This window comes from Mesorhizobium sp. M0598, assembly GCF_040320865.1.
Taxonomy (GTDB): Bacteria; Pseudomonadota; Alphaproteobacteria; order Rhizobiales; family Rhizobiaceae; genus Mesorhizobium.
Genome location: NZ_JAMYQL010000002.1, coordinates 331,131 through 388,801 on the forward strand (window position 1 = coordinate 331,131; position 57,671 = coordinate 388,801).

The window sequence follows — 57,671 nt, forward strand, 5'->3', positions numbered from 1 at the left end:
TCGACTTCACCCATTCGAGTGCATCGCAGGTCAGCCCCTCATAGGCGTTGCCCTGGAAAACGAAACCCCACATGTCCTTGTTGCCGGCCGCGCGCTCCTTGTCCATGACAAGCTTGGCGGTATCGGCAAGTTCAGCCCAGCTGGCCGGGACCCTGGCGCCGTATTTGTCGAGGAGATCCTTGCGGTAGTAGAGCGCCGGAGCGTCGGTGAATATCGGCAAGGCGACGAGCTTGCCGTCCACGGTCTGCGATTTGATGATCGATGGGAAATGGGCGCCAACGACATCCTTAGTCGCTTCGGTCAGGTCGATGAACTGCCTTGCAAGCTGGGGGGCCCAGATGATGTCCGTTTGATAGACGTCGACGTCGCTGCTTCCGGCGGCAAGCCAGAGCCGGTATTGGCCAAACTGGTCCGTCGCCGAGGGAGGCAGCGGAACGACGCTAACCTTGTTGCCGGTCTTCTTCTCGTATTGATCGAGGATCTCGCGAAGGATTCTCTGGCCGTTGCCGGTATCGCCGGACACCATGGCGAGGTCGACAGCCCGCGCCGGCCCGGCCGCCAGAACTGCGGCCACGGCAAATGCCGCAAATGCGGAATGAAATTTCATGATGGCGGACCTCCCTTTAGAGCTTCAGGCCGGGCAGCAGAAACGACGTCGATGCCTGACACCGTCTCCGCACACCGGCAGCTCACAAGACGCGTATTCGCCCACCAGCACTGAACTACAAAGATACGCCTTGGTTCCCAACACGGAAGGTCCGGCGCCACGCGGCAGCCCCCGGCTGGCCCCAACGCCGCCGGGAATTGCCGCTGGCATTGGCGAAGGCGATGGTTCAAGAAGGGATCAACGACAGGCTTTCCTTCATGTCTTCCATCCGCCCGCTGATCCCCCTCCTGATCGCCGCCGGCATCCTGCTCGGCGGCAACGGCCTGCAGAGCACGTTGATTGCGCTGCGTGGTGCGCAGGAAGGTTTTCCCGCTTCCTCGATCGGCCTGATGGGCACGTTCTATTTCGCCGGCTTGCTGCTCGGCTGCCTTGCCGTGACCCGCATCATGAAGTCCGTCGGCCATGTGCGCGCCTTTTCGGCACTCGCGGCGATCGCCTCGGCGGGAACGCTGCTTCTGGTGCTGGTCATCGATCCGGTGATGTGGTGCGCCGTGCGCTTTGCCGGCGGGTTCTGCTTTGCCGGCCTGTTCACCATCATGGAAGCCTGGCTGAATTCCGGCGTCACCAACACCGACCGGGCGCGGGTGCTTGCCATCTACCGGATGGTCGACATCGGCTCGGTGACGGGCGCCCAGTTCCTGATCCCGATCTTTGGTGCCGGCGGCTTTGCCATCTTCGCCATCATGTCGATGATGATCACCGTTTCGCTGGTGCCGGTTTCGCTTGGCGACCGCTCCAATCCGACGCCGCCGGAAGACGTCAAGCTCGATTTGGCGCGCGTCTGGCGGATCTCGCCGCTCGGCTGCTTCGGCTGTATCGCCGTCGGCGTCACAAACAGCGCCTTCCGCACCCTGTCGCCGGTCTATGCCGAGCAGATCGGCATGTCGGTCGCCGACGTCGTCACCTTCGTCAGCGTCGGCATTTTCGGCGGCGCCATCATCCAATACCCGCTTGGCTATCTCTCCGACCGCTGGGACCGGCGCTCGGTGCTGCTGATGACGACGTGCTGTGCGATGGTGGCGGCACTGGCGCTGGCATTCGTGGCAGGCGGCAGCCCGTTTCTCAACTTCCTGCTCGTCTTCATCTTCGGCTGCTTCGCCATGCCGCTCTATTCGTTGTCAGCGGCGCATTCCAACGACCGCGCCGACAAGGGCGAGTTCGTGCTGATCAACGCTGCCTTGATGCTGTTTTATTCCTTCGGCGCCATCGGCGGGCCGTTCGCAGCCTCGACGGTGATGCAATTTTTCGGGCCGAGCGCGCTGTTCGTGTTCAGCGCCACCGTCTATGCGATCTTCGTGGCCGTCATCCTTTACCGGATGCAGGCGCGCTCCGCCGTCCCGGCCACCCATCGCAGCCGTTTTACGGCGCTGTTGCGCACTTCGACGGTTTTTGCCCGGTTGGCGAAGCGGAATGCCGATCCCGATGAACCCGCAAAGCCTGGATAGAGGTGCTTGCGCTTGACGAAAGCGCGCGCGGCTGAAATTGAAAGAGACCCTATCCCTTGCCAAAAGCGATTTGATGCACGTCATCACCACCCAGAAAGAACTCGAGACCGCTATTGCCGCTTTCGAAAAGGCGGAATTCGTCACCGTCGATACCGAATTCATTCGCGAAACGACCTTCTGGCCGATCCTGTGCCTGATCCAGATGGCAGCGCCCGGGGTGACCGCGCTGATCGATCCGCTGTCGCCCGACATCGACCTGAAACCGTTCTTCAGGCTGATGGCCAACGAGGCGATCGTCAAAGTCTTCCATGCGGCGCGCCAGGACATCGAAATCATCGTGCATCTCGGCGATCTGGTGCCGCATCCGGTGTTCGACACCCAGGTCGCGGCAATGGTCTGCGGCTTCGGCGACAGCGTCTCCTACGACCAGCTGGTGCAGCGCATCACCGGAGCGCGGCTCGATAAGTCCTCGCGCTTTACCGACTGGCGCCACCGTCCGCTGTCCGAAAAGCAGCTCGACTACGCGCTCGCCGACGTCACCCACCTGATCGAGGTCTACAAGCATCTCAGCGCCGAGTTGGTGCGGGAAAACCGCGCCCACTGGCTGAACGAGGAGATGGACGTGCTGACCTCGCGCGAGACCTATGATCCGCATCCCGAGGATGCCTGGAAGCGGCTCAAGATGCGGCTGCGCAAGCCGCAGGAACTGGCGATCGTGCAGGCGGTGGCCGCCTGGCGCGAACGCGAAGCGCGCGAGCGCGACGTGCCGCGCGGCCGGGTGCTCAAGGACGATGCGATCTACGAAGTGGCGCAGCAGGCGCCGCGCGACGCTGCGGCGCTGAGCAAGCTGCGTACCACGCCGAAGGGCTGGGAGCGCTCGTCGACGGCGACGGCACTGCTTGGCGCGGTAAACGCTGCCCTTGCCCTGCCCAGGGAAGAGATGCCGAAGCTGCCGAAGAGCTTCCAGCCGCCGGAGGGGTCGAGCGCTGCGGCGGAGTTGCTGAAGGTGCTGCTGCGGATCGTTGCCGAAAAGGAGGGCGTCGCATCCAAGGTACTCGCCTCCAGTGACGACATCGACCGCATCGCTGCCGAGGGCGAGGAAGCCGACGTGCCGGCATTGCAAGGCTGGCGGCGCGCCGTCTTCGGCGAGGCCGCGCTCAAGCTGGTGCGCGGTGAACTCGCCATCAGGTTCGACAAGCGCAAGATCGCTGTGTTCGATTTGTAGCCTTGAGCTTGCTCAGACCAAGCCGAGCAGATGCAGCGCTAGCCATATCCATCCAAGTGCAAGAACTACCGCGCCCAGGTAGAATGCCCTGCTGCGCAGGATCAGCTGATTGCTGGTCAAGTGGACCGATGCGTGAAGATAGCGGGAGACGACAAAGATCCACATCAGTGCCAAGGTCAGATAATTGACGCCATTAGTCACGTGCAGCGTCAAGCATAAGACGTAGAAAAGCACCGGCAGTTCGAACTGGTTGCTCAGATTGTTGGCGACGGTGACGCTGGAACCAGGCTCCGTCGAGCGCGTCTTGAACTGGCCGGCCTTGGCTTCGCCCGATCTGACCGCACCATGGCGGCGCCGGCCCATAACGACGTAGACGATATAGACCAGCAGCACCTGCGCCAGCATCGGCCAGAAGATCGCGGTCTGGTTCAAGATGCCCCCTGTCTTTGTCACCCAGCCTTCAAGACCGTTTCTGAGCCATCAGAGTGAAAGCCGCAGTGACGGTCACTGGTATCGCCAGCAGGGCGAATTTGGTGACGATCAGCGCCGAAGCGAAGGATAGCGAATCCGGATTAGCCGACAGAAAATCGGACAAAAGACGAGCCACGGCGATATTCTGGGCATAGTCGGTAAGCAGGTAGGGCAGCACCAGCACAACCGCGAATATCGACTGGGTTTGCGCAGGCAGTGCACGGAAATTCTTCAGCCGCCGGCCCGTGGCCAGGATCAGGCTGACCATCGTCAGCGACAGCAGCGCCGGAAACAGCAGGTCGAAGGTCAGGTAATGCCAGACGAGAATAATTTCGCTGCCGCGCCGGCCGAGGGCTGTTAGCCAGGCCATGCCCTCATCCGGGGTAAAACCGGTATAGCGCATGTCGAGCGACGGCAGACCGCCGCTCAATTGGCGAAAATAGAGGAACTCCATTGCCGTCATGATGATGAAAACCGCCACGGTGGCGACACAGAGTGCGGCCGCGTGGCGCGACAGCCGCAGGATCATTGCCGCCAGATTGCGCCAAGACGCATGGCGATCAGGCTCCGCCAGGATAATTCGGGCTTTCGCGGGTAATCGTGACGTCATGGGCGTGGCTTTCACGAAGTCCGGCATTGGATATCCGCACAAAAGTGGCGCGCTCGCGGAAATCGGCAAGGTCGCGGCCACCGACATAACCCATAGCGGCTTTCAGGCCGCCCGCAAGCTGGTGCAGCACGCCGGACACAGGTCCTTTGTACGGAACCTGCCCTTCAATGCCTTCCGGGACCAGTTTCAGCGTGTCGCGCACCTCGGCCTGGAAGTAACGATCGGCGGAGCCGCGTGCCATGGCGCCGACCGAGCCCATGCCGCGATAGGCTTTGAAGGAGCGGCCCTGGTGCAGATAGACCTCGCCCGGGCTCTCGTCCGTGCCGGCCAGCAGCGAGCCGATCATCGCCGCGCTGGCGCCGGCGGCCAGTGCCTTGGCGAGATCGCCCGAATATTTGATGCCGCCATCGGCAATGACCGAAACGCCGGATTTCTGCGCCGTCTCGACCGCCGACATGATCGCCGAGAGCTGCGGCACGCCGACGCCGGCGACGATGCGGGTGGTGCAGATGGAGCCTGGTCCGATGCCGACCTTGACCGCGTCGGCGCCGGCGTCGATCAGCGCCAAGGTGCCTTCCGCGGTGGCGACGTTGCCGGCCAGGATGCGAACCGAGTTGGACAGCTTCTTGGCCCGCGTCACCGCATCCAGAACGCGCTGCGAATGACCGTGCGCGGTGTCGATCACGAGAAGGTCGACGCCGGCGTCGATGAGGCGCTCGGCCCGTTCGAAACCGTCATCGCCGACGCTGGTGGCGGCGGCGGCGCGCAAGCGCCCCTGCGCATCCTTGGTGGCGTGCGGGTTGAGCTGCGACTTCTCGATGTCCTTGACCGTGATCAGCCCGACGCAATTGCCGTCCCGATCGACCACAACAAGCTTCTCGATGCGGTGCTGATGGAGCAGCCGCTTGGCCTCGTCCTGATCGACGTTCTCCTTGACCGTGATCAGGTTCTCGCGGGTCATCAGCTCATAGACCTTTTGCGCCGGATCGGACGCGAAGCGGACGTCGCGGTTGGTCACGATGCCGACGAGCCGGCCGACCGTGTGGCCGCCGGTGCCGCCGTTCTCGACCACCGGAATGCCCGAAATGCTGTAGGTGCGCATCAGACCCAGCGCATCGGCAAGCGTCGCCTCGGGACCGATGGTGACCGGGTTGACCACCATGCCGGACTCGAACTTCTTCACCTGCCGCACCTGCTCGGCCTGTTCGGCCGGCGAGAAATTGCGGTGGATGACACCGATGCCGCCGGCCTGGGCCATGGCGATGGCGAGCCGCGCCTCGGTAACCGTGTCCATGGCGGCCGACAGGATCGGCACGTTGAGGTCAATGTCGCCGGCGATGCGGGTGCGGATGTCGGTCTCGCCGGGCATGACCTCGGAATGACCCGGCTGCAGCAGCACGTCGTCAAAGGTCAGCGCCAATGCGCCGGTGGACGTCTCGATGATTTTTGCCATGGCCAGCCCTCGGAATGCAGGAAAGGCGCTCGCCCTGATGGACAGCGCCGACTCGTCTTCTTCCCTTTCAGGATTGGCGCTGGCTCGTAACACGTCCCGTCGCCGTTGAAAAGCCGATGGTTGTGTAGTGGCAAAGCTGCATTTGCCGCAGGTGATGCAAGACTTGCGGTCGCACAAACGTGACAGCAAATTAATGCGACATTCGGGCCCAGCCATGATAACCGCCCTACCTGTCGGTTTGGCCCCAAGGCCGGCAAGCAATAGCGATGCACATTTCAAGGCCGGATCCATCGTGAACCGCACCATTCCGCTTATCCTGGCGGTCGCTCTATTCATGGAAAACATGGATTCGACCGTCATTGCGACATCGTTGCCGGCGATCGCCATCGACATCCACACCAGCCCGATCGCGCTCAAGCTGGCGCTGACCGCCTATCTGGTATCGCTGGCGATTTTCATTCCGATCAGCGGCTGGATGGCCGACCGCTTCGGCGCCAAGAATGTCTTCCGTGCCGCGATCGCCGTGTTCATCGTCGGTTCGGTCGCGTGCGCCATTTCCAATTCGCTGCCGGCTTTCGTGGTGTCACGTTTCCTGCAAGGCATTGGCGGCGCCATGATGACGCCGGTCGGACGCCTGGTGTTGGTACGCGCGACGCCGAAAAGCGAGCTCGTCGCCGCCATGTCGTGGCTGACTGTCCCGGCTCTGGTCGGCCCCCTGGTCGGCCCGCCGGTTGGCGGCTTCATCACGACCTATTTTTCCTGGCACTGGATTTTTCTGATCAATGTGCCGATCGGGCTGATCGGCATCTGGCTGGCCACGCGTTTCCTGCCGAAGACCGACGCCGCGCAGACGCCGCCGCTCGATCTCGTCGGTTTCGTGCTGAGCGGGCTGGCGGCATCGGGCATCGTGTTCGGCCTGTCGGTGGTCAGCCTGCCGGCTCTGCCGCCAGTTGCCGGCTTTATCACCGTTGCCGTCGGGCTGGCATCGGCGGTGCTTTACCTGCTGCACGCGCGCCGTGCCAAGAATCCGCTGCTGGCGCTCGAGCTGTTTCGCAATCGGGTGTTCCGCTCGTCGGTGCTCGGCGGCGGACTGTTCCGCATCGGCATTGGTGCCGTACCTTTCCTTTTGCCGCTGATGTTCCAGATCGGTTTCGGGCTGACGCCGTTCCAGTCCGGCATGATCACCTTCGTCTCGGCAATCGGCGCCATAGGCATGAAATTCGTCACCGCGCTGATCTTCAGGGTCGCCGGCTTCCGCCGGGTGCTGATTTCAGGCTCGCTCATCGCTGCCGCGTCAATCGCCATCAACGGCCTGTTCACACCCGACACGCCCTACGGGCTGATCCTCGCCATGCTGCTCGCCGGGGGCTTCATCCGCTCAATGTTCTTCACCGGCATCAATGCGCTTGCCTACGCCGAGATTTCGGCCGCCGACACCAGCAAGGCCACGCCGATCACGGCGGTGTTCCAGCAGTTGGCGATCGCACTCGGCGTGGCGCTGGCCGGCGGCATCCTGGAAGTGTCGACCAAGATCCATGGCGGCCCGCTGACGCTGAGCGACTTCCACACCGCCTTCTTCATCGTAGCGGCGGTGTCGGCGGCAGCCTCGCTGTCGTTCATGCGGCTGGCGCCGGACGCCGGCAATGCCGTGTCGGGACATGGCAGGTTGACGCCGCCGAAGACGCTGGAGCCGGTGAGCCCGCCGGGGAGTTGAGGAACCCTTCCCTTCTCCCCTTGGGGGAGAAGGTGGATCGGCGCGCAGCGCCGAGACGGTTGAGGGGTGTTGGAAAAAATGAGGCGTCGGCGTTCCCTGGAACACCCCTCATCCGACCTCGCTTCGCGAGGCCACCTTCTCCCACAAGGGGAGAAGGAAAGGGCGCTACCCCTTGAAATCCTTCGCCAGCAAATACAGCTCCACCGATTCGTCGCGTGAGGCCGGCGGCTTGACGTGATGGACCGAGCGGAAATTCCGCTTAAGCCTGGCCAGCAATTCGTTTTCGGCGCCGCCCTGAAAAGTCTTGGCGAGGAAATGTCCGCCCGGCTTCAATACCGACAGCGCGAAATCGGCCGCCACCTCGCAAAGATGCATGGTGCGGATGTGGTCGGTCCGTTTGTGGCCGGTGGTGGGTGCGGCCATGTCGGAAAGCACGATGTCGGGCTGGCCGCCCAGCGTCTCGGCCAGCTTTTCGGGTGCCTGCGGATCGAGGAAATCCATCAGCAGCACCGGCGCGCCCGGCACGGCGTCCATCTCGAGATAGTCGATGCCGACGACGTTAGGGTGTTCCGCGGTCGACTTGGTACGCGCGGCGGCGACCTGGCACCAGCCGCCGGGTGCCGCACCAAGGTCTATCACCTTCATGCCAGGCTTGAGCAAATGGTGCTTGTCGTCGATCTCGATCAGCTTGTAGGCGGCGCGCGAGCGATAGCCGTCGGCCTTCGAGCGCTGGACATAGGGATCGTTGATGTGGCGCTGCAACCAGCGGCGCGACGATTCCTTCAAGCCGCTTTTCTTCTTGATCTTCGTCTTCAGCACGCGAATGCCGGCGGAGCTCGGTCTTTCCGGTTTCTTGGTCATTGCCGGCCCCGCCCGCTGTTGCGCCAGACGCCGTCATCGGCCATCAATTCGCTCAATATGCCTTCGCGCAGGCCGCGGTCGGCGACACGCAGCCGCTCCGACGGCCAGACGGCACGGATCGCCTCCAGTATGGCGCAGCCGGCCAGAACCAGGTCGGCGCGGTCGGCGCCGATGCAAGGGTTGGCGACGCGCTGCTGGAAATCCCAGCCGACCAGCTTTTCGACCATGCGGTCAACGCTGTCGCGATCCATCCACAGCCCGTCGACGCGGCGGCGGTCGTAGCGTTCGAGATCGAGGTGGACGCCGGCCAGCGTCGTCACTGTGCCCGAGGTGCCGAGCAAATGGAATTTCGGGCTGGACAGGAGGTGGCTCAGCCGGTCGCGCCCGTCGAAGGCGCGCAGCCGTATTGCGACATCCTCGACCATGTCGCCAAAGATCTCACGCGTCACCGTGCGGCCGCCAAAACGCTCGGCCAGCGAGACGACGCCGACCGGCAGCGAGGTCCACGAGACGATGTGGTTGGCGAGCCTTGGCGAGCGGTGGCCGGTGAGGTCGATCAGCGCGATTTCGGACGAGCCGCCGCCGATGTCGAACAGCACGACGCCTTGCGTGTCGCGCTCGACCAGCGAACCGCAGCCCGACACCGCCAGCCGCGCTTCGGTCTGGCGGTCGATGATCTCGAGCTTCAAGCCGGCCTCGCGCTCGACGCGCTCGAGGAACTCGACGCCGTTGGCGGCGGTGCGGCAGGCCTCGGTGGCTATCAGCCTTGCCTTCCTGACCTTGCGGTTGCGCAATTTGTCGCCGCAGATCTTCAGCGCTTCGACCGCGCGGTCCATTGCAGCCTCGCCAAGCCGGCCATTGGCGGTAAGGCCCTCGCCCAGCCTGACAATGCGCGAGAACGCATCGATGACGCGGAACTGGCCATGACGCGTCGGCACCGCGACCAGCAGGCGGCAATTGTTGGTGCCGAGGTCGAGCGCGGCAAACACCGGCAATTCCTGCAGCGGCGGCGATGTGCGGGCACCTTGCTCCGGCCTTGGCGAGGCTGGAGGCAATTGCGCGAGCGAAGACGGGGAAGCGATCGAAGCCGCTGGCTGGGGTAGGCGCGCGGCCGGGGCCTCGTTGGCGACGGGCACCGAAGTGCCTGTTATCACCGGACGAGCCTCGTCGCGTGCGAAAACCTTGCGCCCGCGCCGGCGCTTGCGCCGTTTCTTGGGTTTGCCGTTCTGATGCGGGCCGTTCTGGCCCTTGTGGTCGTGGGACGTGTCGCCAGCCTGTCCGTTACCCGACCGGGGCTGCATCTGACGGCCGTAGCGTCCGGTGGATGGGCTTGCCTGGCCGGACGGCGTCGGCGAACCCCTGGACACGCCCACTTCCGGCGCGCCAGCGCCGGCTTCGTGGTCTTCCACTGTCGTTCCTTCCGGCGCCGCGCGAACCGGAGACCGGACGCAGCAGGCGCTTTTACATGTTCAAGTTGCCGCCAGACTATCAGCGCACGGCCGGATCACCAAGAGCGCTCGCGGCGAATTTTGCCGGCGGCATGAAAGCCGGCGACGTCGGTGAGCCCTTGTCCCCTTGGGAGAAGGGAAGGCGCGAGCGCCACAACGCGCCTTCCCGGTTGAATAGCCGGCTTCAATGAGGCATTTCTGAAATGGAGGGGTAAATCATTCGGGAGCGCGGGCGGTTTGCCTGCTGCGAAAACGGGTACGGGCTGCAACGCATGATCGTCAGGCCATGAACTGGAGGCGCTATTTCTGGCCCGTCATCGGCATCGCCGCGGTGGTGTTCTCGCTGTGGCTGCTGCTGCACGAATTGCGCGGCATCTCGCTTGACGATGTCTGGGCCGGCATAATCGCCATCCCGGCGCGCGGCTGGGTGCTGGCGGCGCTGAGCTCGGTCGTCGCCTATGCCTCGCTCGCCGGCTACGACCACATCGCGCTGCTGCACATCGGCAAGAAAGTATCGTGGCTGTTCGTCACCTTCTGCTCGTTCACCACCTACGCGCTGTCGCACAATATCGGCGGCTCGGTGTTTTCCGGCGCGGTGATCCGCTACCGCGCCTACGGCACCAGGGGGCTGACCGGCCAGGACGTCGGCATTCTGGTGGCGATCTGCTGGATCACCTTCGTGCTGTCGACGCTGTTCGTCTCAAGCATCGTGCTGCTGCTCGAGCCCGAGGTGATCGACCGGTTTTCCGGCATACCGCATCATCGGCTGTCGCAAGCGGCAGGGCTCGCCATGCTGCTCGTGGTGGCGGCCTATGTCTTCGGCAGTTGGCTGCATCTGAGACCACTCAGGATCGGCAGCTTTCAGCTGCACTACCCGGCGCTGCCGATCGTGGCGCGGCAATTGCTGGTCGGCCCGATCGAGCTCCTGGCGGCAGCGGCGATCATCTTCTTCGCCCTGCCCGCCGCCGGCAATCCCGGCTATTTCGTCGTGCTCGGCGTGTTCCTGGTGTCGTTCTCGATCGCGCAGATCTCGCATGCGCCGGGCGGGCTGGGCGTCTTCGAGGTGGTGTTCCTTGCCGGCTTGTCGCATATGGACCAGGTCGGCGTGTTGGCGGCGCTGCTGGTGTTCCGGCTGTTCTACCTGATCATCCCGCTGCTGATCGCACTCGGCGTGGTGCTGTTCTTCGAGCACTCGCAATACAGCCGCAGCGAGAGTTGAAGCGCCGGAAGCCGACGATTGAACCCAGACACAGGGTTGACTATTTTCCGGCGGCGGCTACAAGGCACGCGCGGCGACATCGCCGCCCTGCCCGCGCGGTTTTCAACAACCGCGCCTGCTGGGGAATAGGTTAACGGTAGACCCACGGACTCTGACTCCGTTAGTCCTGGTTCGAATCCAGGTTCCCCAGCCAACAAGGCAAATCAGAGACTTATGGCGATCGGGATTTTTCGTTTCCTGCAATTTCGTGCCGCGACACGCCACACTGTTAGCCGCTATCCAATTTGAACGACGGCAGGCGGCTGGTCCGCATCCGCTGCGGCTACTGCAAGAGCTCTACAATTATTTCCCCGATGATCTGATCCAGATTTTTGGCGATGTGGACATCGACTCGCTGGCTTACCGAATGAAAATGCGAAGACGGCAAGGATCACGGCAGGCTGGAAGTGGAGCCATTTTCCGCGACCAAGCGCGAGGCTGTCGGCCTTCGTATCCGCCGGCTGGGAATCAATCGTATTCCGGTATGGAGTGACGGATCGTAGGCAGGCTCTTGTGGCAAGACGGGGCCGCCCCGCTCGTATTCAAGCTCCTTCTGGCATCTTGTAAGGCTTGATGTATCCTCGACGTTCTAAATCGGCCCGGTCCTCGATTTTGGCCCCGTAAAGCTGTTGTCGAAGGTCCGATGCCTGATCCGGCCATAGTTGTTCTGCAATTTGCATCTTGTGAAACACCGAATAATCTCGGTATGGAGAAGGAAACCTGGTTAGCAATAGAAACATTGCGCCAAAAATACCGCAAATAAAGACATAGACAACAATTATTTTACTGTAAACTCCAAGAGATGACGCAATCCATATTTCCTTCATCAGAAGCATACTTATTGCGTACACGCATGCTATTATTACAATCAACAACATCAAATAACAATATACGAAATATTTTGAAGCAGCCGAATGAAAACCTGTAAAAACCAGATGTGGTATATTCGATGGAAAGTATTTCCCGATGGCAGTCTCTGGAATCAAAGCTGACTTCATAACATTGAGTATACCCCGAGGAAAAATCCGCTTGAGAAGGTGGGCTATAGCCCCGTCGACGATTGCTATGTTGGCCTGGAGGGTGGCCGCGTATATTCCGAGCGTGCTTGATATAGCGAGAAGAGATTCCGCAACACCTGGAGAGCTTTTAATAGAAATTCCATAGACGCTAACATCGGTTCCTAGGTGAAAGTAGTTCGCAACCAAAAAGGTAAAAAGTGATATATTTAAAATGGTGAATTTCCCACTTGACGACTTAAGATGATCCCTTCTGGCAACAAGCAAATCCAGCAACGATCGATCCAGCTTGCCGACATCATCATCGTCTACAAGTTCGAGGTCGTGGTCAATGATCTGGGCAGGACTCAGCCAGCGTCGCGGGAACATCGCATTGTAGCGCTTGCGTTCCCGAAGCCAAAAACCGAGGCGAGCAAAAGGAAAGCTGCACCAGAACCGAATTCGGTTCCAGGTTCGCGTCAGGACGGCTCGCCCTTTCGCTGCGCTGCTCGATAGGTTCACGGTGTCCCCCCGGGCCTTCTGGTCAGGATGCAGCGCCGGCGTCACCCCCGCAAGGGCGGCCTCGCGATTCCCACGGTTTATATCAATTCCTGCTTCGGCAGTGAATTACGGTGACAGTGCACTTTTTGCCATGCCGCCGCCTCAGCAGCATGGTGCACCTTGCCCGCGTTCCCGGTCTGCCAGAATATATGTTCCGCAAGAACTGCTCATCGAGTATTGCCGCGTCGCCGATGTTGCGGTTTTTCGATGCACCCGTGGGCCGAGAGCATCGCCGGACAAATCGGCAAAGCCGCGAAACCCGGAAACGAGCCAGGCGGCGAAAAGAAAATAGTGCACCGGAATTACGGTGACGGTGCACTTTTTACCATGTTCGCCCCGCCGCATGGTGCACCTTGCCCGCGTTCCCGGTCTGCCGCAGCACCGTACAGGCGAGCCAAAGTGTTTTCACGTCCGAAGACTATGCGTTCCACAAGGACCGCTCATCGAATATTGCCGCATCGCCGATGTTGCGGTTATCGATGCTGGGGGATGCGGCAGACCGGGAACGCGGGCAAGGTGCACCATGCGGCGGGAGCGACATGGGTAAAAAGTGCACTGTCACCGTAATTCCGCATGACAACCACCGCAAAATGCGGGTCTGGATGATGACCTCTGGCAGCCAAACCCCGTCCGCGTTAGAATGGGACAGGGGACATTCACCAACCCAGCAAGGGAGGTCCGCCATGAAAGTCAAAGACGCAATGCATAAGGGTGTCGACTGGGTCAGCCCCGAAACCGCTGTCACCGAACTGGCGAAAATGATGCGAGCCCAGGATATCGGGTCGATTCCCATTGGAGAGAACGACCGACTGATCGGAATGGTGACCGACCGCGATATTGTCTGCAACGGACTGGCAGAAGATGGTTTCGACGGCCGCATCGCAACGGCGCGCGATGTTATGACGGCCGGCATTCACTGCTGCCGCGAAGACGACGATCTGGCCAAGGCCGTACGGCACATGGAAGAACTGAAAATCCGCAGGTTGCCGGTGATCAACAAGAATATGCGGATGGTCGGCATCCTTAGCGTCGGCGACGTCAGTCAGTCGGCACCGAGGGAACTGGTGTCCGAATACGTCAAGAGCGTTTCCGCCCACCACCACTGAAGGGCGGCTCGCCCGTGCGCTAAGGCCTCAGTCTGCCGCCGCGCTGGCCACAGCGCGCCGGCAGAAATGTCCGGTCATCGAGGCCGTGGCGCACCGGAAAAGCCCGCCGGCCGAAGCCGGCTGGAGCGTCTGCAGTCGCCAGAGTGTGGGTAACTTTATGCAGCCTTCAGGTTAATCACCCGCATCACTGCGACCGCTGTTCCGTTGTTCGTAGCAGCCTCCTTCGTGCTACCCTTGCCGCAGCTCCATACGTCACCCTCCTTGGCCGTGAACTGCATGTCTCCGGCCGTGACCTGCAGCTCGCCTTCAGTGACCGTGCAGACCATATCGTCGGCCATGACATCCCCGAGCGGGCTAGTTGCCTTTGGTTGGTAGACGACGTCTTCCATGGCAATTTTCTTGTACCCCTTGATATGGGAGTCTCGTGTTCCCAGTTCGACGAGCCGAACGCCGGGAAAAATCTCTTTGCCATCAGTCGGACCGTAGGTCTTGGCCGCTACCGGAATGGGCTTTGCGACCAATAGCGGGGCCGCCAACGAGGTGGCACCAAGGGCGAGAGCATTACGTCGATTCATCTTCATACCATCCTCCCTGAGTTAGTTTGCCCGACCGGGCGAACCTGATATTTTACGCGCCCGTTCAGCCAAATAGTCAAAACACAATTGGGCAAGCCAACGCCTGGCCTGCGCGCGTTCTGGCGTGCCGCTGTCCTACACCGCCGAAGTGCTTCGCGCGTCTTGGCGGCTCGCTGCGGCTGGCTGCGCATGGCCTGCCTGCCACACCTCTTGACTGTCCGAGCGGGTTAGACACTTTTTGCTGCGTGCCTTGAGAAAAGCGGTGCCGGGCACCTTGGTCAGCCGCGTGATAACCGACGAATGGGTGAGCCCTCACGTCGAAGAGAAAGAAGAAACAGCACCAGCTCTTGCTGGCCGCGCTGCCTAAAGCGAAACCGAAAATGACCTAGATTGTTGATGCGACGCGGGAAATTGGCCGCTAAGGATGAATTACGGTGACAGTGCACTTTTACCATGTCGCCTCCGCCGCATGGTGCACCTAGCCCGCGTTCCCGGTCTGCCGCATCCCCAGCACCGTACGGGCGAGCCAAAGTGTTTTCACGTCCGAAGACTATATGTTCCTGCTGATCGAGTATTGCCGCGTCGCCGATGTCGCGGTTTTTCAATGCGCCCGTGGGCCGAGAGTATCGGCGAGCAAATCGGCAAAGCCGTGAGAACCCGGAAAACGAGGCAGGCGGCGAAAAGAAAAATGGTGCACTGTCACCGTAATTCCTAAAACCTCTCCGGCAACCCTTCTATTCCCCGACAATGGACGTCGACGGGCGTGCCGAGGTTATCGGATCGGCATGACGAAGGACGATCCTCCACGCGCCTTCCTCGCGCCGGAATATGGTGGTGACTCGAAGCGCAATCGGCACCAGTTTGTTGCCACCACCGACCTTGGATTGGAACCGCTCGACCTCGATGATGTATCCCAAGTCGGCTGTCGCATACTCCGAGATGCGCTCAAAGCCGATGGCCTTGCCGTGCCGGTAATTGGTGGCGGCCCGTTCCATGATCTCAGCGGCCTTTCTCCATCCCTTCGCCGGCGGGCCAAAGGGATTGGCAATAATGACGTCGTCCTGTCGCGAGTAGAGGTTTTTCAGGGGCTCAGGATCGCCCTTTACGAAGGCATCCAGAGCCAGATGATCCTGCTCGATAAATTTCGTCAGGTCGGAGGCTAACATCTTAACATCGCCACATGACTAAAAAGAGAACTCTATCAAGCGCTTCATCCGCCCTTCGCCTCGGCGTTCGGGCTGCTGTCCGGAGTATAGATCAGAATTACGGTGAGTGCACCTTTTGCAATGTCGCCCCCGCCGCATGGTGCACCTGGCCGGCGTTCCCGGTCTGCCGCATCGCGGGCGTCGTACGGGCGAGCCAAAGTGTTTTCACGTCCGAAGACTATGTGATCCACAAGAACTGCTCATCGAGTATTGCCGCGGCACCGATGTCGCGGTTTTCGATGCACCTGTGGGCCGAGAGCATCGCCGGGCAAATCGGCAAAGCCGTGAAACCCGGAAAACGAGTCAGGCGACGAAAAGAAAATAGTGCACTGTCACCGTAATCCTACAAGGCACGCGCGGCGACATCGCCGCCCTGCCCACGCGGTTTTCTCCAACCGCGCTTGCTGGGGAATAGGTTAACGGTAGACCCACGGACTCTGACTCCGTTAGTCCTGGTTCGAATCCAGGTTCCCCAGCCAAACGTAGCCGCAAAGCACGAACTTCTATCGAAGCTTCCTCGTGGGTGACTTCAACAGGTTGATACCCGCTGCCTATTTCATCGATCGATCGAACTGAAGTGAATAGCGGGCGGCCATTCAGGGCCAAAACCCGCGCCTTTATGCGAATTCGAGGCGCTTAGCTATATGGCGACGGGTGTTTCCCTTATCCAAAAGGCCCACCAACATCAAAGAACACGTAGTCCAAAGACCCAATGCCATCCAATACCAATATAGTCCTCGCCAGTTGTGCGTGTACCATTCGTAGCCAAAAGCCTGCAAGCTTGGAGCCAGGGCACTAAAAAACACGAGTGTCGCCAACAGTGGTATGCCTCGGACTTTTAGTTTGTAGCGTATAGTAACCCAAGCCAAAAAAACGATTGTAGGCAAAATCGCCACCGTCAAAGTATCGAACCAAAACTTTGGCGTTACGACGGAGTATGGAGTTTCTCTAGGTGAAGATACAGCTTGTATGCCAGCAATCACCTCAAGGCTGTCTAGAAAGCAAAAGGCAAAAGAAAATATTAGAGCGATAACAACCTGCTGCAAGCACGCCACCCTCACGCAATCCCCAATGGTATCGTAAGTATCATCCGACTTTCGCCTCGCCGTATAAATAAAGAAACCAAGATATAGAGGCACAAGGAAGCAGAAAATATACCGTAACACTTGAACAGTGCCTCCATAAGGCTCGTAAACCCATTCGAACAAAGATGGAGACCACGCCTGCTCTATTCTAACAGGCTCGCTTGCACGATAAGCAAACAACAAGATGAATAACGCGCACATGACCGCAAAGGCTGGGACTGCCAGTAGAATCACCTTCCAGTCGGTTGGCGTGTCGTCCTGCGGAGCCAGTCCTCCGCCAATGTTCAAGCCGATGAGAATGGATTCGATGCCACGCTTGAGGCCGATCTTCCTAGTGTTATTCGTCGCTGCATAGATTAAGGTATATGCGATCTTCTGCTGCGGCGTGGCCGCAGCCAATTCCTCTCTGAGAGGAACCTCGACGCCTAGCAGCACGCCTATCTGTTCTCGCAGCTTTGCATAGTCATTGTTAAAGGCGCGAAGCGATGCTCTTGAGGCCTCCAGCGCAATATCGTCAATGTGCTCTTCCACGCCGGTTGAGCGAATAAACAAGCCTTGGAGCCCGATGATTGGCATATTAACGTACGGTGCAAATAGGAATAGTGCTGCCAATAGGCAAAACAGTGGCGATAAATATGAAACACTAATGAAATAATTTTCAAACGCACTTGTCACGCCATCATGATAATCAACAGGAAGAAATCCGTTGATTACTTTCGGCGCAAATTCTTTTACCAACGCGACAATTGCTTCCTTTGATCTCCAACATACAATCAAAAACAGCGCCGCGATCGGAAGTGAAGCCAAATATGAAACTAGATGTAGAAAATTGCTTGAAAGATATTTACGAAGCGGGAAATACGACGAAGGTCGTTGCGGATCAAACTCTGTCACGCGCTCAGAAATAGCGCCGACTTGGATCCAAAAGATCACGAGGGCAGCGAAAGCAGCGATCGCTGCGTATATAACGTCTCCTCCCAACATCACAACGATTCCTAGCTACAAACGCCGTTTACGCAAGAAACTGCCAAAGCTGACTCCGAAAGCCCAAGCGACAACCCAAAAATTGTCGCCACAACAAAATATATCACACAGCGCATGAGAATTCTCCCCAAAAAATGAGAAAAAACTCTGTCATAGTTTGTTAACTTCCGCAAGAAATTTATTACGAAAATCCCCGTCGCCACAGCTTTGAGATACACGATTGCTGTTGGCCAACAGCTCGACTGCCCGAAACTATTCTAGCCCATGGGCTCCGAATAGGTACGGGATACACGAGACGGTCTAATCAGAATCTACAGTCCTTCAATTCAGCCAGCTCGTTAGTTGCGGCAGCAATGCGGACGGGTTCGGGGCACCAGCGGGATATGTCGACAATGTAGGCGTCAGGGTGGCCATACTTAAGCTTAGGAAGTGCATCTGAAGCGTACGCACGCGTGCCGAACAGGGCAACAGACCGCCAGTATCCTTGTCTCTTAAAGAGCAGGAAGGGATTGGCCACGCTAGACTGCGCCTTCCTAACCTCATCCATTGCCGCCTGGGTGGTTGCATCGGCACCAATGACCACTCCGTACCCGACCGCGGGCACCATGTCTGGCTCAGCAATAATCTTAGACGCCTGAGCAGCTACCGTAGTGGCGGATGCGACTTGCGCTGCACTTTCTTCGTTTGTCTTGGTAATCCTGGTGTCCAGCGCTCGCGTTTCGAGAGGGCTTGAGCTCGAGGCGCGTAATCGGTTGTTGGCCTCATCAAGCTGTGACTTGGCCGTAGCAACCAACGCCTGTAGCTCCTGAACAGAGCCTTTCAGCTTGTCGTTTTCCGACCTGAGGTCGCGTCCAGTCTGCTCCAGCTGTGCCAGCCGATCCGGTATTGCGTTCGCGTCGACGCCGGCGATCAGCATGCGTCCATCCTGGGTGAGCTTGACCGCACTTCCGGACAGTGCGAGATCAACGATCTGCACCTTGGACCCGAGGATATTGATCTCCGAACTCCGGACGCCGAACCGCTTGAGTAACGGAATGAAGTCAGGATGCAAGATCGCGATTATGACTGCCGAGCTGATTAGGATTTTCAGAAGGACGTTGAGCCACGCGTGAGCGGCGTCTGCCCAAATTCGCGCGCCTGGCTCGTTCACGCCGAGTGTCTCAGTTTCCGACATCCTTGCCTCCGGCTGTCCATGCAGTCTAATCGAAGTGGCCGTCGTGTGCGTGGCTGAACTCGACAACCGCTCATTTCAGCCTGTCGTTGGTCAGCCAGCCGATTACGGGATCAGTCTTTTGCCCCGTCGCCGTCACGAAGAGATCATCGCTCTGCGAGTCCTTGAGCGCACGAAGCGCCTGCTCCACGGACGCCCCCTGGGGGATGAAGCCGAATTGGACGGCATCGGCCGCGTTGTTCCCAATCTTCAGATAATCGTCAATTGTCAGCGCCTGTGCCTTGAGCTTTCCGGCTTCATCGATCCAATCGGCGGGAATGTTCTTACGTCGGATCACGAAGATGGGAGAGCGAGCTTTGTCGAAGACAATGACGCGCGTTGTTTGATCATTGAAGCGCGAGAATACATCCGACACTAAAGTGGTGCGCACGCCTCCCCGATCGACCTCAAGCTTGGCGATCTTCTCATAGGGGATCATGCGCGATGAGGCGAAGGGCAGGTGCGCATTTGGTGGATTGGCGGCGAGGAGTGCCGCCTCCGACGCTTGCTTGAAGCTCTCATTGGTGAAGTAGAACGCAAGGACCGTACCCACCCATGTCGCGAAGACCGGAAGAGTGGCGGTGAAAATGCTCATTAGGATCGAGTCGAGCTTCGTGCGGATCACGTTTTCGGGCCCTGTGGCGGTGCCTAGTTGCCAAAATACGACGATCAGGAGCGCGGACAGCGCCGTAATGGCAAGCGTCCCGACTGTCAGCACGATCGGTGCGATACGCTGGCGCATCCACGTGTCGGAAGCGGTGGGGTCGGGCACTGCTGGTTGCGCCGAGACGACCGGCCCTATGGCGAACCGGGAAACAACCATCACAACCCCCGAGATGGCCACGATGGCGCCGAAGTTTGTGAGCTTCTCGAAGCCGCCCCAAGGCAACCTAGGAACTTCGAGAACGCTCACGCCTGTCACAAAGGCAAGAAGGCCAATGCAAAACGGAAGATAGCGACGGAATAACTCCTCGACGGCCATCATCATTCCTTTCGACCAGCAGAATTCATCCCTCGTCCTTAAGACCGAATATCCGCATGGGCCCGACGCTCAACCAAAAATTCTCGCCTTTCATACCCCTGATCAGCCTCGGCCTTGGTGATGATCCCATCTCGATTGGCGCCCACTTTTCCGTTGGCTGCCGCCGGCGCTGAATCGCGCTGCAGTCAACTAGCATCCGAGATGAGCAGCAACTGCCAACCACGAACCACGGCTCCATAGAATTCACAGCCGCTTGTAATAAACAAACTGCTGATATTTAGCCTGTCGTATAGCTCAGGCACGCATAATATTGCTTGCCGTAGGCAGCAACGAGGTCTGCCCTTTCGAGACCGTTTATGATGCGCCGGGCCTCGCGCCATTTTTCTTTGGCGCCTGAGAAGAAATCGCCAAGCTTGGCTCCTGTGAAGGAACCTTTGTCCATCCCCTTGAACATGATGTCGGCCGCAGTCGCCGTGTTCATCGCGAGGCTTGGGTTCGTGGCCAAATTAGGGTCCGTAAGCGCCGCCATTTTGAGATAATTGGCCTTATGCGTCAGTTGAACAAAACCTCGTCCGAGCCACGATATCCCTTGGGGATCGAGCTGCCAGTACCGCTCTTTTACCCAAGGCAGCTTTCCCGCCGCAAACGCCTTGTCGAGGATCTTTATGGCTTGAGCGTCGGTGCTGGCAAAAGTTTCCCTTACGGGTTGCATTGTTCGACCAGTTTCGTGATGTGCGGTGCCGAACATATAGGCGAGCCAACGGTCGTCGGCCTTCGGCATCTCATGTTCCCATTTGTCAAGAATCAATGTGATGCCGCTCACTTGCGAGCTCGACATTTTGCCGCCGAAGAGCCCCAGTCGCGCGTGGTCAAAAAAGAAGTTTCTGTTGATTGCCATATCCCTAACCGCTCGCTGCGGCCTCCCGTTAGCTTTGATTTTCTGCTTCTGACAGTTCTCCACGCAATGGCCGCCGCCTTGCTATTGACCTGGTTCAACTCCTGCTCCAATCGTGGAACGGGAGGCATCAAGCGATCTCGACCGACCTCTCGGGCCTCCGGATGAAAGGCATCTGCATCCCGCGCCGAACCAGCAACGAATGCCCGATCCCAAGTATCTTCCGCACACTCGCCAGCGCCGCCTCATTCACCTCGATGTAGGCGACGATGTACCACTCGCCGTTTTCTTCCCTCGCCATGCCGATTGGCTCGGCCCGCCATTTGAGAGCGCCGTGGTGAGGCATGAAGTAGGTTTCCTGGACACCGCCGACGGCGCTGAGGCCCTCGTCGAGAGCGTACTCCATTACGGCGCAGCACAGCTGCGTCAGCGTGCCCCTCAGTCCGGCAGTTCGCTTGTCGGGAACGACGAATGTGCGGGTCCATTCGGCCCAATCGGGACGTCTTGGGACGCCCGATTTTTCGCACATGTGAGAAAAAACCTCCGAGACCATGTGCGGCTCGCTCGTTGGGATCAATCGAGCCGAAGTCACTACGCGATCGTCTTCAATGCCCAGCAGGTATGTCGCCGCGTCGGTATCGAATTGATCCAGCTCGCGACCATCCGGGCTCGGAGGGCGCCAACGTTTTTGATGCACGAAGAAATCGTGCCGGCGGCGCAGAAATTCGTCGAATTCGTTTTCGTAGAGATGCTTGTTATGCGCGTTGACTACGTGGGCCGTTATCATGGCGCGATCCCCCGATCGTTCTCGAAGGAATAGTCGCAGTCGCGCTAATATACGTCACCTGTCCGATGGGACAGTTGACGCGTTTAGGGATGGATCAGGCGCCGGCGCACCGCTTGGACGACCGCCTGCGTGGTCGTGGCGACGCCAAAAGCTTCGCGGGCCCGCGTTGAGTGCCATTTGACCGTGCGTTCGGTCAGGCCGAGGATTTGGGAGGTCTCCGATGAGGTCTTGCCGGCGCCGAAATGGTAGGCGCCCCACAATAATTTGGCAGCATCGGACGACGCCCGAAATGTCGGCAACGCCGTTAGTGTCCCGCTCCTTTTTAGTGAACTACTCCGCCGTGTGCCGATGACGTCAGGGCTCCCCGTCGATGACAACCCAAGCGTTGTCGATGGGTTGTCCGTTATGGTGGGGAAAGGCACTCCCTGCGAATGTTTGAAGGTCAGTGATTGCGGCCATAACTCGATCGCGGCTGTCACCAAAAGGTATGTTGGTGTTGCCGCTCGCCAAGGCGCTAGTCAGGTTGAGGCAACCGATACTTGCCAGAAATCCATGGCCAGGATGTATAAGGATTTCTCGACGATTCCCCGTTTGGCGCAATTCCAAGCCGGGCTTGGGGGTCTGGTCAGAGTCATTGCTGATCAAATAGCCTATAGTCACATAGTGTGAGCCTGCCTGAGTGGCCAAGGGATATTTTCCCGCCTCGATCCTTCGTCCGTTTCCTGCCACTTTATTGTCGCCTGGGCCTTTGGCTTCGACCGCAGTACCTTCGAGATTCTTTTGGGAAATGCCGTTGTGATAGATTTGATATTTGCCAACGGTACGTTTTCTGCCTTGTCTCTGCTGGACGCTCAGCCGGATTATGTGTAATTCCCATCCCAGTCCTGCGATTGGCATATGTTCCTCCCGTGATACCGACGAAATGGTCAACAAACTTTTTATACTGGCCCGTGAACCCGCGCCGATTTCGGGCAGAACTAAGTTCTATAGCGCAGGCAGAGCAAGAAGACCCATGCTCGCACCCGTTAATGCCTTGTTGATTGCACCCCAAAGCACACTGACTGCGGCATTCCACACTTTTTCTAATGTCAGAATGGTCAGTGCCGCTACGTCATTGGCCAAACCTCTAACGGAGTCGGCCAATTGATCGGTAAACAAGCGCTGCAGGGCAGAATCATGCTTTAGCGCGCCTGCTATACTGCTTTCCGCGATCCACGCAGCTTGGTGTGCCATCATTTTGGCTTGCTGCGTGACCAACGCCGATATTTTGGTCCACCCCTGCTTTGCCTGCTTCTGGATCGCATCGACCAAAGCATTAGCAGTAGCGTTTACATCAACAATAGCGGCCAAGAGTATCTCCTATCGCTGCAAGGCAGTCTCGAACACCAGAATTCGGCTCATTTCTATTTCGTATTGGCCCTTGAAGCCGCCTTGGCCGTTAAACCCTGTGACCAACTCACTGACGAGTTCTCCCTGCTGGTGAGTGTTACGCATTGCGCTCAACAACGCGATCACCTTGTCCAGATGGTGAGGCGTTGGGTTGACGCAATTCGATGGCTCATTCCCGCACACCCCATTCAAGTGAGCGATACCTAGAAGCCGCTGGCTGGGAGCCGGAACATCGCGCGAAGCGGTCGCTACACGCGCGGCCGAAAAGCCCCCGATAAGCTGGTCATAAGTCGCCTTATGCTTGGAAAAATCGCCTGCTGTGCCGCCGTGGGACAGGGAGGCCAAGAGCGTCTCAGTTTTCACGTTAAGGTCGGAGATACTGGTGAGTGTCGCTTGGTCGTAAGCCGGTGAGAGTTGGATCGAACAACCGGAAACGATCGAAACAACAATTATGAGTAAGACGGCGGCGGATTCGACAAAAAAACGGTATGACTGCCAAGACACGCAATACAATTTATGCATCAGATCATCACCTAGTGGACGCCGATTACTCTAAACTTTATTTCTAGGCGGCCTTGCTAAGTTTCTGTGCATTTTCGATGAAAGGCATCTGCGTCCCCCGCCGAACCAGCAACGAATTCCCAATCCCAAGTATCTTCCGAACACTCGCAAGTGCCGCCTCATTCACCTCAATATACGCCACGATGTACCACTCGCCGTTTTCTTCCCTCGCCATGCCCATCGGCTCGGCGCGCCATTTGAGGGCGCCGTGGTGCGGCATGAAGTAGGTTTCCTGGATGCCGCCGACGGCGCTGAGGCCTTCGTCGAGAGCGTATTCCATCACCGCGCAGCACAGCTGCGTCAGCGTGCCCCTCAGTCCAGCAGTGCGTTTGTCGGGAACGACGAATGTGCGCGTCCATTCGGCCCAATCGGGACGTCTGGGGACGCCCGATTTTTCGCACATGTGAGAAAAAACCTCCGAGACCATATGCGGCTCGCTCGTTGGGATCAATCGAGCCGAAGTCACTACGCGATCGTCTTCAATGCCTAGCAGGTATGTCGCCGCGTCTGTATCGAATTGATCCAGCTCGCGACCATCCGGGCTCGGAGGGCGCCAGCGTTTTTGATGCACGAAGAAATCGTGCCGCCGGCGCAGAAACTCGTCGAATTCGTTTTCGTAAAGATGCTTGTTATGCGCATTGACTACGTGGGCCGTTATCATGGCGCGATCCCCCGATCGTTCTCGCAGGGATACTCGCAGTCGCGCTAATATACGTCACCTGTCCGATGGGACAGTTGACGCGTTTAGGGATGGATTAGGCGCCGGCGCACCGCCTCGACGACCGCTTGCGTGGTCGTTGCGACGCCAAAAGCCTCGCGAGCCCGTGTCGAGTGCCATTTGACCGTACGCTCGGTCAGGCCGAGGATCTGCGAGGTTTCCGATGAGGTCTTGCCGGCCGCGGCCCACAAGAGCACCTCTTTTTCGCGGTCGGTCAGCACGCCCTCATGGTCGTCATCGTCATTGGCCAAGGCCTGGATCGACATGCCCGCGTAGACCGCCATCGTCACCAGTTGCACCTGATGGCGCGGCGACAGGGTGCAGGCCTTCGCGGAAGAGGCAAACGACAGCACGGATTGCCAATGGTGAACGCTAAGCATCGGTACGGCGAAGCCGCTACAGATGCCGAACTCCGTCGCCTCGCCGGCAACGCGTCGTGAGCCCTCCGTATCCGACCACTTTGCCGGGACTTCGGACCAGAGGAACGGCTTCAAGGTCTTTGCCGAGTAAACGCAAACGCCGTCGACGGCGGCATGCTCGGCCTCGACATAGCGCTCGAACCAGCCGGCCGGCCAGCCATTCAGTTCGACCATCGGTGCAAGCTTCTGCCCGCCAAGCGGCACACCGCTCAGGATAAGGTGCTCGAAGCCGAGATTTCGCACGGTTTCGAGCAGGTCGCCCAGAAGCGGCCCGGTAGCTGTGTGCTTCCTGCAGCGTTCGACAAAGTCGAACACGTCTGAATCGATCATGACAGAGACCCCCCGTCTCCACGCCCGAAAACAAAGCTTACCTTAAATTAGTGACTTCGAATATCCCAATAAGTGCGTCCGCGACGCAGGACGCGTGGACCAAAATCAGCTAAATCAGCCAGACGTGATCAGCGAAGCAGGACCCCAAGCATGACGCCAGCATTGCCGAAACGAAACGAGCCGTTCCGGGCCGGCGAAACCGCGCTGCTGCTGGTCGACATGCAGCGGGTCTGGCTGGAGCCGGGCGCCGATCCGGCGCATCCGGAGCGCGGTCCCGACCACTATTTCTACCGGCAGACGGCGTCGCAAACGATCCCCAACCAGGAGCGCCTTCTGGCGGCGGCGCGGGCCAACGGCGTCGAGGTGATCCATACCATCATCCAGAGCCTGACCGAAGACGGCCGGGACCGCTCGCTCGACCACAAGCTGACGCCGATCCATGTCGCGCCGAGCCGACCGGAAGGTCTGCCGGTGCCGTCGCTGGCGCCGGTCGGCGACGAGATCATGCTGCCGAAGACGTCGTCGGGCGTCTTCAACTCGACCAACATCGACTATGTCCTGAAGAACCTCGGCGTGCGTTATCTGATCGTCGCCGGCATCATGACCGACCAGTGCGTCGACATGGCGGTGCGCGATGCCGCCGATCGCGGCTACCTCGTCACCTGCGTATCGGATGCCTGCGCCGCCGCCTCGCAGGAGCGCCATGATGGCGCGCTAAAAGCCTTCGGTGGCTATTGCTGGGTCACTGATACCGCCACCGTTACGGGCCGTTTCGAAGCCTTGGGAAAAGCTGCATGACCGTCGAACCGCTGGTTGCCGTCGTCACCACCGATCTGTCGGCGATCACGCGCGGCCGCTCGGTCGTCGAAAGCAAGCTGCAGAAGATCGCCGCGACCGGCGTCGGCTGGCTGCAGGCCAATCTGTCGCTGACGCCGTTCAACTCGATCGTCGATCCCAATCCATGGGGTTCGTCCGGCGATGTGCGGCTCATTCCCGATCTCAACGCGCGGTTTCGCACGGCGCTGACCGGATCGGCGACGCCTTTCGACATGGTCGCCGCCAACATCGTCGAACTCGACGGCAGCCCGTGGGTCGGCTGTACGCGGACCATGCTCAAGGATGCGCTGGCGGAGTTGAAGGCAGCGGCCGGGCTTTCCGTCATCGCCGCCTTCGAGCATGAATTCCATATCGAGGGCGACTTTGGGCCGGCTCATTCGATGTCGTTGGCAGCACTGCGCCGCGCCGACCCGTTTGCCGCCAATCTGATGGCGGCGCTGGCGGAAGCCGGCGTCGCGCCCGAAGTGGTGATCGCCGAATTCGGCACCGACCAGTTCGAGGTGACGTGCGAGCCGGCCGATGCGCTTGCCGCGGCCGATCGCGCCGTCGCCATCCGCGAGATCACGCGCGAAGTCGCGCGATGTGCCGGCTGGCGGGCCAGCTTCGCACCCAAGATCGCGCCGGATGCCGTCGGCAACGGCGTCCACATCCATTTCAGTTTCGTCGACGAGGCCGGCAAGCCGGCGACCTGCGACCCGGCCCAGCCTGGCGGCCTTTCCAGCCGTGCCGCTTCGTTCTGTGCCGGCGTGCTGCGCCACCTACCCGCGATCACCGCCATGACGGCGGCAAGTGTGTCGTCCTACTACCGGCTGAAGCCGCATAGCTGGAGCTCGTCCTACACCTGGCTTGCAGATCGCGACCGCGAGGCGAGCCTGCGCATCTGCCCGACGGTGACGATCGGCGGGCGCGATCCGGCGCGGCAGTACAACATCGAATACCGGGCAGCCGACGCCACCGGCAATCCCTATTTGTCGCTGGCGGCGATCGTGCGCGCCGGGCTGGAAGGGCTGAAGGCCAAGCTGCCGGCGCCGCCGCTTGTCTCGGGCGACCCGACGCTGATGAGCGTTGCCGAGCGCAAGAAGCTTGGCCTCGTGCGGCTGCCGGAAACGCTGCCGGCGGCACTCGATGCGCTCGTCGCCGACAAGACCGTCACCGGATGGTTCGCGCCGGTGTTCGTCGAGACTTTTGTCGGCCTCAAGCGGCATGAAACCGAGCGCCTCGCCGGTCTCGACCCAGTGGCGGTCTGCGATCTCTACCGGACGCTGTATTGATGGCTGAGCCGCTTGCTAACGCCATCCTACCGGAAGGTTGGCTTCCAGCGGTCGAAGCGATCAACGAAACGGGGCGTTCCGATATCGTTCTGATATGCGAGCACGCTTCCAATCATATTCCGGCAGAGTATGCGCGGCTCGGTCTCGACAGCAGCCATTTACAGCGCCATATCGCCTGGGACATCGGCGCCGCCGAAGTGACCCGCGCTCTGTCGAAGCTGCTCGATGCTCCGGCTTTCCTCAGTTCCTATTCGCGGCTTTTGATCGATCTCAACCGGCCGCTTGGTTCCAGCGGCAGCATTCCGGCGCTATCGGAGGACACCGGCATCCCCGGCAATGTCGGCCTCGATCCGGAGGAACGAAGCCGGCGTGCCGAAGTCATGTTCGCACCGTTTCATGACCGCGTGGCCGCCCATCTCGACGACCGGGCGAAGCAGGGCAGACCGACGCGGATCGCGACGATCCACTCCTTCACGCCGGTCTTCCTCGGCATTGCGCGGCCCTGGCACGCCGGCGTGCTTTACGATCGGGCGGTCGATTTCGGCCAGGCAGTGCTTGCCGGCCTGCGCGCCGACAGTGCGCTCAACGCCGCGGCAAACGAGCCTTACGTGATCAGCCGCGACGGCGACTACGCCATACCAGTCCATGGCGACGATCGCGACATTCCGGCCATCCTCATCGAGATCAGGCAGGACCTGCTGGCGGGCCGCTCCGGCATCGAGGAATGGGCGAAGCGGCTGGCCACAGCATTGCCGGCACAGCTGACTAAGGAGTCGTGAAAGAGCTCGGCCGAGTGAGCGCAAAAGCGAGAGCCTACGGTCGGCCTGGCCACCGTCCTCAGGAGAAGATTTGCGACAGTTCTTCGACGCTGGTGCCTTCCTTGACCTGACGCAGCTCGACATAGCTGACCGCGGTGGCAATCGACGTCACCATTGACGATATCGTCGACACCAAAGTCGCCACTACAGCTCGCACTATGCCGCCCAACGGTTCGACAGCACTTTCAAGTGCCAACTGAATGGCCACCGAGGCCACGATCAGAACGAAGAACAGGCCGAACAGTGCCCAGCGGCTGCCTTTGGTAAGTTCACCGCTGCGCGCCATGGAGCCAGACACGCCGACCCGTTCCTGTACCAGAACCGGCACCGCTACCAGCCACCGGAGCCACAATATGATTCCGGGAATGACGAGCAGGATCAAGCCCAATCCTGCGCCCAGGACGACCAGCAGCCCGACGCCGAGCGTTGGCAGAAAACAGCCGATCGCTATCTTGATGCAGTCGGCAATGGATGGCTGCTTGCCGTTCAGATCCTCGATAGTCGCCCGGACCAGCGCAGACTGAAGCAACAGATCCAGGACAAAGGACATCAACACGACGCCGAACGTAATCAGAGAATCACGAGACATCATGCGGAGGCCGCCGAGGGCGGCATCAGGATCCCCTCGGGCGACGCCGGCCTGCGGCACCTGCATCCAAAGCTCATAAACAAGGGTCGGGAAACCCGAAAACAGCAATGCAAGTCCGAGGCAAAGCATGGGGTTGCGGCCGATGACCGCAAAGCTGGCGCCGAAAACCCTGCCGATACGAAATGTGTTGGGCTGGTCCAGCGTTATTGACGCCACGATATTACCTATCCAGTCCAGACCGATCCTGACGCGATGAAGGCAGCAAATCCCTTGCCGCTACGAGAAGATTTCCGCCAAGTCTTCGACGCTGGTGCCTTCCTTGACTTGCCGCAGCTCGACATAGCTGACTGCCGGGGCGATCGACGTCACAATGGATACGATCGCTGTCACCAGGGCGCCAAGAAATATGCCGGTGGTTAGGCCAAAGACCATGATCGCACGGCTGAGCACGGCCTGGATCAGCACCACAGCTATGAACAGGACAATCCAGAATCCGAACAGAGCCCAGCGGCTTCCTTTGGTAAGTTCCCGGCTGCGCTTCATGCTGCCGAAGACCCCCAGTCTTTCCTGAACCAAAACAGGCACAGCGACAGACCAACGAAGCCACAATATGATGCCGGGAACGAGCAGAAGCATCGCGCCGGCGGCGGCGCCGAGGCTCACCAGCACCGCGATGCCTATCACCGGCAGCAGGAGAGAGATTGCCGTCTTGAGGCAATCGCCAATCAATGGTCGCTTGCCGTTCAGATCCTCGATCGCGGCACGCACCAGCGCCGCCTGCAGGATTGCCGACAGTGTCATGGAAACCAACACGCCAACGATCGTGGCAGTGATTCGTTGGACTGAGAACTCCGGAACGCCAGCCTCGACGTTGGTCGCCCATTTCCAAATCCAAAGCTGGTAAAGAAGCGTAGGCAAGCCTGAGAACAGCATGGCCAATCCAAGGCAAAGCACTGGATTGCGGCTGATGACAGCGAAGCTGTCGTTGAAAACCCTGCCGATGCGAAATTTGTTCGGCCGTTCCAGTGTCACTGATGTCATGATGCTTCCCCCTGCCTCACCGCCGCATGGCTGGCGGCCCCGGTGGTAAATCTGCCAAGATTGGTGGTCGCCGTCCAGCCCACTTGCAATTGTTCCGCTGCATTGTCAGTGTCGGCTGGGAACCACAGGTTGCAGGGGAGCGGGTGGCGGTGGCACAGCCAGGCACAGCGGAAGCCGAACGGCTGACCAATCTGCACAAGCAGCTGATCGCCGACGAATCGATCCAGTTCGACCTGCCGGCCTATGTGCCGCCGAAGCCGCCCGAGTGGCTGAAACCGCTGCAGGATTTTTTGTCGTGGCTCGGTCCCTACATGATCTATCTGTTCTGGGGGGCGGTGATATCGGGCGTCGCAATCATCCTGCTTCTGGTCTTCCTTGAGGTGAAAGGCATCGCCTGGCGGCTGCCGTGGCAGCGCGCGCGGCCGGAAGTCGAAGACGAAGAAACCTGGCGCCCAGACGCCGGCGCCGCGCAGATCCTGTTGTCGCAAGCGGATGCGCTGGCCGCACGCGGCGACTATGACGAGGCGGTTCACCTTTTGCTTCGGCGCAGCGTCGCCGATATCGCCGGCAGGCTGCCGGACTTCCTGCGCCCGTCGCTCACCGCGCGCGACATCGCCAATGCCCCTTCCCTGCCGGGAAGGGCACGCCATGCGTTTACCGAGATCGCCCGCATTGTCGAGGCGGCGCTGTTCGCGCGCCGGCCGGTCGGCGCGGAAGGCTGGCGGCAGGCGCGCGGCGCCTATGAACGTTTCGCCTTCCGGGATGCCTGGACGTGAGTGCACCGACGGTCGAGGCACAGGAGCCGTTCAATCGAAAGACACTGTTTTGGGGGATTTTCGCCAGCCTCCTTGCGGCGGCCGGTTTTTTCCTGCTGTCCACCTATGCTCCCGATTTCCGGCAACCCGGCAATGGCGGCGCCACGCCGCTATCGAAAAGCGGCGTCGGCTACGCCGGCCTGGCGGAATGGCTGCGGCTCACCGGCGAAGCGCCCTTGATGGCGCGGACCGAAGACGATCTTGCCAGAGATATACTGCTGATCGTCACCATCTCGCCCGATAGCGATCCGGAGGCGCTCGACCACATCCTCAATCTTCGCCAGGATCAGAACACGCTTTTCGTGCTGCCCAAATGGCAGATCCTGCCGCTGCAGGGGCATGAAGGCTGGAACATGAAATTCGGGCGATTGCCCGGTTCGGTGGTGAACGAATGGCTTGGCCGCATCGCCGATGCGAAGATCGGTGCCGGCCAGAGCACGGCAAAGCAACTCGACATCGAAGGCAACATGGTTGCCGCACCCGAAGAATTGCAGTGGGTGGCCGACAAGTACCCTCTCATCGCAGCCGGCAATGACAAGGCTGTGCTTACCGAACTGAACGACAAGCCGTTCTATATCCTGACTGACCCCGACCTGATCAACAACGCCGCCCTCAAGGATCCCGAAAAGGCGGCAGCCGCGCTCGGGCTGATTGCCTTGCTCCAGCCCGACGACGGCCTGGTGATGTTCGATCTGACGCTGCACGGCGCGGGGCGGAAGTATGATCTGGCCAAGCTTCTGGTCGAGCCGCCGTTCCTGGCGCTGACACTGACGATCCTGATCGCTGCGGCGCTGGCGTTCCTGCATGGCCTTGGCCGGTTCGGCCCGCCGCGTATCGACCAGCGCGCGATCGCCTTCGGCAAGCGTGCGCTGGTCGATACGACGGCGATGCTCATGCGGCGTGCCGGCCGGCTGGACGAGCTGGGAGGCCGCTATGCGGCCTTGATGCGGGTGCGCGCCGGCGCGCTGCTCGGCGCACCGCAAGGGTTGCAAGGCAAAGCGCTCGACCACTGGCTCGACTCTCGCGATAAGGAGCAAGCCGGCGGCTTCACGACGCGCTCGCAAGCGGCCGGCGAGGCGAAGAATCTGACGCAGATGCAACAGGCAGCAGAACGGCTGCATGACTGGACGGCAAGGAGGCTCGGTGAACGTCGATGATGTGAAGGCCCTGGCGACACGGATCAGGGAAGAAGTGGCCAAGGCGATCACCGGGCAGCACGATACGGTCGACCTGATGCTGACCGCCTTGTTTGCGGGCGGGCATATCCTGCTGGAAGGTCCTCCGGGCACGGCCAAGACAATGACGGCGCGCTGCTTCGCCCAGGCGCTTGGGATCGCCTACGGGCGGATCCAGTTCACGCCGGACCTGATGCCCGGCGATATCGTCGGGTCGAACATCTACAACTTCCAGACCGGGCAGTTCACGCTGACGCGCGGCCCGATCTTCTGCGATCTCCTGCTCGCCGACGAAATCAACCGCACGCCGCCCAAGACGCAGGCCGCACTGCTCGAGGCGATGCAGGAACATGCGGTCACCTTCGACGGCACCACGCATTCGCTCGGCCGCAATTTCATGGTCGTCGCGACCCAGAATCCGATCGAGCACCAGGGCGTCTATCCGCTGCCGGAGGCGCAGCTCGACCGCTTCCTGTTCAAGCACCACGTCAGCTATCCCGGCCCCGAGGAAGAACGAGCCATCATCGTCCATCATGGCGGCGGCTCCGCCTCGCACGACATCGCGCAATATGGCATCGAGGCGCAGACGGATCGCGAAACGCTGCAGGAGGCCCTTGAAGTCGTCGGCTCCGTCACCCTTGTCGACGATGTCGTCGGCTACATAGCGGCGCTGGTTCGGGCTACGCGCGAAAATGCCGATCTGGAGGTCGGGGCCAGTCCGCGCGCCGGCGCCATGCTGGCGCGGGCGGCGCGTGCCCGGGCGGCGCTGGACGGACGCGCCTATGTGATCCCCGACGACGTCAAGGCGCTGGCGGTGCCGGCGCTGCGTCATCGCGTCATCCTTTCGCCTGCCGCACAGATCGATGGCCGGCTGGTCGAGCAGATCGTCTCCGACCTGGTCGACCAGACGGAAGCACCACGTTGATCTATCCCAGCGGCCGAGCGGTATGGGCAGCTGCGGCCGGCGCGGTGCCGGCCTTCCTGGTCGCGCTGGCACTGCCGTCGTTCTGGTATCTGGGGTTGCTGTGGAGTTGTCTGCTGCTTGCCTTCCTGGCGGTGGATGCAGCTGCCGGACGCGGGCGGGCATCGCTGAATGCCAGCATCGATGCGCCGCAGCAGGTCGGTGTCGGCGGGGAATTCGGCGTGCAAATCACCGCCCGTCACTCGGGGCCGCGCGCCGCGGAGGCTCGGGTCGGCCACGATGGGCGGCTGGCGCCGGTGGACGGCAGCGGCGGCGCCTTGCTGCCAACCGCCGGAGGCGGCTCGCTCGACCTTCGCTTCCAGGCGCTGCGGCGCGGCGTCGCCAGCTTCGACCGTCTCTGGGTGCGCTGGCGCGGGCCATTCGGGCTGGTCTGGAACCAGGTCGTCCTGCCGGTGGAAAGCAAGGTTGCGGTGCTGCCCGACGTCAGCAGCGCTCGCGGCGAGGCGATCACGCTGCTGCAACATGCGGCGCTTGCCGAAGGCCATGCGCAGCGCCGCGCCGGTCAAGGCCGCGAGTTCGACGCGCTCAAGGATTACCAGCCGGGCATGGGCCGGCGGATGATCGACTGGAAGCGCAGCGCCCGCCACGGCAAGCTGTTGGCGCGCGAGTTCCGCATCGAGGAGAACAACAACATCGTGCTGGCCATCGACAGCGGACGCCTGATGTGCGAGCCGGTTGACGGTGTGCCGAAGGTGGACCGGGCGGTGACGGCCGCCCTGCTGTCGGCATTCATCGCGCTGAAGGGCGGTGACATGGTCAGCTTGTTCGGCTTCGATGCAAGGCCGCGCGTTTCGAGCGGCGCGGTGCGCGGCCCCGCCAGCTTTGCGATGATCCAGAAACGGGCCGCCGAGATCGACTACTCCAGCGAGGAGACCAATTTCACACTGGCATTGACGACGCTGGCGGCGCGGCTCGACCGCCGCTCGCTGGTCATCATCTTCACCGATTTCGTCGATCCGATCAGTGCGGAATTGATGCTGCGCACCGTGGGCCGGCTCACCGAACGGCATCTCGTGCTGTTCATGATGATGAAGGACACCGAACTGGAGGGCCTGGCCGACCTGCCGCCACGCTCCGGCGAGGATGTTGCCCGCGCGGTCGTTGCCGGAGGGCTCTTGCGCGAAAGGCAGGTCGTCATCGGCCGGCTGCGACTGCTCGGGGCGCATGTGATCGAAGCCGACCACAACCGGCTCGGTCCGGCGCTGGTCGAGCGCTATCTGCAGTTCAAGCAGGAGGATTTGCTGTGACGGCGCCGGTACGCGGCAATGCGGTGCGCGGCGACGCCGTACGCCAGTCGCTGGCCAGCTTCCGCCGCGAGCGCGAGGCCGACTGGAAGGCATTCGAGGCGCTGCTGGCGCGTGTCGAGAAGCGTGCGCCGCGGACGCTTTCCGAAGAGGAGCTGCTGTCGCTGCCGCTGCTCTATCGATCGGCGCTGTCTTCCCTGTCGGTGGCGCGCGCGACATCGCTCGATAATGCGCTGGTCGGCTATCTCGAAGCGCTGTCACTGCGCGGTTATTTCTATCTCTACGGCGCGCGCCGCGGGCTGCGGCAGCGCCTCGTCGATTTCTTCCTGCATGACTGGCCCGAAGCCATTCGCGACCTGTGGCGCGAGACATTGGCGTCGGTCGCGCTGATGATGATCGGCATTGGTGCAGGCGCCTGGCTGGTGGCATCCGACAAGAGCTGGTTCGGCGCGATCATCCCGCCCGGCCTGGCAGGAGGCCGCGGACCCGACACCTCGGCCGAACTGCTGCGAGGCATGCTTTATGATGGCGACAATGGCTTTCTCTCAGGCTTTGCCGCCTATCTGTTCACGCACAACGTCCAGGTCGCAATCCTGGCCTTCGCCCTTGGCTTCGCCTTCGCGGTGCCGACGGTGCTGCTGATGCTGTTCAACGGCTGCATGATCGGGGCGTTGTTCCAAGTCTATTGGTCCAAGGGGCTTGGCATGGAGCTCGGCGGCTGGCTGGCCATCCACGGCACCACCGAATTGTTCGCAATCTCTTTGGCCGGCGCGGCGGGCATGCGCATCGGCACCAGCATCGCCTTTCCCGGCGAATTGACACGCATGGCGGCAGCGGCTCGCGCCGGACGCATCGCCGCGAACGCCATGGTCGGGGTCTCGGTCATGCTGCTGTTTGCCGGGCTGCTCGAGGGCATTGGCAGGCAGACCATCACCAGCGACGTCACGCGCTACGGCATTGGCGGTGGCATGCTGGTGCTGTGGATCGGTTATTTCTACCTGTTCCGGGCGGTGCGGCATGGCGATCGCTAAACGCGCCGCCTTCGCGGCTATACGGCCGCTGATCACGCCCGAAGGCGTCGATCTCCGGATAAAGTTGGCCGACGCCGGCACGCGGGCCTCCGCCTTCCTGCTCGACATCGTGTTCATCGCCGTGGCTGCAATCGTGATCACGATCGTCGCGCTGTTCGGGGTGGGAGGCCTTGGCAGCGAGGGATTTCAGCCGCTCTTCGTCGTCTGGATCATCCTGATCTTCTTTCTGCGCAACGCCTACTTCATCGTTTTCGAAGCGGGCCGGCGCGCGGCTACGCCCGGCAAGCGGATCGTCGGCATCCGGGTCGCGTCGCGCAGCGGAGACGGCCTGTCGATCGACCAGGTCATCGCCCGCAACCTGATGCGCGAGATCGAGGTGTTCCTGCCGCTGTCGATCATCGTTGGACGCAGCGGGACCGACCTTGCCGACACGCTGACGACGGTGTTCGGACTGGTGTGGACGCTGCTGTTTGCCTTGTTCCCGCTGTTCAATCGAGACCGCATGCGGATCGGCGACCTGTTGGCGGGAACCTGGGTGGTCGAGGCGCCGAAGCGCGCCTTACTTGAAGACCTGTCGGCACGGCAGGATCCGGCGGCCGGCGCCTTCCGGTTCAGCCACGCCCAACTCGATGCCTACGGGATTGCCGAACTCCACAAGCTGGAGGAGGTGCTGCGCCGCGACGACTATTTCGCCCTGCGGACGGTGGCCGAAACGATCGGACGCAAGATCGGCGCGGCACCCCAAGCCCATGACGCACGCGCGTTCCTTACGGCTTACTACGGCGAGCTACGGGCGCATCTCGAGCGCAAGCTGCTGCTGGGCAACCGCAGGGCCGACAAGCACGCACGGTAGCAGTTGCCGAACAGGTGCAGCTAGCAAGAAGCATCGGTGCTGCCCCTCATCCGCCTGCCGGCACCTTCTCCCCGTATAGTGACGGGGAGAAGGGAGATAGACGCAATGTCGACCACTATTCCGCAACGCTGCCAGTTTGCGAAACCATCTGCGATAGCGTCTTTCTCCCCGTCACTATACGGGGAGAAATGCCCGGCAGGGCAATGAGGGGCGGCGCCGACGAACCTGATGAGCCCCTCTCATGAGGCCGGTTCAAATGCCACCCTGCCCTACCCCACCCACTTCTCATAATCGGACACCAGCAGATGCAGCGGTGCCGTGTCCTCGTCGATGTCCGCGAAGCGGCCGATCGGCTCGCGGAAGACGTTGTCGGTGAGATCGTCGTTGACGGTCGAGACCTCGCCGATCAGCACGTCCTTGCCCTCGGCCCAGAAGGCATGCCAGACACCCGGCAGCAAAGTGACGCTCTGGCCTGGGTCGAGCTTCAGCAGCCCACCCGCAGGTAGTCTGTGGATGGTTCCGTCGACAGGCACCGATACTTCGGCCTTCGGATCGATGCCGCCATCGCGATCATGCATGAACAGCTCCAGCACCAGCTTGCCGCCGCCGCGGTTGATGATGTCTTCGGCCTTGATGTTGTGGCGGTGCATCGGCGACAGCTGATCCTTGCGCGAGATCATGATCTTTTCGGCATAAAGCATGCCCATGCCCTTCTTCATGTCCTCGTAGCGGCCGTTGCGAACTGTGAACAGGAACAGGCCGAGCTCGTCGAATTTCTCCTGGCCGTAGTCGGTGATGTCCCAGCCAAGCCGCGACGAGAAGATTGCCGACGAATCCTGCCGGCGCGCCTTCATTTCTTCCGGCGACCAGTAGGCGAAGGGCGGCATGATGTAGCCGAACGAGCGGATGAAGGCGTCGGCGTCGCGGATGATGTCGTTGATGGCGGAGCGTTTCATGATCGTGGTTCCTTCCCGTCGCGTTCCAAGCGCTAACCGCATAGCCGAACGCCCATCCGGTGTCGATGCAAACTGCTGTCGCTGGCCCCATGACATGCGGTCCGATCAGGGCCATAAGGTCAACCAATTTTCCGATGGTGAGACCATGCGCAGCATAGACGACCTCGATACGCCGGCGATCCTGATCGATGCCGGCCGCGCCGAAGCCAATATCGCGCGGGCGCAGGCCCATGCCGACCGGCACGGGCTGAAGCTCAGGCCGCACATCAAGACCCACAAACTGCCCTACTGGGCAAAGAAGCAGATCGCGGCCGGCGCCGTCGGCATCACCTGCCAGAAGATCGGCGAGGCCGAGGTCATGGCCGACGCCGGACTGACCGACATCTTTCTGCCCTACAATATCCTCGGGCGGGCCAAGCTGGAGCGCCTCAAGGCGCTGCACGGCCGCGTGACCCTGTCGGTGACAACGGACAGCATGGACACGCTGATGGGGCTTGCCGCCACCTTTACCGATCCCGGCCACCGCCTGCCGGTGCTGGTCGAATGCGACACCGGCATGGGCCGCTGCGGTGTGCAGTCGGCCGGCGAGGCAGTCGCGCTGGCGAGCGAGATCAACAAGGTCCGGGGGCTCGTCTTCGGCGGCTTGATGACCTACCCGGGGGCCGGCCGCGCCGCCGAGACCGAGGCGTGGCTCGCCGATGCGCAGCAAGCACTTGCCGCAGCCGGCCTTGCTTGCGAGCGCATCTCCAGCGGCGGCACACCCGATATGTGGCGTTCCGGCGAGCATAGCGTCGTTACCGAATACCGGCCCGGCACCTACATCTATCTCGACCGCTACCAGGTCGCCAAGGGCGTCGGCAGCCTCGACGATTGCGCGCTGACGGTGCTGTCGACGGTGGTCAGCCACCCGACCCCGACGCGGGCCATTCTCGACGCCGGCAGCAAGGCGCTGTCCAGCGATACGCTGGGGCTCGCCGATTTCGGCGAGCTGCTGGGCATTTCAGGCGCAAGGGTGACCAGCCTCAGCGAAGAGCACGGCAACGTCACGCTGTCAGGCGGCGCCGAGCTTCGCATCGGCGAGCGCGTGCGCGTCGTGCCCGACCATTGCTGCGTCGTCACCAACCTATTCGACGAGGTGCATCTGGTCGAAGGCGAGACGGTGATCGAGACGCTCCCGGTCAAGGCGCGCGGGCGGATGGGATGAGTCCAGCTGGAGCGCGTGCGCTTCAGGTACAAAATCCTTCAAACGCTGGAGGGACAGCGCCCCCCTCTGGCCTGCCGGCCATCTCCCCCTCGAGGGGGGAGATCGGTAGCTTCGCCTGTAGCGCCTCTCTTTCAACATTCGCGATTGGCGAAACGATACGTGACATTCAATCTCCCCCCTTGAGGGGGAGATGTCCGGCAGGACAGAGGGGGGCGCGAAGGAACTCGACGAAGATCAGCTAGCCTGTCTCGCGGCAACCCGGCGCATCGAAATGACGCGGCGTCGCCAGATCTCGGTGCGCATCGCCGTTAGGTGCAGCGCGAAGAAAAGCACGGTGAAGCCGACTGCCATCACCAGCAATGGCCACAACAGGCTTGGGTCGATGGTCGGGCCGCCGAGCCGGAACACCGACGCCGGCTGATGCAGCGTGTTCCACCAGTCGACCGAAAATTTGATGATCGGAATGTTGATGAAGCCGACCAGGGTGATGATGGCGGCGGCCCAGGCGGCGCGCCCGGCATCGTCGAGCGCGCGGGTCAGCGCGATGATGCCGAGATACATCAGGAACAGGATGAAGACCGAGGTCAGCCGCGCGTCCCACACCCACCAGGTGCCCCACATCGGCTTGCCCCAGATCGAACCGGTGATCAGTGCAAGGGCGGTGAAGACGGCGCCGATAGGTGCCGCCGATTTCAGCGCCACGTCGGCCAGCGGATGGCGCCAGACCAGCGTGCCCAGTGCCGAGACCGCCATCAGCGTGTAGCACATCATGGCAAGCCAGGCGAAAGGCACGTGGATATACATGATGCGAACGGTGATGCCTTGCTGGAAGTCCTCGGGCGCCGTGAAGCTCATGTAGAGGCCGACAGCGAGGATGATGGCGGCAACGCTCGCCAGCCACGGCACGACCTTGTCGGCCAGCCCGACGAACCGCGTCGGGTTGGCAAGGTCCATCCAGCCGGAGAGGCGTGAAGTCGTGTCGCTCATGCCGCCTTACATAGACCGCCGGCGCAGTTGCGGCAATCGCAGCGGCGGTACGTCTTCCCTTCTCCCCTTGCGGGAGAAGGTGGATCGGCGCGTAGCGTCGAGCCGGATGAGGGGTGCTGGACGGAGTGAGGCGCCAATGATCGCCGTGCGCCGAAGTCTGGATTTTGGATGAAGATTTGCGCCAAGCCGGAGCACCCCTCATCCGACCTCGCTTCGCGAGGCCACCTTCTCCCACAAGGGGAGAAGGCAAGCCGCGCTGCTCAAGCGGCTTCGTTCACCGGACGGCTGAGGCGGCGAACCTCCTCGTCGTTGAGCAGGCCGCCGGCGCGCAGCAGGCTGGCGAAGCGACCGTTGCGCAGCGACAGTTCGGTGAACCCGCCCATCTCGACCACCCGGCCCTTGTCCATGAACACGACCAGATCGGCGTCGCGAACGGTGGTCAGGCGGTGGGCGATGATGAAGGTGGTGCGGCCGCGCCGCAATTCGTCGATGGCGTCCTTGACGCGGTCTTCCGTCTCGACGTCGAGCGCGCTGGTCGCCTCGTCGAGAACCAGGATGGGCGCGTCCTTCAGCACGGCGCGGGCGATCGCGATGCGCTGGCGCTCGCCACCGGACAGCTGTCCGCCGCGTTCGCCGACGACCGTGTCGTAGCCCTCGCACTTTGACAGGATGAAATCCTGCGCGGCGGCGGCGTTGGCAGCGGCATGGACCTCGTCATAGGTCGCCTCCGCACGGCCGACGCGGATGTTATCCTCGATCGAGCGGTTGAGCAGGCCGGCATCCTGGAACACGGTGGCGATCGAATGGCGCAGCGACTTGCGGGTCACCGTGCGGGTGTCGATGCCATCGATCAGGATACGGCCGTTGGACGGGGTGAAGACACGCTGCAGAAGGTTGATGAGCGTCGTCTTGCCGGCGCCCGTGGGGCCGACGATGGCGACGGTCTGGCCGGCCTGGACCTCGAACGACGCGTCGTCGACGCCCTGCCCGGAATTGCCGAACTCGAAGCAGACATTCTCGAAACGCACATGACCCGTGACGTTGACGAGATCGCGCAGCCCATCGGGCTCGGCGGCGTCGGATGCAGAGTCCTCGAGATGATAGAATTCCTCGAGCTTGGCGCGCGCCTCGGAAATCTGGTTGGCGAAGGCCGACATCTGGTCGAGCCGGGCAATCAGCAGCGTGGCAAAGCCGGTAAAGGCGATGACGTCGCCGATGCGCAACTGGCCGTGCGTCACCAGATAGGCGCCGATCAAGAGCACCACCATCATCGAAATCGTCGATGACAGGCGATGCAGCGCGTTGGCCATTGCCCACCAGTCGAGCACGGGGTTCTGCACATCGAGCAGATTCTTGACGTAGCGCTTCAGCGCCTCGGTCTCGTGGCCGATGCGGTTGTAGCTCTGGAGGACGGCGACGTTGCTGACCGAGTCGGTCACATGCGCAAACACCTTGTGGTAGTGACGCTCCACGGCCGCCTGGCCTTCCTTGGTGCGCCGCATCACCAGCCGTCCGATGCCGACATAGAGCGCGCCAAGCGCCAGCAGCACCATCGACATGCGGATATCCATGCTGAGCGCCGTGGGCACCAGCAGAACCAACGCGACCGCTGTCGACAGGTGCTGCCGCATGAATTCGAGCCAGAGGCTGAACAGGGTCTCGACCGCCCGCAGAAGCGTGTGCAGGGAATTGGAGGTGCCGCGCTGATGATGCCAGGCAAGCGGCATGGTGATGACGCGCTCGAACGACTGGCAAAGAACCTCGCTGCGCCGCTGGTGGGCAAAGCGATCAGCGCCGCGCGCCACCAGAACGAAGGCGACGATATTGAAAGCGCCGATGCCGGCCCACATTGCGAGCGTCGAGAACACCGAGCCGCGGTCCGAAATGGCATCGATCACCCGGCCGAACATGATCGGCTCGAGAATGGCGATAATGGCAAGCGCGACATTCGCCCCGCAGATAAACGCAACGCGTTTCCTGTCGGCAGCGAGATAACCAAGGGCTCGCCAGTAGATTTGCAGAAGTGACACTTCAGCTACTCCGCCAATTATTTATGGTGCAGTGCGTCATTTTTTGACTCGTATCGGTTGACGCGTCGCAAAACAATGCTCGTCTAGCTCTTCCGTTCCCATTCCGCGAACAAAAGATGACGACGCTTCGAAATTTGCCGTGATCGTCTAACAGTTTGAGATAAAAGGTGAAATGTCAGCGTTGCGGCAAAATCACGGCAGCTGGAAAGCACTGCCACAATTTTAATCAGCAAGACCCTGGGCACGACGTCTAAAGTCGTGTGCAGGCATTCAGCAAGGTCAAACGCAAATATAACCGGTAGCGGCACTTGGAGCGCCCGTGCGTGCCCTGGGAACGCTAAGCGACGCTCCAAGCCCTTGAATCTAGGCCGGTATTCTGACGACCACCTCGGCACTATCTCCGGCTTTTGGCTCGAAGGACGAAGATTTGGTCTTCGTGCCATTCACTTCAAGTGAGATGGCCCGGGCCTTTTTGTCGCGGACGACGCGTACTTTGATCTCGGCGCCCAGCATCTTCAGAGTTGCCGAATAGCCGTCCCAATGGCTAGGAAGTCTCGGCGTGAACTGGAGGCGCTGTCCGCGGCGCTCTATGCCGAGAATGCTCTCGACCGCAGCTCGATAAAGCCAGCCCGCCGACCCGGTATACCAGGTCCAGCCGCCTCGGCCGCCCTTGTCTTGCCCGGAATAAACGTCGGCCACGACCACATAAGGTTCCACCCGGTACCGCTCTGCCGCGGCTTCGTCGAGCGCATGGTTGACCGGATTGAGCATTGAAAGGCAACGGTAGGCATCGTCGGTGCGACCCATCTCGGCGAGCGCAATGACGAACCATGTCGCCGCGTGCGTGTATTGGCCGCCGTTTTCACGGACCCCCGGCGGATAGCTCTTGATGTAGCCCGGGTCCTTTTCCGTCTTCGAGAACGGCGGGGTGAACAGTTTGACGATCTTGAGGTCGTCGTCGACGAGCGCTTTCATCGCCTGCGCCATTGCCGTGGTCGACCGCGCCGGGTCGCCCTCGCCCGAAAGCACGCTCCAGGACTGGGCGATCGAGTCGATCTTGCACTCGTCCGACTTGCGCGAGCCGAGCGGCGTGCCGTCGTCGAAGCTGCCGCGCCGATACCACTCGCCATCCCAGGCGGTGCTTTCCAGCGCCCGCTTCAGCACCTCGGCGTGCTTCGTCCAGGCCTGCACGCGCTTGGCATCGCGCTCCGCCTTGGCGACAGCGGCAAAGTCGCCCAGCGTCTTCAGCAGGAACCAGCCCAGCCACACGCTCTCGCCCTTGCCGTGCTCGCCGACGCGGTTCATGCCGTCGTTCCAGTCGCCGCCGAGGATCAGCGGCAGCCCGGCCGGGCTGCTGCGCTTGACGGCAAGATCGAGCGCCCGCGCGCAATGGTCGTAGAGCGAGGCTGTCTTCTTCGATATTTCCGGGATGAAGAAAGCATCGTGCTCGCTTTCGCCCAGCGCCTGCCCTTCGATGAAGGGCAGTTGCTCCTTCAGGATCGCGGTGTCGCCGGTCACCAGCAGGTAGCGGGCCGTGGCGTGGGCCAGCCAGACCACGTCGTCCGAGATCATGGTGCGGACGCCGGCCTCGGTGCGCGGCAGCCACCAATGCTGCACGTCGCCTTCGGGGAATTGCCGCCGCGCCGCATTGAGGATCTGATCACGCGCCAGCTTGGGGTCATGCGCCAGCAAAGCCAAGGTATCCTGCAACTGATCGCGGAAGCCGAAGGCACCGCTCGCCTGATAGAACGCAGAGCGGGCACGGATGCGGCAGGCCAGGCTCTGATAGGGCAGCCAGTGATTGACCATGGCGTCGAGGGCCTTGTCCGGCGTCTCGACCTGGATTGTGTCGAGAAAGCCGCGCCATGTGCGCTTGTTGTCGGCCAGCCGCTGATCGAAATCCCTTGAGCGATGGGTCTGCACCAGCGCCCTGGCCGCCTCGGGCGAGGCCGCGTCGCCGAGCAGCCAGAGCAGCGTGACGTCGCCGCCGGCAGCGATGTCGATGTCGCGTGCGATGGCCGCGCAGGGATCGTCGCCGGCCTCGACACGGCCGGACAGGCCGGCGCCGCTCAGCACGGCATGCGGAAACTCGCTCGTGCCTTGCCTGCCGATGAACTCGCCGCGATCGGCGGTGACCGAATGCACAGCACCGTCGGCGGCCAGAAAGGCGATCCGCTCGCCGAAATCGAGCCCATAGGGATTTTGCGCCAGCAATGCGCCGGTTGCGGCATCCCTCGACGGAACGATGCTTGCAGCGGTGCGCGAGCGATGGCCGCCAAGAACCCATTCCGCATAGGCGTAGACGCGCAGCCGCATCGGCACCGAACCCGAATTCTGGATGCGCAGCCGCGATATCTTCACCGGATCGACGGGATCGACAACATGGGTCAGGTCCATCGACAGCGGCCCGCGTTTTGAGCGGAACGTCGAAAAACCCTGCCCGTGCCAGGTTTCGTAGGTCATTGTCGGATCACGCACCACGGCAGCCATTGGCGAGAACGCCCTGCCATTGGCATGATCGTAGATATAGATGCCCTCGCCCGGCCGGTTGGTGACCGGATCGTTCGACCATGGCGTCAACTGATAGTCGCGGCTGTTGCGGCTCCAGGTGAAGGCAGCGCCTTCAGCCGAAATGTGGAACCCGAACGATGGGTTGGAGATGACGTTGATCCACGGCTGCGGCGTCGTGCGCCGGCCGGCAAGACGCACGACGTAGTGGCGTCCGCCGCCGTCGAAGCCGCCGAAACCGTTCCATTGGTCGAGCCCGCTGCCGTCGACGCGGCCCTCGATTAGTGCCTGGGCGGCAGATACTTGCGACGTCGGCACCGGCAAGGACGGCTCGCGAAGCGCTGCAAGGTCTGCCGGCTGGAGGGCGGCGTCCCGCGCCTGCAGTGCCGCGGCCTCGGCGCGCTCGATCTGGTCGAAGATGGTGCCGTTGCGCGTATGCAGCACCACCCGAGCGACGGCGAGCAAGGTCCTGTAGGTCGTTTCCTCCATCAGATCGCGGCGCACCGCGAAGATGTGCTGGCGGGGTCCGAGCTCCTTGCCGCGCAACCGGCTGTTTTCGCACAGCGTCTCCACCGCGCGCTGCAGGTCCTGCACGTAGGACGACGCCTGCTCGTTGACGACGACAAAATCGATCATCATGCCGCGGGCGCGCATGTATTCCTGGAAGCGAAGCGCCTGGGCGACGATCTCCAGATCGGCGACATCGGCGATCCTGACCAGGAAAATCGGAAAATCGCCGGATATGCTGGTCGGCCACAGGCTGGACTGCCTGCCGAGCCCGGAGACGATGGATTCGCCCGGAAGGCGCAGGAACGGATCGGGATAGATCAGATAGCGCGCCAGCTTCTGCACATTGGCGGCGTCGGACAGGCTGAGGCCAAGGTGCCGGGTCTGCACCTGCGAGCGCGTCCAGGCGAGCATCGCCTGGCGGGCGAAGCTTTCGGGATGGTCGAGCCGTGCGACGGCGGCATCCAATTCGGCGCGATGGGTACCGACGACGGTCCAGAACGTCAGCGAAATCTTCTTGTTGGCCGGCACGCGCACCTGCCGGCGAAGCGATGCGATCGGATCCAGGGTGAAGCCGGAATGGCCGCCAAGCTTGGCGCCGGGATCAAAGGCAGCCGCTTCGGTGATGGTGCGGCCGCGGCCGATGAAGGCGCGCCTGTCGGTTTCCGCCTCGGCGTCTCGCGCCGATCCAGACGGGTCGGTGACGAAATGCACCATGGTGACGTCGGGTTCGTCCTTTTCGCGCTTGCGCCTGGTGGCGAAGATCGCGCCGTTGTTCGGCGCGATCTCGGTTTCCACGAACATCTTCGAAAAAGCCGGATGGGCATTATCCGAGGGCTCGGAGCCCAGCACCAGTTCGGCAAACGAGGTTACTTCGATATGCCGGTCGGCGGGGCCATCATTGTGGAGCGTCACCCGTCGGCCCTCACCATTGCCTTCCGAGATGACGATGCACTCGACTTCCGAACGCAGCGATCCAATCGATTTGACGAAGCTCGCCTTGTCGTCGGAGAACAGCGTCTGCGCACGCTCGCCGGCGGCGCGCTTCGGCTCGGCGGTGGCCGACCACCAGTCGCCGTTGCTTGCGTCGCGCAGGAAAATATAGGAACCAAGGCGGTCCTCGGTCGGATCCGGCTGCCAGCGCGTGACGGCAAGTTCGCCCCAGCGGCTGTAGCCGGAGCCGGTGGCGGTCACCATGACCGAATAGCGGCCATTGGACATGACACTGGTCGACCGGAGTGCCCTGAGCGGATCGAGCACAATGCGGGTATCCGGGCTTTCCAGCTCGGTCTCGTCCTTCGAGCGCTCGTCGGCCTCGGTCCTGACGGTCGCAGTCGGGATGTCGCGCGGCGCCCTTTCCTGCAGCAGCAATTCGGCCGACTCGATCACCGGATCGCTGTGGAAGCGGTCGCGCAGGCGCCCTTCGAAGATCGCATCGGCAACTGCGGCAATCGACATGCCGGAGTGGTGGGCCATGTAGTTGAGCACGACGGCGTGGTCGGTGCCCTCGGGAACGCGTTGCGGCGTGAAATCCACCGCGTCGTAAAAACCGTGCCGGCCCAGTGCGCCCAGGCGCCTGAGCTTGGCCAGGTTCTGGACGGATTCATGCGGCGTGAACTGCGCTGCCAGCACGGTCGCGTAAGGCGCGATCACCGTGTTTTGGCCAAGGCCGCGCTTCAGGCCGAGCCCGGGCACGCCGAAATTGGTGTACTGATAGGTCAGCTCGCGGTCGCGGGCGTTGTAGGCCGCTTCCGAAATCCCCCAGGGAACGTTCTTCGAACGGCCATACTGGATCTGGCGCTTGATGATGAGCTTGCTGGTCTGGTTGAGAATGCTGCCTTGCGGCTCCTTCATCACCAGTGGCGGCATCAGATATTCGAACATCGAGCCGGACCAGGACATCAGTGCGCCCTGGAAGCCGATCTCGACGATCGGCCGGCCGAGCCGGAACCAGTGCTCGGTCGGCAAATCGCCCTTGGCGATGGCGAACAGGCTGGTCAGCCGCGCCTCGGAGGCCAAAAGATCGTAGCAGCTTTCGTCGAGCTGATGCTCCTCGACCCGGTAACCGATCGACAAGAGCTTGCGTTCGGGCCGCATCAGGAACGAGAAATCCATCTCGAAGGCGAAACGGCGCGTGCGCTCGCGCAACGTCAGAAGCTTGGCCCGCAATGCCGCGACGGCGTTTTCGTCGCTGTGCGCGTCGTGCACATGCGCCTCGCAGGTGGCCTCGAGCCTGGCCGCCCAATCGGCGATGGTGTCGCTCTGGGTCGACGCGGCCTCGGTGTGGATGGCTGTCGCGAGCTTGCGTATCTCGCCGGCCAGGACGGCCAGGTTGATGGTACGGATCGACGCCATCTCCGGCTGCGCCTTGATCAATTCGACCGCCCGCCGCATGCCGTCGAGACGGTCGGCGAGCCGCTGGCGCAAGGGCCGCAACTGACGCCGGTCGTCGGGCAGTTCCTCAAGGCTTTCGTCGAGGATGGTGACGGTGTCGAGGATGCCTTCGAAGTCGCCCTGCACATGCACCGACGGCGCTTCGGCCCATTCGGCGCAGGCAGCGGCCACGGCCACCAGATGGCCGGCGAGATTGCCGCTGTCGACCGCCGAAATGTACAGCGGGTAGAGCGGCTTCAGGGTCGTCGTGTCATACCAGTTGAAGAGATGGCCGCGGTCGCGCGGCATGCTCTCGATGGTCGACATGGTCGCGTCGATGCGGTTGACGGCGTCGGAGAGGCTGATCCAGCCGAAATCGCGTGCCGAAATCACCGACAGCAGGTAGACGCCGATATTGGTCGGCGAGGTGCGGGGCGCCACCACGGGGGCCGGGCTTTCCTGGAAATTATCCGGCGGCAGATTGTGATGCTCGGCCGTCACGAAGGTCTCGAAATAGTGCCATGTACGCCGCGCCACGGTGCGCAGCGCGTGGATGTCGGCGGCCGATATGCGCAGGCGGTCCTCGGTTTCGGCCGAACGGCTGATCCAGCAGGCGATGGCGGGCGAGCCGATCCAGAACAAGGCAAAGAAGAAGGCGACGAAGGCGCCGGTGGAATCGGCCAGCACCGGGACAGCGAGGCCGACGACGCCGATGATCACCGCGCCGTACATGATGCTGTAGTAGGAGCCGAGATCGTTGTCGCCGCCCTTGTGTGCCTGCGAGGCGGTGCGCCATTCGAGCAGGTTCTGGCGGCTGACGAACAGGCGGTAGAGCGTGCGGATGATCGCGTCGCCCATCATCCAGGCAAGATGCGCCATCAGCACGATCTTCAGCGCCACCAGGGCAGTGCCGAAGGCAACGTCGCGTGCCAGTGCCGAGAAATGGCCGCGCGGCGTCTGGTCGCCGCTCTTCGGCAGGATGGCGTCGACGATGTCGAAAGTGGGCGCCATGAACAGCGTGAGGATCAGCAGCGCCTGCCATTGGGCGGCCTGCGTGAAGGGCAGCAGCGTCCAGCCGGCGATCGCGGCCATCACCCAGAAGATCGGCGTCACCGAGCGGCGCAGATTGTCCACCATCTTCCAGCGCGACAGCGCCGGCACGTTTGAGCGCGGGCCAAGAATGAAGCCCAGAAGCTGCCAGTCGCCGCGTGCCCAGCGATGGTGGCGCGACGCGTCGACCGAATAGCGGGTCGGGTAGTCCTCGACCAGTTCGACGTCGGTGACCAAGGCCGAGCGCGCCAGGGCGCCTTCGAGCAGATCATGGCTGAGGATGGTGTTTTCCTCGATGCGGCCCTTCAACGCCGCCTCGAAGGCGTCGACATGGTAAAGACCCTTGCCGGTGAAGGAACCGTCGCCGAAGATGTCCTGGTAGAGGTCCGACACGGCAAAGACGTACGGATCGAGCCCGCGATTGGCGGAAAAGACACGCTGAAAGAACGATGCCTCGTCGCCACTGGTCAGCGACGCGGTGATACGCGGCTGCAGGATGGAATAACCTGCGGTAACCTCGCGCCGTGCGACATCGAAATGCGGACGGTTGAGCGGGTGGCAAAGCTTGCCGGCCAGCGCAGCGACGGCGTCGCGGGTGGTGCGGGTGTCGGCGTCCAGCGTCATCACGTGGACGACGCTCTCCGGCAATGGCACTTCCAACGGCAGGAAGGTGGTGTCGCTGTCCCCGCGCAGCAGAAGGTTCAATTCGTGCAGCTTGCCGCGCTTGCGCTCCCAGCCCATCCAGACGCCTTGCGATGCGTTGTAGAGCCGGCGCCGATGCAGCAGATAAAAGCGCGGCGCCCCTTCCGAGGGATAGCGGGCGTTCAGCCTGGCGATTTCGGCGCGGGCGAATTCGAGGATTTCGACATCCGCCGTATCGATCTCGGTCTTCGAGTCCGGCCAGTCGGAAAGCAGCGCGAAATAGACTTCGCCCGCCGTGTTGGCGAGGTGATGCACCTCGATGTTGCGGATGTTCTCCTCGACATCGTCACGCGAGCCGATCAGCGACGGCACCACCACCAGCGTGCGCGCCTCGGGCGGCACACCGTGCCTGAAATCATAGCCGATGAGACGCGTCGGCTTCAAAAACAGCGAGACGACGGTGTTGAAGAATGCGAGCGCGCCTTCGCTGGCCGGCACCGCGAACAGGGCCAGCATCAGGACGATCGACGGCACCGACAGGCCGAGATTGGCAAGCGCATTGCCGGAAACGACCAGAAGCAGGACCGTCAGCGCAAACACCGGCACGACGATGCCCAGCCATCCGGTCTTGCGGAAGGTCCGGTTGAGCGTCTTACCGATGGTCGGCCGGTAGCCGATCGACCGCTCGAGCTCCTGCCGGCGCGGGCCGACCAGAAAGAAGCCGACGTCGGTGTGAGCGATCGGACCGTTTTCGGAGCCCGGTGCATCGGCAGCATGGCCGGCGAGCTCGATCGCCCTTTCGGCAACGCGAAATTCGGAGAGATCGGAACGGCGCGCCAGCTCCTCGATCGCAGTCCGGTATTGGTCGCGCGAAAAGAAATCGAGCGCGGCGAAATCGGTGCGTTCGCGCAGCAAGGTGTCGATGCGGCTGACGCCCTCGAACCACACCGTCCAGTCGATGTCGTTGATCAGGCGCAGGCCGCGGATGATGTTGCCGGTGGTCACGTTGCCGCTGGACAGCGTGTGGTGCTCGCTGAGGATGATCTCCTCGGCGTCGGAGCCGGTCCTTTCCAGCTCGCCCTCCAACCATTCCAGCGCCCTGCCGGCATTTTGCGAGCCGTCACGCAGCCGGTAGAGCAACTGGGTGGCGAAGGTGGTGTCCTGCGCATGGGCGCTGTAGTGGGAAAGTATCGCCTGCCGGTCGGCGCTGTCGTCCGTCGCCAGCACACGGTCGGCGACCTCGTTGGCGATCTGGCGCAGTTCCCGCGTGCGATTGACGCGGACCGCGATCCGGCGAAGGTTCTCGATCAGGACGAAGCGCAGCAGCGACGGCAGCGCCCATAATTCGCCAATCTTCAGCGGCTCGACGGACTGGAAGCCTTCGACGATCGCCTTGAACATGGCCGACGAGACGGAACTGTCGGAATGCGCGACATAGGTCCACGCGACCGCCAGTGCGCGCGGCACGCTGGATCCATCCGACAGTTTCAGCGTCGGCAACTGGCGGTAGAAGCGGCGCGGCAGGTCGCGCTTGACCTGAAAAATGGTCTCCTCGACCAGGTAGTTGTTGTCGAGCAGCCACTGCGCCGCGGGCGTGATCGTTTCGCCCCTCGCCTGGGCAGCGTTGGTGGAACGGTAGACATCGAGAATTTTCCTGGCGCTGTCGCGGATGCGCGCCTGAAAATCGAAAGGCGTCAGACCGAACAAGTCCTTGGCGTCGCCATTGGCAAGGGCTGCGCCCAAAGCGCGCAGCCGATCTTCCGGCAGGAAATTGGAGCGTATCGGCACGTCGGTAACAGCCGGGAAGCTGGCGCTCGTCTTTTCGATCTGTGCGAGATTGGTCTGGATATTCATCTAAGGTTCCGTGTTGGGGACGCAGTGCGGCGTCACCGCCACGGCAATGTCCCTAAAACCGGTCCAAATGCAATTGGTTGCATCGCAACACTTGGCCGAAAGTTTGTTTCCGCACCACGACAAGATGCCGTCTTTCGACAACTTCCAGGCGGGCACTATGAGCATCGTTTCGGCTTCTGATCGGCGGAAGATTCAGGCTTTTTCGTGATGCAGCGACCAGCTTACGCGATATTTGGCCGGCGTCACGATCATGTTTGGAAACAGACGTTAATCGTTGCCGGCAATGCGGTCGATGCGGATCACGAACAGCATGGCCGGCCGGACCGGATCCAGGCGCAGTTCCGGCGCTTGCGCCCCGAGCAACAGCGCGTCGAGCGGCCCAAGTTGCATGGGCGCCGCGCCGGCCACGCTGAGTTCGCCGTCGACGCATAGGATGAGTGTTTCATCGGCTTCGGCCTGGATCTCCGTCGGAGCCGAAATCAGCAGGCGCTCGACCGTGTGGATCGCCCGGGCGCGGCGGGTCATGACGTTGAGGTCGGTGATCGGACCGGTGATCAGCGTGGCTTGCGTCGGCACGTCGGCCGGAAAGGCAAGCGGTGCGGAAGCCTTGATGATTTCGACCGGTAGCCGGCCGGCGATGTCGAGGATCATGCCCTCGCCTTCCAGCAACGCCAAGGTCCGGTCGACGCCGGCAAATCCGGAAAATGGGCCGCCGCCCTCGACCAGCGCCATCGAGACGCGCCAGTCGAAATCGTCGAGCCCGGCACCTGGCGGCGAGACGGCAATCTCCGTCGTCACCCCGCCGCCGTTCTTCCACGGCATCGAGCGGTATTCGGCTGCCCGAAGGATGCGCAAGGCGCGGCTCAGCCCAAAATGCCGGGCAGGTTGAGCTGGTTCTCCCGGGCGCACTCGATCGCGATGTCATAGCCGGCATCGGCGTGGCGCATGACGCCGGTCGCCGGATCGTTCCACAGAACCCGCTCCAGGCGCTTGGCCGCCTCGGGCGTGCCGTCGGCGACGATGACCATGCCGGCATGCTGCGAAAAGCCCATGCCGACGCCGCCGCCATGGTGCAGCGACACCCAGGTGGCGCCGGACGCCGTGTTGAGCAAGGCATTGAGCAACGGCCAGTCGGAGACGGCATCGGAGCTGTCCTTCATCGCCTCCGTCTCGCGGTTCGGCGAGGCGACCGAGCCGGAATCGAGGTGATCGCGGCCGATGACCACCGGCGCCTTCAGTTCGCCCCTGGCGACCATCTCGTTGAAGGCGAGGCCGAGCCGGTGGCGATCGCCAAGCCCAACCCAGCAGATGCGCGCCGGCAGGCCCTGGAAGGCGATGCGCTCACGCGCCATGTCGAGCCAGTTGTGCAGATGGGTGTTGCCGGGGGTCAGCTCGCGCACCTTGGCGTCGGTCTTGTAGATATCCTCTGGATCGCCGGAAAGCGCTGCCCAGCGGAACGGGCCGATGCCGCGGCAAAACAGCGGACGGATATAAGCCGGCACGAAACCCGGGAAGGCAAAAGCATTCTCGAACCCCTCCTCCTTCGCCACCTGGCGGATGTTGTTGCCGTAGTCGAGCGTCGGCACGCCGGCATTCCAGAACGCCACCATCGCCTCGACATGCTCGCGCATCGACGCGCGGGCAGCTCTTTCAACGGCCTTCGGGTCGCTGGTGCGCTTCTCGCGCCACTCGGCCAGCGACCAGCCCTTGGGCAGATAGCCGTTGAGCGGGTCATGCGCCGAGGTCTGGTCGGTGACGATGTCGGGGCGCACGCCGCGCCGCACCAGTTCCGGCACGATGTCGGCGGCGTTGCCGACCAGGCCAACCGATTTCGCCTCACCGGCTTTGGTCCAGCGCTCGATCTTTTCCAAGGCCTCGTCAAGGGTGTCGGCGCGCTCATCGACATAGCGGGTGCGCAGCCGGAAATCGATGCGGTCGGGATCGCATTCGACCGCCAGGCAGCAGGCGCCGGCCATCACCGCGGCGAGCGGCTGGGCACCGCCCATACCGCCGAGGCCGCCGGTCAGGATCCACTTGCCCCTGAGATTGCCGCCATAATGCTGGCGGCCGGCCTCGACGAAGGTCTCGTAGGTGCCCTGCACGATGCCTTGCGTGCCGATGTAGATCCACGAGCCGGCCGTCATCTGGCCGTACATCATAAGGCCCTTTTTATCGAGCTCGTTGAATTTCTCCCATGTCGCCCAGTGCGGCACGAGATTCGAGTTGGCGATCAGCACGCGCGGGGCGTCAGGATGCGTGCGGAACACGCCGACCGGCTTGCCCGATTGCACCAACAACGTCTCGTCGTCGCCAAGCGTCTTCAGCGAGGCAACGATGCGGTCGAAATCGTTCCAGGTGCGCGCCGCCCGGCCGATGCCGCCATAGACGACCAACTCGTTGGGGTTTTCGGCGACGTCTGGGTCGAGATTGTTCATCAGCATGCGCAACGGCGCTTCCGTCAGCCAGCTGCGGGCGTTGAGCTCGCTGCCGCGCGGGCTGCGCACTTCACGGATGTTGTGGCGAGGATCGGTCATGATTGTCCCTTTCGAGTGAGGTGCACCGCGCGTCAGCGTTCGGCCCAGGCGATCGCGGTTTCCAGGATCTTCTTCAGCGTGACGCGGATCGGCGCCGCGAATTCGGCCTCGTAAGGCACCGGCCAGTTAGCCGGTTCGCCCTTGCCTTCGGGCTCGCGCATATAGCCGCGGTTGGAGAGTTCCATCTGCAGCGCGTGGACGCCGGCTTGCGGCTGGCCGAAATGGCGCGTGATCCAGCCGCCCTTGAAGCGGCCGTTGACGACGTAGCTCTCGCCGGTTTCGGCGAGGATCTGGCCAACCGTCGCTTGCAGCGTCGGATCGGCGCTCTTGCCGTCATTGGTGCCGAGATTGAAGACCGGCAATTTGCCTTCGAATAAGCGCGGCAGCACCGAGCGGATCGAATGGCAGTCATAGACGACGACCTTCCCATGCAAAGCGCGCAGCCTGTCGATCTCGGCCTGCAGCGCGGCATGATAGGGTACGAAGAACTTCTCGCGGCGTTCGTCGATCTCCGACGGTCCCGGCTCTTCACCCTTGCGGTAGAGCTGATCGCCGTCAAAGGTCTCTGTCGGGCAGAGCCCAGTCGTCGTCTGGCCGGGATAGAGCGAAACGCCGGACGGATCGCGGTTGACGTCGATAACGGTGCGCGAAATCGCCGTATGCACGACCGTCGCGCCGAGGCTCTCGGCGAAGTCATAAAGCTTGTCGATCCACCAGTCGGCGTCACGGCGGCCGAGCCAGGGCGAGACCAGCCGGCTGTCGAGGCCGGCGAGATCGATGCCGGTATGCGGGATCGAAACCAGCAGGGGTGCTGTGCCTTGGGTGACGGTGAGCCAGGAGGGTGAGGTCATAGAAGATTTTCCCGCGTTGGGAGCTCTACGGCGCCCCCCTCTGTCCTGCCGGACATCTCCCCCTCTAGTGGGGAGATTGGCCGTCACACTGGCTTCCGCCAGTCTCCAACGTTGCAGGATTGAGCGAGGCGCCGCAGCTGCCAATCTCCCCACTAGAGGGGGAGATGCCCGGCAGGGCAGAGGGGGGCGCGAAGGAACTCGACCTAGCGTACCGACGTCGGGTTTGCCGATAAGGCGCGGCAGCGCAGGGAATTCGCATTTTTCTTCCCGCTGCGACGCATTTTGTTCTTGCTTTGTGCCGGCAGCTATGCTACTAATTTCGGTATGGTGCTGATTCGGCCCAACGACCCGCCTTTGAGGCGGGTTTTTTGTTTCTGGCTGGACGTCGGCGGGACAGCGCCCCCCTCTGTCCTGCCGGACATCTCCCCCTCCAGGGGGGAGATTGGCAGCTTCGGCGCCTCGCTCAGTCCTGCAACGCTGGAGATTGGCGAAAGCCGAGACGACAGCCAATCTCCCCCCTGGAGGGGGAGATGTCCGGCAGGACAGAGGGGGGCGCGACAGAACGCGACCTGTCACGGCACACCGCCTCATAACGCAACGCCCGGCAGTTTCACCGCACCCGCGGCCTTAACCGTCGCGCCGCTGCGTATCATGGCGATGGCCTTCTCCATGTCGGGGTGGAAGTGCCGGTCGTTGTCGAGATGCGGCACCTCTGCCCTGACCAGCCGGCGCACCGCCTCCAGTGCCGCGCTAGAGGCCAGCGGTGCGTGGAAATCGCAGCCTTGCGCGGCGGCCAGCAATTCGATGCCGATGACGGCCGTCGCATTCTCGACCATGCCGATGAGGCGGCGCGCGCCATGCGCCGCCATCGAGACGTGGTCTTCCTGGTTGGCCGAGGTCGGGATCGAATCGACGCTGGCCGGATAGGCCTTTTGCTTGTTTTCAGAAACCAGCGCCGCGGCCGTTACTTGCGGGATCATGAAACCGGAATTCAGACCCGGCTTGGGCGTGAGAAAGGCCGGCATGCCCGACAGCGCCGGATCGACCAGCATGGCGATGCGCCGTTCCGACAGCGAGCCGATCTCGCAGACGGCGAGTGCGATCATGTCGGCGGCGAAGGCGACCGGCTCGGCATGGAAATTGCCGCCCGAAAGTGCGGAGTCGTCCTCGGCAAAGATCAGCGGATTGTCGGTGACGCCGTTGGCCTCGGTGCCGAGCGTCTCGGCGGCCTTGCGGAGCACGTCGAGTGCTGCGCCCATCACCTGCGGCTGGCAGCGCAGGCAATACGGATCCTGCACGCGCTCGTCGCCGACGCGGTGCGATTCACGGATGGCGCTGCCGGCCATCAAATTGCGCAACGCCTCGGCCGTCTCGATCTGGCCGCGATGTTTCCTGAGCAGATGGATGCGTGGATCGAACGGAGCGTCGGAGCCCTTGGCGGCATCGGTCGACAGCGCGCCGGCGACCAGTGCCGACTGGTAGAGCACTTCCGCCTCGAACAAAGCGGCAAGCGCATAGGCGGTCGAAAACTGGGTACCGTTGAGCAGCGCCAGGCCTTCCTTGGCGCCCAGTGTCACCGGCTCCAGGCCGTGCGAAACGAAGGCGACCTTGGCGGGAAAGCGGCCATGCGGGGTAAAGCACTCGCCGACGCCGATCATCACGGCGGTCATGTGCGACAGCGGCGCAAGGTCGCCGGAAGCGCCGACCGAGCCTTGCGCCGGCACCACGGGGATAACGTCGTTGGCCAGCATCGCCTCGATCAGTTCGATCGTCCGCGGCCGCACGCCGGAGGCGCCCTGTGCCAGGCTGGCCAGCTTCAGCGCCATCATCAGCCGGCAGATTGCGACGGGCATCGGCTCGCCGACGCCGGCGGCATGAGACAGCACGATGTTTCGCTGCAACGTTTCCAGATCGGCGGCGGGGATGCGGACGCTGGCCAGCTTGCCGAAGCCAGTATTGATGCCATAGACCGGCTCGCCCTTGGCAACGATCCTGGCGACGGCCTCGGCGCTGGCCTTGATCTTCGGCCGGCAGGCATCGTCGAGCCTCAGTGCGGCGCCGCGATAGATGGCGCGCCAATCGGCCAGCGTGGCATTGCCCGGCCTTAGCTTGAGTTCGGTCATTGTCCCCTCCAGATGCGGGCATGCAGCGGGTTGAAGCCCATGCGGTAGACGAGTTCGGCCAGGCGCTCGACGTTCCAGATCGCCAGATCGGCGGATTTTTCGGCCTCCAGCGTACCGGTCTGTCCAAGCAGCCCGAGCGCGCGGGCAGCCTCGCGGGTAACGCCGGCAAGGCATTCATCGACGGTCAGGCCGAACAATGTCGCGGCCATGTTCATGGTCAGCAGCAGCGATGTCAGCGGCGACGTGCCGGGATTGTTATCGCTGGCAACGGCCATCCTGACGCCATGCTGGCGAAACAGGGCGATCGGCGGCTTCTTGGTCTCGCGGATGAAGTAGTAGGCGCCGGGCAAGATGGTCGCCACGGTTCCTGCCTTCGCCATCGCCGCCGCACCCGCCTCGTCGGTGTATTCGAGGTGGTCGGCCGATAGCGCACCATAGCGCGCCGCAAGTTCGGCGCCGTGCAGATTGGACAGCTGGTCCGCATGGAGCTTGACCGGCAGACCCGCCGCCTTCGCGGCATCGAAGACGCGGGCGATCTGCTCCGGCCAAAAGGCAATGCCTTCGCAAAAACCGTCGACGGCATCGGCCAGGCCCTCGGCAGCGACGGCCGGCAAAATCTGCTTTGCAACAAGATCGATAAAGGCGTCCTTGTCACCTTTTGCTTCGGGCGGCAGCGCATGAGCGCCGAGGAAAGTGGTCCTGACCGTCACCGGCCGCTCACCGCCCAGCCGTCGTGCGGCGCGCAGCGACTTCTTCTCGTTTTCGAGGTCGAGACCGTAGCCGGATTTAATCTCGACGGTGGTGACGCCTTCGGCAATCAGCGCATCGAGGCGCGGCAGCGACTGGCCGACCAGTTCGTCCTCGCTCGCCGCGCGCAACGCCTTGACCGATGAGACGATGCCGCCGCCGGCCTTGGCAACCTCCTCATAGCTGGCGCCGGCCAGCCGCATCTCGAATTCATTGGCACGGTTGCCGGCGTGGACCAGATGGGTGTGGCAGTCGATCAGGCCGGGCGTAATCCAGCGGCCTTCGCAGTCGGTCGCCTCGGCGCCCTCGCGGAGAGCCGCCGGCATGTCGACTTCCGGCCCGGCATAGACGATCCGGCCGTTGCGCACGGCGACCGCACCGTGCTCGACGACGCCTGACCCGGCGCTGCTTTCGGCCATGGTCGCGAGGCGCGCATTGCGCCAGAGGCGAAGCTCTCCTGCCCGGCTTTTGCTCTCTGCAGCCATCATCTTTTCCGTTTCAATAGGTGACGATTATGTATATACATATGAAAAGGCACTGCAAGCGCTATCATCGCACGGCAGACCGGGATTTGGAGAAAAACGTGACAGGAATCTTTGCGGAACAGGCGCTTCTGCCCGACGGCTGGCACAGCAATGTGCGGATCGTCATCTCCGACGGCAGGATCGCCACGGTCAAGGCGAATACCTCGCTCCTGCCTGGCGACGAGCGCCGTGCCATCCTGCTACCAGGGATGCCGAACCTGCACAGCCATGCCTTCCAGCGCGGCATGGCCGGCCTTGCCGAATTGCGCGGCCCTTCCGCCGACAGTTTCTGGAGCTGGCGCGAGGTGATGTACCGTTTCGCGCTGTCGATGACGCCGGACCAAGTCGAGGCGGTCGCGGCCCAGCTCTATGTCGAGATGCTGGAGGCCGGGTTCTCGCGCGTCGGCGAGTTTCACTATCTCCACCACGACCGTGACGGCCGGCCCTATGCCAACATCGCCGAGATGGCGGAGCGCATTGTTGCTGCAGCGTCCGAGACAGGCATCGGGCTGACTTTGCTGCCGGTGTTCTACGCGCATTCCTCTTTCGGCGGCGCTGCGCCAAATGAAGGCCAGCGCCGGTTCATCAACGATGTGAACCAGTTCTCGCGGCTTGTTGAGAAATGCCGCGAATCCATTCGCGCGCTGAATCAAGGCGTCGTGGGCGTCGCCCCGCACAGCCTGCGTGCCGTGACACCGGAGGAACTGGAAAACATCACGGTGATGGCGCCGGAGGGGCCCATCCACATCCACATCGCCGAGCAGATGAAGGAGGTCGAGGACTGCCTTGCCTGGTCCGGAGCGCGGCCGGTCGAATGGCTGCTTGCCAACGCCAAGGTCGACCGGCGCTGGTGCCTCATCCACGCCACCCACATGACCGAGACCGAGACGGTGCAAATGACGAAAAGCGGCGCCGTTGCCGGTCTCTGCCCGATCACCGAGGCCAATCTCGGCGACGGCACCTTTGCCGCGTCCTTGTTCATGCAGCATGGCGGCCGCTTCGGCATCGGCTCGGATTCAAACGTACTGATCGGCCTGCCGGACGAGTTGCGGCAGCTCGAATATTCGCAGCGCCTCGCCCACCGCGCCCGCAACGTGCTGGCGGTCGCCGGCGGCTCGACCGGCCGTGCTTTGTTCGATGCAGCGCTCGATGGTGGCAGTGCCGCGTTGGG

46 protein-coding genes, 2 tRNA genes and 1 pseudogene (2 of these 49 cut by a window edge) are annotated in these 57,671 nt (G+C 62.1%); 18 read left to right on the forward strand and 31 right to left on the reverse strand.

From position 1 onward, the window contains the following. On the reverse strand, positions 1-607 hold the beginning of the coding sequence (locus NKI59_RS04740) for an ABC transporter substrate-binding protein (protein WP_352702646.1). Its footprint begins 662 nt before the window's first position; the window shows 607 of its 1,269 coding nt (coding positions 1-607); the start codon lies at positions 605-607; its stop codon lies beyond the left edge, outside the window. 257 nt (positions 608-864) lie between these two features. Between NKI59_RS04740 and NKI59_RS04745 the strand changes: the two genes are divergently transcribed. Both NKI59_RS04745 and rnd read left to right on the forward strand, forming a co-directional pair. After that, positions 865-2,112 carry an MFS transporter gene (locus tag NKI59_RS04745; protein ID WP_352702736.1) on the forward strand — a complete coding sequence of 416 codons (1,248 nt, stop codon included), beginning with the start codon at positions 865-867 and terminating at the stop codon, positions 2,110-2,112. Positions 2,113-2,185: 73 nt separating this feature from the next. Then, positions 2,186-3,337 (forward strand): ribonuclease D, encoded by a 1,152-nt coding sequence (rnd, locus tag NKI59_RS04750; protein WP_023674454.1) that lies wholly within the window; start codon positions 2,186-2,188, stop codon positions 3,335-3,337. A 12-nt stretch (positions 3,338-3,349) separates the two neighbouring features. Here the strand turns inward: rnd and NKI59_RS04755 are convergent, their stop codons facing one another. Genes NKI59_RS04755 through guaB form a run of 3 tightly spaced genes read right to left on the reverse strand, consistent with a single transcriptional unit; the run spans position 3,350 to position 5,871 of the window. Further along, complete coding sequence (locus NKI59_RS04755; protein ID WP_352681671.1) at positions 3,350-3,769, reverse strand: MAPEG family protein; 420 nt, start codon at positions 3,767-3,769, stop codon at positions 3,350-3,352. 28 nt (positions 3,770-3,797) lie between these two features. Beyond that, complete coding sequence (locus NKI59_RS04760; protein WP_352681714.1) at positions 3,798-4,337, reverse strand: hypothetical protein; 540 nt, start codon at positions 4,335-4,337, stop codon at positions 3,798-3,800. 31 nt (positions 4,338-4,368) lie between these two features. Beyond that, positions 4,369-5,871, reverse strand: a complete 1,503-nt coding sequence (guaB, locus tag NKI59_RS04765) for an IMP dehydrogenase (RefSeq protein WP_352681673.1) — start codon at positions 5,869-5,871, stop codon at positions 4,369-4,371. 292 nt (positions 5,872-6,163) lie between these two features. Between guaB and NKI59_RS04770 the strand changes: the two genes are divergently transcribed. Next, positions 6,164-7,585 carry an MFS transporter gene (locus NKI59_RS04770; protein ID WP_352636844.1) on the forward strand — a complete coding sequence of 474 codons (1,422 nt, stop codon included), beginning with the start codon at positions 6,164-6,166 and terminating at the stop codon, positions 7,583-7,585. Positions 7,586-7,750: 165 nt separating this feature from the next. Here the strand turns inward: NKI59_RS04770 and NKI59_RS04775 are convergent, their stop codons facing one another. After that, a complete protein-coding gene (locus NKI59_RS04775; protein WP_023674449.1) occupies positions 7,751-8,446 on the reverse strand; it encodes an RlmE family RNA methyltransferase in 696 nt (231 codons plus the stop codon). Further along, positions 8,443-9,855 (reverse strand): Ppx/GppA phosphatase family protein, encoded by a 1,413-nt coding sequence (locus NKI59_RS04780; RefSeq protein WP_352702650.1) that lies wholly within the window; start codon positions 9,853-9,855, stop codon positions 8,443-8,445. Before NKI59_RS04780 ends, NKI59_RS04775 begins: the two co-directional genes overlap by 4 nt. 325 nt (positions 9,856-10,180) lie before the next feature. Between NKI59_RS04780 and NKI59_RS04785 the strand changes: the two genes are divergently transcribed. Both NKI59_RS04785 and NKI59_RS04790 read left to right on the forward strand, forming a co-directional pair. Continuing rightward, positions 10,181-11,113, forward strand: coding sequence for a lysylphosphatidylglycerol synthase domain-containing protein (locus NKI59_RS04785; RefSeq protein WP_352702652.1), 933 nt, complete (start codon positions 10,181-10,183; stop codon positions 11,111-11,113). A 119-nt stretch (positions 11,114-11,232) separates the two neighbouring features. After that, a tRNA-Gln gene (locus NKI59_RS04790) sits at positions 11,233-11,306 on the forward strand. Between the two features lie 388 nt (positions 11,307-11,694). Here NKI59_RS04790 and NKI59_RS04795 read toward each other — a convergent pair. Then, entirely contained in the window at positions 11,695-12,669 is a 975-nt protein-coding gene (locus tag NKI59_RS04795) for a hypothetical protein (RefSeq protein ID WP_352702654.1), read from the reverse strand. Between the two features lie 722 nt (positions 12,670-13,391). Between NKI59_RS04795 and NKI59_RS04800 the strand changes: the two genes are divergently transcribed. Then, complete coding sequence (locus NKI59_RS04800) at positions 13,392-13,814, forward strand: CBS domain-containing protein (RefSeq protein ID WP_023674444.1); 423 nt, start codon at positions 13,392-13,394, stop codon at positions 13,812-13,814. Between the two features lie 155 nt (positions 13,815-13,969). On the opposite strand, the gene NKI59_RS04805 is transcribed toward NKI59_RS04800, so the two are convergent. Together NKI59_RS04805 and NKI59_RS04810 are read right to left on the reverse strand one after the other, a co-directional pair. Next, positions 13,970-14,395 carry a hypothetical protein gene (locus tag NKI59_RS04805; RefSeq protein WP_023674443.1) on the reverse strand — a complete coding sequence of 142 codons (426 nt, stop codon included), beginning with the start codon at positions 14,393-14,395 and terminating at the stop codon, positions 13,970-13,972. Between the two features lie 728 nt (positions 14,396-15,123). Then, a complete protein-coding gene (locus tag NKI59_RS04810; protein ID WP_352702657.1) occupies positions 15,124-15,555 on the reverse strand; it encodes a YybH family protein in 432 nt (143 codons plus the stop codon). Between the two features lie 444 nt (positions 15,556-15,999). On the opposite strand from NKI59_RS04810, the gene NKI59_RS04815 reads away from it, so the two are divergent. Further along, positions 16,000-16,073, forward strand: a tRNA-Gln gene (locus NKI59_RS04815). Positions 16,074-16,211: 138 nt separating this feature from the next. Here NKI59_RS04815 and NKI59_RS04820 read toward each other — a convergent pair. The 11 genes and pseudogenes from NKI59_RS04820 to NKI59_RS04870 form a co-directional block, all read right to left on the reverse strand. Next, a complete protein-coding gene (locus tag NKI59_RS04820; RefSeq protein ID WP_352702659.1) occupies positions 16,212-17,663 on the reverse strand; it encodes a hypothetical protein in 1,452 nt (483 codons plus the stop codon). Positions 17,664-17,967: 304 nt separating this feature from the next. Beyond that, a complete protein-coding gene (locus NKI59_RS04825) occupies positions 17,968-18,837 on the reverse strand; it encodes a hypothetical protein (protein WP_352702661.1) in 870 nt (289 codons plus the stop codon). A gap of 70 nt (positions 18,838-18,907) precedes the next feature. Then, positions 18,908-19,855: a hypothetical protein gene (locus tag NKI59_RS04830; RefSeq protein WP_352702664.1), complete on the reverse strand. Its 948-nt coding sequence runs from the start codon at positions 19,853-19,855 to the stop codon at positions 18,908-18,910. A 277-nt stretch (positions 19,856-20,132) separates the two neighbouring features. Further along, complete coding sequence (locus NKI59_RS04835; RefSeq protein ID WP_352702666.1) at positions 20,133-20,753, reverse strand: hypothetical protein; 621 nt, start codon at positions 20,751-20,753, stop codon at positions 20,133-20,135. Between the two features lie 127 nt (positions 20,754-20,880). Then, positions 20,881-21,537, reverse strand: a complete 657-nt coding sequence (locus NKI59_RS04840; protein WP_352702667.1) for an acyl-homoserine-lactone synthase — start codon at positions 21,535-21,537, stop codon at positions 20,881-20,883. Between the two features lie 83 nt (positions 21,538-21,620). Continuing rightward, a pseudogene (locus NKI59_RS04845) lies at positions 21,621-21,773 on the reverse strand (LuxR C-terminal-related transcriptional regulator); the annotation flags it as partial. 118 nt (positions 21,774-21,891) lie between these two features. After that, positions 21,892-22,434, reverse strand: a complete 543-nt coding sequence (locus NKI59_RS04850) for a hypothetical protein (protein WP_352702671.1) — start codon at positions 22,432-22,434, stop codon at positions 21,892-21,894. Between the two features lie 87 nt (positions 22,435-22,521). After that, complete coding sequence (locus tag NKI59_RS04855) at positions 22,522-22,887, reverse strand: hypothetical protein (protein WP_352702673.1); 366 nt, start codon at positions 22,885-22,887, stop codon at positions 22,522-22,524. 9 nt (positions 22,888-22,896) lie between these two features. After that, positions 22,897-23,448: a hypothetical protein gene (locus NKI59_RS04860; RefSeq protein ID WP_352702675.1), complete on the reverse strand. Its 552-nt coding sequence runs from the start codon at positions 23,446-23,448 to the stop codon at positions 22,897-22,899. Positions 23,449-23,491: 43 nt separating this feature from the next. Further along, entirely contained in the window at positions 23,492-24,148 is a 657-nt protein-coding gene (locus NKI59_RS04865) for an acyl-homoserine-lactone synthase (protein WP_352702677.1), read from the reverse strand. A gap of 83 nt (positions 24,149-24,231) precedes the next feature. Next, positions 24,232-24,954, reverse strand: a complete 723-nt coding sequence (locus NKI59_RS04870; RefSeq protein WP_352681687.1) for a LuxR family transcriptional regulator — start codon at positions 24,952-24,954, stop codon at positions 24,232-24,234. A 150-nt stretch (positions 24,955-25,104) separates the two neighbouring features. Here NKI59_RS04870 and NKI59_RS04875 point away from each other — a divergent pair, with 150 nt between their 5' ends. From NKI59_RS04875 to NKI59_RS04885, 3 genes are read left to right on the forward strand one after another with little or no spacing between them, the layout of a single operon-like run. Further along, a complete protein-coding gene (locus NKI59_RS04875) occupies positions 25,105-25,752 on the forward strand; it encodes a cysteine hydrolase family protein (protein WP_352681689.1) in 648 nt (215 codons plus the stop codon). Beyond that, entirely contained in the window at positions 25,749-27,062 is a 1,314-nt protein-coding gene (locus NKI59_RS04880) for a type I glutamate--ammonia ligase (RefSeq protein WP_352702680.1), read from the forward strand. The genes NKI59_RS04875 and NKI59_RS04880 overlap by 4 nt, the downstream gene beginning before the upstream one ends. Further along, complete coding sequence (locus NKI59_RS04885; RefSeq protein ID WP_352702682.1) at positions 27,062-27,841, forward strand: N-formylglutamate amidohydrolase; 780 nt, start codon at positions 27,062-27,064, stop codon at positions 27,839-27,841. Before NKI59_RS04880 ends, NKI59_RS04885 begins: the two co-directional genes overlap by 1 nt. Positions 27,842-27,899: 58 nt before the next feature. Here the strand turns inward: NKI59_RS04885 and NKI59_RS04890 are convergent, their stop codons facing one another. Both NKI59_RS04890 and NKI59_RS04895 read right to left on the reverse strand, forming a co-directional pair. After that, complete coding sequence (locus NKI59_RS04890) at positions 27,900-28,685, reverse strand: hypothetical protein (RefSeq protein WP_352702684.1); 786 nt, start codon at positions 28,683-28,685, stop codon at positions 27,900-27,902. Positions 28,686-28,745: 60 nt separating this feature from the next. Continuing rightward, positions 28,746-29,402 (reverse strand): hypothetical protein, encoded by a 657-nt coding sequence (locus tag NKI59_RS04895; RefSeq protein ID WP_245274617.1) that lies wholly within the window; start codon positions 29,400-29,402, stop codon positions 28,746-28,748. A 257-nt stretch (positions 29,403-29,659) separates the two neighbouring features. Here NKI59_RS04895 and NKI59_RS04900 point away from each other — a divergent pair, with 257 nt between their 5' ends. From NKI59_RS04900 to NKI59_RS04925, 6 genes are all read left to right on the forward strand, one after another. Then, complete coding sequence (locus NKI59_RS04900; protein WP_352590445.1) at positions 29,660-30,286, forward strand: DUF4129 domain-containing protein; 627 nt, start codon at positions 29,660-29,662, stop codon at positions 30,284-30,286. After that, positions 30,283-31,482 (forward strand): DUF4350 domain-containing protein, encoded by a 1,200-nt coding sequence (locus NKI59_RS04905; protein WP_023674433.1) that lies wholly within the window; start codon positions 30,283-30,285, stop codon positions 31,480-31,482. The genes NKI59_RS04900 and NKI59_RS04905 overlap by 4 nt, the downstream gene beginning before the upstream one ends. After that, positions 31,469-32,425 (forward strand): AAA family ATPase, encoded by a 957-nt coding sequence (locus NKI59_RS04910; RefSeq protein ID WP_352702687.1) that lies wholly within the window; start codon positions 31,469-31,471, stop codon positions 32,423-32,425. Before NKI59_RS04905 ends, NKI59_RS04910 begins: the two co-directional genes overlap by 14 nt. Further along, on the forward strand, positions 32,422-33,729 hold the full coding sequence (locus tag NKI59_RS04915) for a DUF58 domain-containing protein (RefSeq protein ID WP_352702689.1): 1,308 nt from the start codon (positions 32,422-32,424) through the stop codon (positions 33,727-33,729). Before NKI59_RS04910 ends, NKI59_RS04915 begins: the two co-directional genes overlap by 4 nt. Beyond that, complete coding sequence (locus tag NKI59_RS04920) at positions 33,726-34,757, forward strand: stage II sporulation protein M (RefSeq protein ID WP_352702691.1); 1,032 nt, start codon at positions 33,726-33,728, stop codon at positions 34,755-34,757. Before NKI59_RS04915 ends, NKI59_RS04920 begins: the two co-directional genes overlap by 4 nt. 64 nt (positions 34,758-34,821) lie before the next feature. Beyond that, complete coding sequence (locus tag NKI59_RS04925; protein WP_352457151.1) at positions 34,822-35,610, forward strand: RDD family protein; 789 nt, start codon at positions 34,822-34,824, stop codon at positions 35,608-35,610. 269 nt (positions 35,611-35,879) lie between these two features. Here the strand turns inward: NKI59_RS04925 and NKI59_RS04930 are convergent, their stop codons facing one another. After that, the gene (locus tag NKI59_RS04930; protein ID WP_023674428.1) at positions 35,880-36,566 is read right to left on the reverse strand and encodes a D-lyxose/D-mannose family sugar isomerase; all 687 of its coding nucleotides are present in this window, start codon (positions 36,564-36,566) and stop codon (positions 35,880-35,882) included. A 145-nt stretch (positions 36,567-36,711) separates the two neighbouring features. Between NKI59_RS04930 and NKI59_RS04935 the strand changes: the two genes are divergently transcribed. Then, complete coding sequence (locus NKI59_RS04935; protein ID WP_352702693.1) at positions 36,712-37,770, forward strand: D-TA family PLP-dependent enzyme; 1,059 nt, start codon at positions 36,712-36,714, stop codon at positions 37,768-37,770. Positions 37,771-38,004: 234 nt separating this feature from the next. Here NKI59_RS04935 and NKI59_RS04940 read toward each other — a convergent pair whose 3' ends face one another. The 8 genes from NKI59_RS04940 to hutI form a co-directional block, all read right to left on the reverse strand. Then, on the reverse strand, positions 38,005-38,757 hold the full coding sequence (locus NKI59_RS04940; RefSeq protein ID WP_352702695.1) for a heme ABC transporter permease: 753 nt from the start codon (positions 38,755-38,757) through the stop codon (positions 38,005-38,007). 260 nt (positions 38,758-39,017) lie between these two features. After that, positions 39,018-40,787, reverse strand: coding sequence for a glucan ABC transporter ATP-binding protein/ permease (locus NKI59_RS04945; RefSeq protein WP_352702698.1), 1,770 nt, complete (start codon positions 40,785-40,787; stop codon positions 39,018-39,020). Between the two features lie 363 nt (positions 40,788-41,150). Next, on the reverse strand, positions 41,151-49,721 hold the full coding sequence (locus tag NKI59_RS04950) for a glycoside hydrolase family 94 protein (protein WP_352702700.1): 8,571 nt from the start codon (positions 49,719-49,721) through the stop codon (positions 41,151-41,153). A 267-nt stretch (positions 49,722-49,988) separates the two neighbouring features. After that, the gene (locus NKI59_RS04955) at positions 49,989-50,576 is read right to left on the reverse strand and encodes a HutD/Ves family protein (RefSeq protein WP_352702702.1); all 588 of its coding nucleotides are present in this window, start codon (positions 50,574-50,576) and stop codon (positions 49,989-49,991) included. An 8-nt stretch (positions 50,577-50,584) separates the two neighbouring features. Beyond that, positions 50,585-52,255 (reverse strand): urocanate hydratase, encoded by a 1,671-nt coding sequence (hutU, locus tag NKI59_RS04960; protein WP_352702705.1) that lies wholly within the window; start codon positions 52,253-52,255, stop codon positions 50,585-50,587. Positions 52,256-52,287: 32 nt separating this feature from the next. After that, positions 52,288-53,106: an N-formylglutamate deformylase gene (gene hutG / locus NKI59_RS04965; protein ID WP_352683436.1), complete on the reverse strand. Its 819-nt coding sequence runs from the start codon at positions 53,104-53,106 to the stop codon at positions 52,288-52,290. Between the two features lie 587 nt (positions 53,107-53,693). Further along, the gene (gene hutH / locus NKI59_RS04970; protein ID WP_352702707.1) at positions 53,694-55,229 is read right to left on the reverse strand and encodes a histidine ammonia-lyase; all 1,536 of its coding nucleotides are present in this window, start codon (positions 55,227-55,229) and stop codon (positions 53,694-53,696) included. After that, on the reverse strand, positions 55,226-56,461 hold the full coding sequence (gene hutI, locus NKI59_RS04975) for an imidazolonepropionase (RefSeq protein ID WP_352702710.1): 1,236 nt from the start codon (positions 56,459-56,461) through the stop codon (positions 55,226-55,228). Before hutI ends, hutH begins: the two co-directional genes overlap by 4 nt. 98 nt (positions 56,462-56,559) lie before the next feature. Here hutI and NKI59_RS04980 point away from each other — a divergent pair, with 98 nt between their 5' ends. Beyond that, positions 56,560-57,671, forward strand: partial view of a formimidoylglutamate deiminase gene (locus tag NKI59_RS04980; protein ID WP_352702712.1) — the 5' portion only. Its footprint extends 241 nt past the window's final position; 1,112 of the gene's 1,353 nt are visible here — the first part of the coding sequence; it begins with the start codon at positions 56,560-56,562; the stop codon falls past the right edge of the window.

Excerpts from the sequence above, each read along its gene's own strand:
- NKI59_RS04745 (WP_352702736.1), top strand. The coding sequence starts at position 865 with ATGTCTTCCATCCGCCCGCTGATCCCCCTCCTGATCGCCGCCGGCATC.
- rnd (WP_023674454.1), top strand. The coding sequence starts at position 2,186 with ATGCACGTCATCACCACCCAGAAAGAACTCGAGACCGCTATTGCCGCT.
- NKI59_RS04760 (WP_352681714.1), bottom strand. The coding sequence starts at position 4,337 with ATGATCCTGCGGCTGTCGCGCCACGCGGCCGCACTCTGTGTCGCCACC.
- guaB (WP_352681673.1), bottom strand. The coding sequence starts at position 5,871 with ATGGCAAAAATCATCGAGACGTCCACCGGCGCATTGGCGCTGACCTTT.
- NKI59_RS04775 (WP_023674449.1), bottom strand. The coding sequence starts at position 8,446 with ATGACCAAGAAACCGGAAAGACCGAGCTCCGCCGGCATTCGCGTGCTG.
- NKI59_RS04785 (WP_352702652.1), top strand. The coding sequence starts at position 10,181 with ATGAACTGGAGGCGCTATTTCTGGCCCGTCATCGGCATCGCCGCGGTG.
- NKI59_RS04800 (WP_023674444.1), top strand. The coding sequence starts at position 13,392 with ATGAAAGTCAAAGACGCAATGCATAAGGGTGTCGACTGGGTCAGCCCC.
- NKI59_RS04805 (WP_023674443.1), bottom strand. The coding sequence starts at position 14,395 with ATGAAGATGAATCGACGTAATGCTCTCGCCCTTGGTGCCACCTCGTTG.
- NKI59_RS04810 (WP_352702657.1), bottom strand. The coding sequence starts at position 15,555 with ATGTTAGCCTCCGACCTGACGAAATTTATCGAGCAGGATCATCTGGCT.
- NKI59_RS04820 (WP_352702659.1), bottom strand. The coding sequence starts at position 17,663 with ATGTTGGGAGGAGACGTTATATACGCAGCGATCGCTGCTTTCGCTGCC.
- NKI59_RS04825 (WP_352702661.1), bottom strand. The coding sequence starts at position 18,837 with ATGTCGGAAACTGAGACACTCGGCGTGAACGAGCCAGGCGCGCGAATT.
- NKI59_RS04830 (WP_352702664.1), bottom strand. The coding sequence starts at position 19,855 with ATGGCCGTCGAGGAGTTATTCCGTCGCTATCTTCCGTTTTGCATTGGC.
- NKI59_RS04835 (WP_352702666.1), bottom strand. The coding sequence starts at position 20,753 with ATGGCAATCAACAGAAACTTCTTTTTTGACCACGCGCGACTGGGGCTC.
- NKI59_RS04840 (WP_352702667.1), bottom strand. The coding sequence starts at position 21,537 with ATGATAACGGCCCACGTAGTCAACGCGCATAACAAGCATCTCTACGAA.
- NKI59_RS04850 (WP_352702671.1), bottom strand. The coding sequence starts at position 22,434 with ATGCCAATCGCAGGACTGGGATGGGAATTACACATAATCCGGCTGAGC.
- NKI59_RS04860 (WP_352702675.1), bottom strand. The coding sequence starts at position 23,448 with ATGCATAAATTGTATTGCGTGTCTTGGCAGTCATACCGTTTTTTTGTC.
- NKI59_RS04865 (WP_352702677.1), bottom strand. The coding sequence starts at position 24,148 with ATGATAACGGCCCACGTAGTCAATGCGCATAACAAGCATCTTTACGAA.
- NKI59_RS04870 (WP_352681687.1), bottom strand. The coding sequence starts at position 24,954 with ATGATCGATTCAGACGTGTTCGACTTTGTCGAACGCTGCAGGAAGCAC.
- NKI59_RS04875 (WP_352681689.1), top strand. The coding sequence starts at position 25,105 with ATGACGCCAGCATTGCCGAAACGAAACGAGCCGTTCCGGGCCGGCGAA.
- NKI59_RS04880 (WP_352702680.1), top strand. The coding sequence starts at position 25,749 with ATGACCGTCGAACCGCTGGTTGCCGTCGTCACCACCGATCTGTCGGCG.
- NKI59_RS04885 (WP_352702682.1), top strand. The coding sequence starts at position 27,062 with ATGGCTGAGCCGCTTGCTAACGCCATCCTACCGGAAGGTTGGCTTCCA.
- NKI59_RS04895 (WP_245274617.1), bottom strand. The coding sequence starts at position 29,402 with ATGCTGTTCTCAGGCTTGCCTACGCTTCTTTACCAGCTTTGGATTTGG.
- NKI59_RS04930 (WP_023674428.1), bottom strand. The coding sequence starts at position 36,566 with ATGAAACGCTCCGCCATCAACGACATCATCCGCGACGCCGACGCCTTC.
- NKI59_RS04935 (WP_352702693.1), top strand. The coding sequence starts at position 36,712 with ATGCGCAGCATAGACGACCTCGATACGCCGGCGATCCTGATCGATGCC.
- NKI59_RS04940 (WP_352702695.1), bottom strand. The coding sequence starts at position 38,757 with ATGAGCGACACGACTTCACGCCTCTCCGGCTGGATGGACCTTGCCAAC.
- NKI59_RS04950 (WP_352702700.1), bottom strand. The coding sequence starts at position 49,721 with ATGAATATCCAGACCAATCTCGCACAGATCGAAAAGACGAGCGCCAGC.
- hutU (WP_352702705.1), bottom strand. The coding sequence starts at position 52,255 with ATGACCGATCCTCGCCACAACATCCGTGAAGTGCGCAGCCCGCGCGGC.
- hutG (WP_352683436.1), bottom strand. The coding sequence starts at position 53,106 with ATGACCTCACCCTCCTGGCTCACCGTCACCCAAGGCACAGCACCCCTG.
- hutH (WP_352702707.1), bottom strand. The coding sequence starts at position 55,229 with ATGACCGAACTCAAGCTAAGGCCGGGCAATGCCACGCTGGCCGATTGG.
- hutI (WP_352702710.1), bottom strand. The coding sequence starts at position 56,461 with ATGGCTGCAGAGAGCAAAAGCCGGGCAGGAGAGCTTCGCCTCTGGCGC.